We start from the raw sequence: 57,197 nt of genomic DNA, 5'->3' as shown, positions 1-57,197 counted from the left end.
AACGTCGACGCGGCGACGGCCCGGGACCTGATCGAGAAGGCCCACCAGGTGTGCCCCTACTCCAAGGCGACCCGGGGCAACATCAGCGTGACGCTGGTGTGAGGTCAGTCGTTTCCATCGAGGCAGCCGCACCCTTGGACGTGGGGTGCGGCTGCTCTCTTTCCGGCCTCGTGCAGGCCTTCAGAGCGCCAGCGCCGCCCGGTGCAGCGCCGCCACCAGCCCGTTGTTCTCCGGTGCCGCTCCGGGCGTGAGGGACCTGCGCCGGCGGGTGTAGCCGTAGGCCAGGCCGGTGTGCGGGTCGGCGAAGGCCTGGACGCCGCCCGCGCCCTCGTGGCCGAAGGTGCCCGCGCCCAGGAACGGGTGAATGGTGTCCGAGGTCGCCTGGAAGCCGAGGGCGTACGCCTTGTGGGCGCGGAGCACCACGTCGTACCCGACGCAGTGGATCTGGGCCACCTCGGCGAGCGCGTCCGGCTTCAGCAGCGGTGAGCGGTCGTCCACCTCGCTGATCGCCGAGGCGTACATCCTCGCGAGGCCGCGCGCGGAGGCGACCCCGCCTCCCGACGCCGGCCCCTGGGCGCGCACCGGACGGGAGTTGATGTAGTCCTCGGGCGAGACCGGGTCCGGCACGTGCCGGTTGCCGGCGATCGCCATCAGGCTGCGCGGGGCGGGCGGCTGGGCCGCCGCGAGCGCCTGCTGCTCCGGGGTGAGGATCATCGACTGCACCGAACGGAAGCGCGGCTCCTCGGACTCGGGCAGGCCCAGATGGAAGTCCGTGCCGTACGGCGCCCGGATCCGCTCCTCGTAGACCTCCTGGAGCGTACGGCCCAGGACCCGGCGGACCACCTCGCCGGTGAGCGCGCCGATCACCAGCCCGTGGTAGCCGAAGGCCTTCCCCGGCCGCCAGAACGGCCGCTGGTCCGCGAGCCGTTCGGCCATCGCCCGGTCGTCGGCCAGCTCGGCGAGAGAGAACCCGGCGTCGGTCCCGATCACTCCGGCCTGATGTGTGATCAGCTCCCGCAGGGTGACCGACTCCTTGCCCTCGCAGCCGAACTCGGGCCAGTAGTAGGTCACTTTGCGGTCCAGCTCCAGCGTGCCGTCCTGCACCAGGAGCGCGACCACGAGATGCGCGGCGCCCTTGGTGGCCGAGAACACGCCGTAGAGCGAGTCCGCCTCCCCGCCCGCCCAGAGGTCCACGACCCGCCGTCCGTGCACATAGGCGCAGACCTGGCCCTCGTAGTCGGCGCGCTCCCCGGCGACGAAGCGGGCGAACTCCTCGCGCACCGCCTCGAACCCCTCGGCGACCGTGCCGTGGACGGTGATGTCCTGCGTCATCCGCTCTCCTCAACTAGGCCGCTGCCCGGCGCTCCTCCACGGCGGACAGTGTCACCGTTGCCCGGGACGGCGCAAGCGGGAAAGCGGGGCGGCTCAGGTGCACCACCACAGGAAGTGGTTGCAGGTCTTGGTGGGCGTGGGCTGCGGAGCGGGGGCGGAGGTCGTCGGGGCGGTGGTCGGGGTGGCCGGGGGTGGGGAGGCCGGCGCGGCGGAGGTCGTCGGGTCGGCGCCGGGGCCGGGGCCGGTGGTGGCCGACTGCACGGCCCGGTCGCTGACGGAGGCGGACGGGGAGGCCGACTCCTTGTCCTTCTTGGCCTTGGCGGCGGACGCGGAGGCGGAGGGGTCGGGAGAGGCCGAGACACGCGTGCCGTCGCGGGCCGTCCGGGCGCCGGGCGCGGCCGGGCCGTCCGTGTGGCCCTGGCCCGCGGGGGACGCGGAACCGTCCGCCGCGGTGCCGTCGGGCGAGGAGGGCGCGTCGGGAGCGAAGGGCGAGAACGGGGCGTCGGTGCCGAGCGAGGCGAGGCTGAGGCCGCCGGCCGCCAGCACGAACCCGGCGGCGACCAGCACGGTACGGCGCCGACGGCGCCGGTGCGCGGCGGCCTTGCGGTCCCGCCGGCTGGAGTCGGCCTCGGCGGGGCCCGCCGTGCCGGCCCCGCGCCCCCTGCGCCGCCCGGCCCGCCCGCCGCCGTCCTCTTCGTCCTCTTCGGCCCCTTCGCCCTCGTAGCCGCCGTCGTAATCGTCCTGGTGCTCGTCCTCGCCCCGCTCGGAAGCGGAATCAGGGTCGGGGTCGGGATCGGGGCCCAGATCGGGGCCCGGGCCGGGTTCCGGATCGGGATAAGCGTACGGCTGCGTCGCGTCGTACGGCTGCGCGGTGTCGTACGGCTGTGTCATGCCGTACTGCTGCTGCTCGTACTGCTGGGGTGCGCCGTACGCCGGGTACTGCTGCGGGTACTCCTGCGCACCCGCGTACGCGGCCGACACGTCGGCGGGTACGGCGAGTCGGTCGGCCGGTGTGCCGCAGCCCGGGCAGGCCAGGGCGCCGTTGAGGTGCCGTTGGCACGGGTGGCAGTAGTCCATGACGCGGGAAGACTAGAGTCCGCACGGGTCACGTTCCTAGCCGCCCCTGTGAAGGTTTCGTAGGGGAGCGAAAACATTCTCGAAAGGCTTGTCGAAACCGTTACCTGTTCGACCCATTGACACCCCGACCGCACCGTCCTTACTGTCACGCCAGCATTTCGAACGTGTGACGAAATCTCGAACAGCTGAGGGGCAACTGCCGTGCGCATCACCGGAATCAGCACGCACGTGGTCGGCACGCCGTGGCGCAACCTGACCTACGTCCAGGTGCACACCGACGAGGGGATCACGGGAGTCGGCGAGACCCGGATGCTCGGACACACCGACGCGCTGATCGGCTACCTGAAGGAGGCCGAGACCAACCACATTCTCGGATCGGACCCGTTCGCTGTCGAGGACCTGACCCGCCGGATGAAGTACGGCGACTACGGCCGCGCGGGCGAGATCGTGATGTCCGGCATCGCGGTCGTCGAGATGGCCTGCTGGGACATCAAGGGCAAGGCCCTGGGCGTGCCGGTGTGGCAGCTGCTCGGCGGCAAGGTCACGGACAAGGTGAAGGCCTACGCCAACGGCTGGTACACCACCGAGCGGACGCCGGAGGCGTACCACAAGGCCGCCCAGGGGGTCATGGAGCGCGGGTACAAGGCGCTGAAGATCGACCCGTTCGGCACCGGCCACTTCGAACTGGACCACCAGGAGACCGTGTACGCCGTCTCGCTGATCGAGGCGGTCCGGGACGCCATCGGGCCGGACGCCGAGCTGATGCTGGAGATGCACGGCCGCTTCTCCCCCGCCACCGCCGTGCGGCTGGCCAAGGAGATGGCCCCCTTCAAGCCGGCCTGGCTGGAGGAGCCGGTGCCGCCGGAGAACCTGAAGGCGCTGGAGAAGGTCGCCGCCAAGGTGGACATGCCGGTCGCCACCGGCGAGCGGATCCACGACCGGATCGAGTTCCGCGAGCTCTTCGAGAGCCAGGCCGTGGACATCATCCAGCCCGACCTCGGGCACATCGGCGGCATCTGGGAGACCCGGAAGCTCGCCGCGACCGCCGAGACCCACTACATGCTCATCGCGCCGCACAACGTCGGCGGGCCGGTGCTCACCGCCGCCTCGCTCCAGGTCGGCTTCACCTCCCCCAACTTCAAGATCCTGGAGCACTTCAACGACTTCGCCGACGCGGAGATCAAGAAGGTGGTCAAGGGCGCGCCGCAGGTCGTGGACGGCTACTTCCAGCTGTCCGACGCGCCGGGCCTCGGGGTCGAGCTGGACGTGGACGCGGCGGCGGAGTTCCCGCAGCAGCGGGCGCACTTCGACCTGTGGGCCGAGGGCTGGGAGAAGCGCAACCCGAAGGACGGCAAGTGAGTTCGCAGGTCGTCGTCGAGGCGCCCGGCACCCACCGGGTGGAGGCGCACACCCCGCGCGAGCCCGGCGCCGGGGAGGCGCTGGTGGCCGTGCACGCGGTGGGCATCTGCGGCAGCGACCGCGAGGTGTACCAGGGCAACCGGCCCGAGGGGTATGTGCGCTATCCGCTGACGCCCGGCCACGAGTGGTCCGGGACCGTGCGGGCGGTGGGCGCGGGGGTGCCCGAGGCGCTGGTCGGCCGGAAGGTCGTCGGCGAGGGCTTCCGCAACTGCCAGGTCTGCGACCGCTGCCACGCGGGCGAGACCACGCTGTGCACCTCCGGGTACGAGGAGACCGGGTTCACCCAGCCGGGTGCCATGGCCGCCACCCTGACCCTGCCGGCGCGGCTGCTGCACGTCCTGCCGGACGACGCCGACCTCGGCGCCGCCGCCCTGCTGGAGCCGGCCGCCTGTATCGCGGCCGCCGCGCTGAAGGCGGACGCGCAGCCGGGGCAGCGGGTCGCGGTGGTCGGCACCGGGACGCTCGGGATGTTCGCCGTGCAGTTCCTGAAGGCGATCTCGCCGACGGAGCTGCTGGTGGTGGGCACCCGGCGGGACCGGGAGGCGCTGTCCCGGCAGTACGGGGCCACCGGCTTCCGGCTCCGGGACGAGGAGTTGCCCGACGACTTCGACGTGGTCATCGAGACCGCCGGGTCCGCCTCCGCCGCCCGCACCGCCGCCGGGCTGCTCCGGCGCGGCGGACGGCTGGTGCTCACCGGGATCCCGGCGCCGGGCGCGGACGGGCTCGACCCGACCGATCTGGTCGTACGACAGCTGGAGGTGCACACCGTCTTCGGGGCGCCGCCGGACGCCTGGGCGCACGCCGTGCGGGTGTTCGCGGCCGGACTGCTCGACCCGCTGCCGCTGGTCACGCACGAGCTGCCGCTGACCGAGTTCTCGCAGGCCATCGAGCTGGTCGGGGCCGGTGACCCGAAGGTGGGCAAGGTGCTGCTCCGCCCCTAGCCGTACGCCGGTCAGGGTGAGACCTGACGGCGCCCTGACCGGCGTACCTCCATCGCCCCTTCCCCGCCTTTTTCGTACCCAGAGCCGCGAACCCTGTCCGACATATCGAACATCGCGCACGTCGCGTACCCCGCGTACGTCTCGAACGCCTCACCCGAAGGACACCTTGTGACCGACGCTTCCGCCCCGGCAGCCCGCAGGCCCGGCGAGCAGGTGCTCGCCGCACTCGGCCTGGGCGCGCCCGCCCTCGACCCCGCCGACGCCTCCGCCCACAGCTTCCCGGGCGGCGGCCGCTGGCGCACCGAGATTCCCTCGTGCGAGGGTCCCGAGGCGCTGGCGGTCGTGCTGAAGGAAGCCTCCCGGCTCGATGTGCCGATCCACCGGATCAGCCAGGGCAGCGGCGTGTGGATGCTCACCGACGCCGAGATCACCGAGATGGTGGACGCGACCCGGGAACGCGACATCGAGCTGTGCCTGTTCACCGGCCCGCGCGGCACCTGGGACATCGGCGGCTCGGTGCGGTCCGACTCGCGGGGGGCCGGACTCCGCGCCCGGGGCCACGACGCCGTCGCCGGCTGCCTGGAGGACGCCGTCCGCGCCACCGAACTGGGCGTCAAGTGCCTGCTCGTCGCCGACGAGGGTGTGCTGTGGGCGCTGCACCAGGCGCGGCAGCGGGGCATCATCCCGGCCGACACCACCCTGAAGGTCTCGGCGCTGATCGGCCCGGTCAACCCGGCCTCGTACGCCGTGTACGAGCGGCTCGGCGGCGACTCCATCAACGTGCCCAGCGATCTGACGCTGGACCACCTGACCGAGATCCGCCGGGTGTCCGGCGCTCCGATGGACATGTACATCGAGGCCCCCGACGACCTCGGCGGCTATGTGCGGATGTACGAGGTCGCCGAGCTGATCCGGCGCGGCGCACCGCTCTACCTCAAGTTCGGTCTGTCCAAGGCTCCCGGCATCTACCCGTGGGGCACTCACCTGCGGGACGTGACCCTGGACACCGCCCGGGAGCGGGTGCGGCGCGGCCGCCTCGCCCTGGACCTGCTCGCCCGGCACGGCGCGGACGGCGACATGGCGCCGCTCGGCTCGCGGCTGCCCGGCACCCTCAACCGCTTCCCGAGCGAATAGCCCGCCGTATCCCGACGGCTGCATCTCAACGACGAGAAGACCAAGGACTGATCACCATGCGCAACCGCAGAGCCGCCATCGCCGCGATAGCCGGAGCCGCCTCGCTCGCCCTGACCCTGACCGCCTGCGGGCAGAGCGGCTCGGGCGGCAGCAAGGAGAAGACCGGTGACGTCAAGGGCGCCACCATCGGCATCGCCATGCCGACGAAGTCCTCCGAGCGGTGGATCAACGACGGCAACGACATGGTCAAGAACCTCCAGGCCAAGGGGTACAAGACCAAGCTGGTCTACGGCGAGGACGACCCGAGCACCCAGGTCTCGCAGATCGAGAACATGATCACGCAGGGCGTCAAGGGCCTGATCGTCGCGGCGATCGACAACAAGTCCCTGAACAACGTGCTCCAGGAGGCCAAGCAGGCCAACATCCCGGTCATCGCCTACGACCGGCTGATCCTCGGCACCAAGAACGTCGACTACTACGCCTCGTTCGACAACGAGAAGGTCGGCACCCTCCAGGGCACCTACATCGTGCACAAGCTCGGCCTGGACAGCGGCAAGAAGGGCCCGTTCAACATCGAGCTGTTCGCCGGTTCGAACGACGACAACAACACCCAGTACTTCTTCGACGGCGCGATGAAGGTGCTCCAGCCCTACATCGACAAGAAGCAGCTGGTGGTCAAGTCCGGCCAGACCAAGCTCAACCAGGTCACCACGCTGCGCTGGGACGGCACCACCGCGCAGAAGCGCATGGAGGACATCCTCACCTCCTCCTACAAGAGCGGCCGGGTCGACGCGGTGCTCTCGCCGTACGACGGCATCTCCATCGGCATCATCTCCGCGCTGAAGTCGGACGGTTACGGCTCCGGCAGCAACCCGCTGCCCGTCATCACCGGCCAGGACGCCGAGCTGGCCTCGGTGAAGTCGATCATCGCGGGCCAGCAGTCGCAGACCGTCTTCAAGGACAGCCGCAAGGAGACCGCGGTCGCGGTGTCCATGGTCGACGATGTGCTGCACGGCAAGAAGCCGCAGGTCAACGACACCAAGACCTACACCAACGGCGCCAAGGTCGTCCCCTCCTACCTGCTCCAGCCGGTGAGCGTGGACAAGACCAACTACGAGGACGTCCTGGTCAAGGGCGGCTACTACACCGACTCCCAGCTCAAGTAACCGGCCCTGACTCCCTACGGATTGAAAGGCACGACCATGGCGGGACCCGTCCTGGAAATGCGCTCGATCGTCAAGACCTTTCCCGGTGTCAAAGCGCTGTCGGACGTCTCACTGACCGTCCGTCAGGGCGAGGTCCACGCCATCTGCGGAGAGAACGGCGCCGGCAAGTCGACCCTGATGAAGGTCCTCTCCGGCGTCCACCCGCACGGCACCTACGAGGGCGAGATCCTCTTCGAGGGGGAACTCTGCCGCTTCAAGGACATCCGGGCGAGCGAGCAGCACGGCATCGTCATCATCCACCAGGAGCTGGCGCTGGTGCCGTACCTCTCCATCGCGGAGAACATCTTCCTCGGCAACGAGCACGCCACGCGCGGGCTCATCAACTGGCGGGCGACCCTGCGGCACGCCACCGAGCTGCTGCGCCGGGTCGGACTCGACGAGCACCCGGAGACCCGCGTCGCCGACATCGGCGTGGGCAAGCAGCAGCTCGTGGAGATCGCCAAGGCGCTGTCGAAGGAGGTGAAGCTGCTCATCCTCGACGAGCCGACGGCGGCGCTGAACGACGAGGACAGCGGCAAACTCCTCGATCTGATCCTGGAGCTGAAGAACCAGGGCATCACCTCGATCATCATCTCCCACAAGCTCAACGAGATCCGCCGGGTCGCCGACTCGGTGACGATCATCCGCGACGGGCGTTCCATCGAGACGCTCGACGTGCGGGCCGAGGGCACGACCGAGGACCGGATCATCAGCGGCATGGTGGGCCGCGACCTGGACCACCGCTTCCCCGAGCGCACCCCGCACGAGCCCGAGGAGGGCGCGGCGCCGGCGCTGGAGATCCGCAACTGGACCGTCCACCACCCCATCGACCAGCAGCGCAAGGTCGTGGACGACGTCTCGCTCAGCGTCCGCAGGGGTGAGATCGTCGGCATCGCGGGGCTGATGGGCGCCGGCCGCACCGAACTCGCGATGAGCGTCTTCGGCCGCACCTACGGCCGGTACGCGGGCGGCACGGTCCTCAAGGACGGCGTCGAGATCCGTACCAAGACCGTCGCGGAGGCGGTGGACCACGGCATCGCGTACGTCACCGAGGACCGCAAGCACTACGGCCTCAACCTCATCGACACCATCAACCGGAACATCTCGCTGACCGCGCTGCGGAAGGTCGCCAAGCGGGGCGTGGTGGACGAGCAGGCGGAGCGGCGGGTCTCCGAGGGCTTCCGGAAGTCGATGAACATCAAGGCGCCGACCGTCTTCGAACCGGTGGGCAAGCTCTCCGGCGGCAACCAGCAGAAGGTCGTCCTCAGCAAGTGGATCTTCGCCGGCCCGGACGTGCTCATCCTGGACGAGCCCACGCGCGGCATCGACGTGGGCGCCAAGTACGAGATCTACACGGTCATCGACCAGCTGGCGGCCCAGGGCAAGGCGGTCGTCTTCATCTCCTCCGAGCTGCCCGAGCTGCTCGGCATGTGCGACCGCATCTACACGATGGCCGCGGGACGGCTGACCGGCGAGGTGCCCCGGTCCGAGGCCACGCAGGAAGTGCTGATGCGCCATATGACGAAAGACAAGGCGCCCACGGACAACGCAAAGGACGAAGAGGTAACGCGATGAGCACGGACGTCACCGACAAGACCCCGGCCGCCGCGCCGCCGGGCAAGGGCGGATCGGCCGCCGACGAGAGCCTGTTGCAGCTGGTGCTCGGCGGCCTGCGCCGCAACATGCGCCAGTACGGCATGCTGATCGCGCTCGGTCTGATCGTCGTCCTCTTCCAGTTCTGGACCGGCGGCGACCTGCTGCTGCCCCGCAACGTCTCGAACCTGGTGCTCCAGAACAGCTACATCCTGATCCTCGCGATCGGCATGATGCTGGTGATCATCGCCGGGCACATCGACCTGTCGGTCGGTTCGATCACGGCGTTCGTGGGCGCGTTCGCGGCCGTGCTGACCGTGCAGCACCATGTGGCCTGGCCGATCGCCGTGGTGCTGTGCCTGCTGGTGGGCGCCGCGGCGGGCTCCGTACAAGGCTTCCTGATCGCCTATCTCGGCATACCATCCTTCATCGTCACCCTCGCCGGGATGCTGCTCTTCCGCGGTCTGACGGAGATCCTCCTCAAGGGCCAGACCCTCGGCCCCTTCCCGGACGGCCTCCAGAAGATCGGCAACGGCTTCCTGCCCGCGGTCGGCCCGAACACCAACTACCACAACCTCACCCTGCTCCTCGGCCTCGTCCTGGTGGCCGCCGTGGTCTGGCAGGAGGTCCGCGACCGGCGCCGGCAGCAGGAGTTCGCCCTCGACGTGGTGCCGCGCAACCTCTTCCTGCTCAAGCTGGTCGCCCTGGTCGCCGCGATCGTCGCCCTCACCATGCTGCTCGCCAGCTACGACGGTGCGCCGATCGTGCTGATCATCCTCGGTGTGCTGGTGGGCGGCTACGGCTACGTCATGCGCAACTCGGTCTTCGGCCGGCACATCTACGCCATCGGCGGCAATCTGCCGGCGGCCAAGCTGTCCGGTGTGAAGGACAAGCGCATCACCTTCCAGGTGTTCCTGAACATGGGCGTGCTCGCGGCCCTGGCGGGTCTGGTGGTCGCCGCCCGTCTGAACGCGGCCTCGCCGAAGGCGGGCGACGGCTTCGAACTGGAGGCCATCGCCTCCTCGTTCATCGGCGGCGCCTCCATGAGCGGCGGTGTCGGCACCGTGCTCGGTGCCATCATCGGCGGTCTCGTCCTCGGCGTGCTGAACAACGGCATGAACCTCCTCAGCGTCGGCACCGACTGGCAGCAGGTCATCAAGGGCCTGGCCCTGCTGGCCGCGGTCGGGTTCGACGTGTGGAACAAGCGCAAGTCCGGTTCGTAAGTCAGATCGGGCCCCGCCGGAGGAACCGGCGGGGCCCCTCCTTTTACAGGAGCCGCAGTGATGGAACTGAATAGACGCACGGTCATCGCGGGCGCGGCGGCGGCGGGAATCGCCGCCACCTCCCTCGGCCAGGGCACCGCCCAGGCCGCAAGCCGTCCGCAGGGCGGCAAGCCGCGGAAGGAGCTCTTCGGCACGCTCGCCGACGGCACCAAGGTGTACCGCTGGTCTCTGGAGAACGGCGGGACCCGGCTGAAGGTCCTCTCCTACGGCGGCATCATCCAGTCCCTGGAGATCCCCGACCGGCACGGCCGGCACGTCAACGTCTCCCTCGGGTACGACAACCTCGACGCGTACGTCAAGGGGACGACCTTCTTCGGCGCCACCATCGGCCGCTACGGCAACCGCATCGCCAAGGGCCGGTTCACCCTGGACGGCACCACCTACCAGCTGTCCGTCAACGACGGCGAGAACAGCCTGCACGGCGGCGCCAAGGGCTTCAACACCAAGGTGTTCGACGTGGAGCCGTTCGTCTCCGGCTCCGACGTCGGCCTGCACCTGTACTACACCAGCGTCGACGGGGAGATGGGCTACCCCGGCACGCTGCGCACGAAGGTCACCTTCACGCTGAACCGGCACGGCGACTGGCGCATCGACTACCGGGCCACCACCGACAAGCCGACCGTCGTCAACCTCACCAACCACACGTACTACAACCTCGCCGGTGAGGGCAGCGGCAGCATCTACGGCCACGAACTCTGGCTGGCCGCGCACCGGTACACCCCGACCGACAAGGGGCTCATCCCCACCGGCGAGCTGGCGAAGGTCAAGGGCACCCCCTTCGACTTCACCCACCCCAAGCCGGTCGGCCGGGACATCCGCACCGGCCACCCGCAGCTGGTCACCGCCAAGGGCTTCGACCACAACTTCGTGCTCGACAAGGGCGTCACCGCCCACCCCGAGCACGTGGCGACGCTGCGCGACCCCGGGTCCGGCCGCACCCTGAAGATCTACACCGACCAGCCGGGGGTGCAGTTCTACTCGGGCAACTTCCTCGACGGCACCCTGGTCGGCCCGTCGGGTCACACCTACCGGCAGGGCGACGGGCTGTGCCTGGAGACCCAGCACTTCCCGGACTCGCCGAACGAGCCGTCGTTCCCGTCCACCGTGCTGCGGCCGGGGCAGACGTACCGGACGACGACGATCCACCGGTTCAGCGCCTGAAAGCGGCCTCTTCGCGGCTGAGTTGAACGGCTCCGCCGCGGCCCGCGTATCCAAGGGCGGCCCGTGCTCCCCCGCACGGGCCGCCCTTGGACGGAGGTTCCCTTGGCCGGCAACGTCACCTCGTTGTTCCGCGGCACCGGCCCGGTGGACTTCCTTGTGCCGTGCAACCCGTACTTCCCCACCCCCGCCATCTTCGAGGAACTCTCGGCCCGGCTGCACGAGATCCTGGCCTCCGCCCCGAGCGGCGCCGACACCGTCACGGCCGAGCTGTGCGCCCTGCTCCAGCTGCCGCCCGCCTGCGTGGCGATGGGCAACGGCGGCACCGAACTGATCACCTGGATCGACCACCTGCTGGTCCACGAGTCCCTGGCGGTGCCGGTCCCCGCCCTCGGCCGCTGGACCGAGCAGCCGATGGAGACGGGCAAGCGGGTCGACATGTTCCCGCTCCAGGAGGCGAACGGCTTCGCCCTGGACCTCGCCCAGTACGCCGAGTTCATCCGGGCGCGCCGGACCCGGGTGGCGGTGATCTGCAACCCCGGCAACCCCGACGGCGGCGCCGTGTCCAGACAGTCGCTGGTGCGGTTCATGGACGCGATGGCGGACCTCGACCTGGTGGTCGTGGACGAGTCCTTCCTGGAGTTCGCCGACGCGGAGGCCGAGCCGAGCGTGGTCCAGGACGCCATGCTGCGGCCCAACGTCATCGTGCTGCGCAGCCTCGGCAAGAGCGTCGGCCTGCCCGGCGCCCGCCTCGGCTACCTGGTGGCGAACCCGGCCCTGGCCGGCCGTATCCGCGCCATGCTTCCCAAGTGGAACCTCAACTCCCTCGCCGAACACCTGGTGTTCATGCTGCGGGAGTACGGCACCGAGTACGCGCAAGCCCTCCAGCAGATCCGCCGCGACCGGCTGGAGATGGCCGGCCTGCTCGCCGCGCTGCCGGGCCTGACCGTCTACCCGTCCCAGGGCAACTTCCTCTTCGTGCGCCTCCCGGTCGGCGCCGAGGGCACGGTCGTCCGGGACCGCATGCTCGCCGAACACCGGATCCTGGTCCGCGAGTGCGGCGACACCATCGGATCCTCCAGCCGCTTCCTGAGACTCGTGGTGCGCCCCCAGGCCGACGTGCGTCGCCTGGTGTCCGGCCTGGAACAGGTGCTCTACGGGTCCGGGAGGGGAGCCGCCGTACCCGGGCCAAGCACCGGGACCAGCTACAGCTCGGGTACGGCGGCGGTGGACCGGCTGGTCGGCTCGACCAACGGGTCCGGCATACCGGGAGCGGCCGCATCGGCCCGGCCGCTTCCGCCCGCCGCACCCCTTCCGGCCGCCGGCACCGGCATGCCGCTCCCCGCCGCCACCCCACTGGCCGACGGGATGCCGGTGCCTGCGGCGCCTCAGCGGGTGCCTGCGGCGCCTCAGCCGGAACTGGTACCGGGGCCTGCGGTGCCCCAGCCGGAGCTGGTACCGGGGATGCCGATGGCGCCGGCGCCTGCGAGCCCCGAGCCGGTGCCGATGCCTGCGGCAGCCCAGCCGGTGCCGGGGCCGGGGGCCATCCAGCCAGTGGGTATGCCAGCGGCGCCCCAGCCGGTGCCGATGCCTGCGGCAGCCCAGCCGGTGCCGGGGCCGGGGGCCATCCAGCCAGTGGGTATGCCAGCGGCGCCCCAGCCGGTGCCGGTGGCAGCGACAGCCCAGCCGGTGGGGGTGCCTGCGGCGCCCCAGCCGGTGCCGATGCCTGCGGCAGCCCAGCCGGTGGGGGTGCCTGCGGCGCCCCAGCCGGTGCCGATGCCTGCGGCAGCCCAGCCGGTGGGGGTGTCGGCGGCCATGCAACCGGTGCCGGGGCCGGGGGCCATCCAGCCGGTGGGTATGCCGGCGGCGCCCCAGCCGGTGCCCTTGGCAGCCGCGCCCCAGCCGGTGCCCAGGGCAGCCGCGTCCCAGCCGATGGGGATGTCGGCGGCCTCCTCATTCGCGCCGGCGCCCGCGGCCTCCCCGCCGATGCCGGTCGCCGCGGCCTCCCAGCTGATGCCGGTCCCTACGGCCTCCCAGCAGGCGGGGGTGGCAGCAGCCCCCCAGCCGGTGCCCGCGGCCCTGGCCGCCCCGGCGCCGCAGTCACCGGGGCAGCAGCCCCTGATGCCCGTCCAGCAGCCCATGGCCCGGGCGCCGCAGGCCATGGCGGCCCCCGCTGGCCAGCCCATGGCCCCGGCACCACCGTCCCGGGCAGCCGCCGCACAGCCCGCGGCTGCCGCCACCCTGATGGCCCCGCCGCCCGCGTCCGCCACGCCCACCCCGCCCGGGGTCCCCGCCCGTGGGGGGCTCACCGCGGCTCAGGTGCGCGGTATGACGGCGCCGGCCCCCCTCTCCGCCCAGGGGCTGACCCCGGCTCCGGCCACCGGCTGGCCGAACGCGCAGAGCTGGCCGGACGCCGCCGGGCTGGACCAGGCCGCCGGATAGCCACGCACCCGGCCCGCGGGGGACACCCCCGCGGGCCGGGGCCTCGGTCGGTGCCTCGGTCAGCCGGCCGGGCACTGCTTCCAGGCCAGGTGGTACACCGTGCTGATGTCGCCGTCGGTCGAGTCCATCGTCATGAAACTGACCTTGCCGGGGGCCGTGCCGCCCGCGTTCACCCGCAGCTCCGTGTTGATGTTGAAGTTGCGGAGCACCCCGCAGGGCGCCCAGACGAGCTGGGCCCAGTCCGTGCTGTCGGTGGCCTGCCAGTCGTCGTTGTAGGGGCCGGTGAAGGGGTGTGTCCTCGGCACCGTGCTGGAGGAGCCCTGGAAGTAGTACGAGGCCCGCTGGGCGGCGCTCGCTCCGGGCTGGAGGGAGAGGAAGCCCCGGTAGTCCGCGCTGGCGACCGCGTAGGTGAAGCCCTGCGGGACATGGACCACCAGGTTGAGCTGGCAGTTCTTGCGGAAGGCCGTGGGGTCCGAATTGCCGCCGGCCTGGGCGAGATAGGAGCTGTAGGTGACCGTGAAGGCCGTGTTGTCCGGGGACACGGCGACCGCGGCCGTGCCCGCCGGACAGCCGGACCCGTTCACCGTGGCCACATCGATGACGATCTTGTCCGGGGGCGGGTCGTCGACCACGGGGGACGAGGCGCGCGCGGGGCTTGCGAGGGCGAGGGTGGTGAGCAGCGCGGCGAACGCGCCGCTCACCAGGGGTCTGCCGGTCATGGCTCTCCCTTTCCGGGTGGGGGGTGGCTGTCGCCCCCGGCCTGTGGAGAATCCATGGACGTGCCGTGAAGGCCGGGAGCGGTCCGCAGCGTACGAGTCGCCGCGGCGAGCCGACAGGCCGCTCCCCGGCCATTCACAGTCCCCTTTTCACACCCGCTCCCTCGCCGGTTCCGCGCTCCGTCACAGCTCCTCGAGGAGGCTCGTCACCGAGCCGTTCTCGAAGATCTCCCGGATCGCCTGGGCGATCAGCGGGGCCACGGACAGCACCTCCACCTTGTCCAGGCCGGTCGCGGCCGCGGTCGGCAGGGTGTCGGTGAAGACGAACCGGCTGACCCTGCTGTTCTTGACCCGGTCGACTGCCGGGCCGGACAGGATGCCGTGCGTGGCGGCGACGATGACGTCCTCGGCGCCCCCGGCGTACAGGGCGTCCGCGGCCGCGCAGATCGTGCCGGCCGTGTCGACCATGTCGTCCACCAGGACGCACACCCGGCCCTCGACGTCGCCGACCACCTCGTGCACGCTCACCTGGTGCGCGACGTCCTTGTCCCGCTTCTTGTGCACGATCGCCAGCGGCACCCCGAGCCGGTCGCACCACCGGTCGGCGACGCGGACCCGCCCGGCGTCCGGGGAGACCACGGTCAGCCGGTCGCGATCGACGAGCCCGGCGATGTGGTCGGCGAGCGTCGGCAGCGCGAACAGATGGTCCACCGGCCCGTCGAAGAAGCCCACGATCTGGTCGGTGTGCAGATCGATGGTGATGATCCGGTCCGCCCCGGCCGCGGTGAGCAGGTCCGCCACCAGCCGGGCCGAGATCGGCTCGCGGCCCTTGTGCTTCTTGTCCTGGCGCGCGTAGCCGTAGAACGGGGCGACCACGGTGATGCTGCGCGCGGAGGCCCGCTTCAGCGCGTCGATCATGATGAGCTGTTCCATGATCCACGTGTTGATCGGGGCGGTGTGCGACTGGACGACGAAGCAGTCCGCGCCGCGCACCGACTCCTCGTGCCGGACGTAGATCTCACCGTTGGCGAAGTCCCGTGCCTGGGTGGGGATCAGGGCCGTGCCCAGCTCGGCGGCGATGCGTTCGGCGAGGGCGGGGTGGGCCCGCCCGGTGAACAGCTGGAGCCTGCGCTCGGCGGTCCGGACGACCGGTCTCGGCTTCACCGGCCGCTGCCCTGGGCGAGCACCGGGTAGTCGGTGTAACCGCGGTGGTCGCCGCCGTAGTACGTCGACTCGTCGGCGGTGTTGAAGGGGCCGCCGGCCTGGATGCGGGCGGGCAGGTCGGGGTTGGCGAGGAACAGCGCGCCGAGCGAGACGGCGTCCGCGAGGCCGTCGTCGAGGACCGCCTGGGCGCTCTGCACACCGGCGGGGAAGGAGTCCGGGGTGGCGTGCGGGTTGACGACGAGACCGCCCTGCCACAGGTCGCGGATCGCCCGGGTCACCGGGCGGCTGACGATCTCGCAGACCTCCAGGAAGGCCAGCTCCGGCAGGGCCGGGACCAGGGCCGCGTAGAGCGCCTCGGTGTCGCCCTCGGCGATGTCGTTGTAGGTGTTGGCGGGCGAGACGCGCACGCTGGTGCGCTCGTTGCCGATCGCCGCGGCGACGGCCTCGGTGACCTCCACGGTGAAGCGGATGCGGTTCGCCAGGGAGCCGCCGTAGGCGTCGGTGCGGTGGTTGGTGTTCTCGGCGAGGAACTGGTGCAGCAGGAAGCCGTTGCCGGCGTGGATCTGCACCCCGTCGAAGCCGGCCTCGATCGCGTTGCGGGAGGCGGTGACGAAGTCCTCGACGGTGGCGGCGATCTCCTCCACCGTCAGCTCGCGCGGGACCGGGTAGTCCTGCATGCCGTCCGGGGTGAAGCACTGGCCCGCGGCGGCCACCGGGGAGGGCGCGACGGACTGGTGGGCGCTCTCGTAGAGGGAGGGGTGGCCGATGCGGCCGGAGTGCATCAGCTGCACGACGATCTTGCCGCCCTTGGCGTGCACCGCGTCGGTGACGGTGCGCCAGGACTTCACGTGCTCCGGGTGGTGCAGGCCGGGGGTGTTGAGGAAGCCCTGGCCGACCTGGGAGGGCTGGGTGCCCTCGGTGATGATCAGGCCGGCGCCGGCGCGCTGGGCGTAGTACTCGGCCATCAGCTCGGTGGCGTCGCCGCCGGGCGTGGCCCGGTTGCGGCTCATGGGCGCCATGACGAGCCGGTTGGCGAGGGTGATCTTGCCGAAGGAGACGGAGTCGAACAGCGAGGTCATGATCTTCCTTTTCCGGTTCAGGAGGTGGCGGTCAGGTGGCGGGCGTGGGCGGCGGCCAGACGGCCCCCGACCTCCGCCGTGGAGATGAGGACGGCCATGTTGGCCTGGGCGGTGCGGCCCCCGGTGGCCCGGTCGACGGCGTGCATCAGGTACTTGGTGAGGCCCTGGCCGGTGACGCCGTCCCGCTCGGCCTGGGCGAGCGCGTCGGTGATCGCGGCCTCGGCGACGGCGGGGTCGACGGCGTCCTCGGCGCGCGGCGGGGTGGTGACGACCACTCCGCCGGGGTGACCGGTGGCCCAGTGGGTGGTGACGACCCGGGCGATGAGGTCCTCGTCGTCGATGCGGTGCGGGGCCTTCACACCGCTGGAGGCGCAGTAGAACGCCGGGAAGTCGTCGGAGCCGTAGGAGATGACCGGGACGCACTGCGTCTCCAGGTACTCCATGGTCAGCTTGAGGTCGAGGATCATCTTCGCGCCGGCGCAGACCACGGCGACCTTGGAGCGGGTCAGCTGGATCAGGTCGGAGGAGATGTCCATGGTGGTCTCGGCGCCGCGGTGCACCCCGCCGAGGCCGGCCGAGGAGAAGAACGGGATCCCGGCCAGTTCGGCGGCGACCAGCGAGGAGGCGACGGTGGTGGCGCCCCGGCCGCCGCGGGCGAGCACCACCGGCAGGTCCCGGCTGGAGACCTTCGGGATGCCGGACCCGGAGGCGAAGCGCTCGATGTCCCGCTCGGTCATCCCGACCCGGATCGCGCCGTCCTCGACGCAGATGGTCGCCGGGACCGAGCCGCCCTTGCGGACCGCGGCCTCGACCTGCCGGGCGGTCTCGGCGTTGTGCGGGTAGCCCAGTCCGTGCGTGATGACGTTGGACTCCAGCGCGACGACCGGGCGGCCCTCGTGCAGGGCCTCGCGCACCTCTTCGGTGTGGACGAGCGGGATCGCGGGGCTGGTGGGGCTCATCGGTTTCCTTCGGTCGGGACGGGCTCGGAGTAGTGCGGCTGCTTCCACAGCAGGTGGGCCTTGGCCTCGATCTCCGGGGTGTGGACCTCGGTCGTCCACACGGCGGGCTCGACGGGCTCCACGGCGATCGACACCGCGCCCGGTTCGACGCCGAACACCCGGGTGACGGTCCGGGTCAGCGCGGCGGTCAGGTCGGCCTTCTCGGCCTCGGTGAACGTGCGCGGGAAGTGTTTGATGCTGACGTGCGGCACGGCAGCGGACCTTTCGAGTGCGAGGGGGACCCCGCCCCGCGCCGGGGGAAGTCGCGCGGGGCGAGGAGCTTGGGTCGGGATCGTCGGCCGGATCGCGTCAGGATCCGTGCGGGATCACCCGTGGAACGTCACGTGCCGGATGCGGCCGATGAGTTCGTCCACGCCGTGCTGCTTGAGCACGCTGTAGTGGTCACCGTCGAGGTCGATCACCCGGGGCGGGCGGGCGGAGTAGCCGGAGCTGTTCTCCAGGAAGGAGTAGTCGTCGCCGCGCGCCTTGAAGATCGTCACCGGTGCGTCGATCCGGCGCTCCCGCAGTTCGCGGAAGCTGTACTCGAACTCGTAGGTCTCCGCGACGATCCGGGTGATGCGGCGGATCGTGCCCTCGTCGAGGGCGGGCATCCGGTCGTGGACGAAGGAGACGAAGGAGTCCTCGTCGGTGACCCGGCGCAGGCAGGCGTCGACGGCGGGGCCGTGGGCGGTGCCGGCGAAGACGGAGAACAGGATGGTGAGGTAGGCGGGGTTGGCGAAGGAGGCCTCCCGGCCCCAGCGTTCGGCGCCCTTCACCCGTACCTCGGGGTTGCCGGGGCAGATCAGCAGCAGGTTCTCCACCTTCTCGCCGAACTGCTCCAGCTGCCAGGCCGCCTCGAAGGCCACCCGGGCGCCGAAGGAGTAGCCCCACAGGGTGTACGGCCCGGACGGCCGGCTGCGGCGGATCTCCGCCACGTCGGCCATCGCCATCTCCCGGATGGTGGGGTACGGCACCTCGCCCGGGTTGATGCCCTGCGCCTGGACGCCGGTGACGGGGCGGTCCAGGCCGACGCCCTGGGCGAGCAGCCGCAGGTTCATCGGGTAGCCGCCGAGGCCGGGCCAGACGAACACGGGGTTGCCCGCGCCCTCCTGGTGCAGCGGCACCAGCCGGGAGCTGCGGGCCGGGGCGCCGCTGTCGATGCGGGCGGCGAGGTCGGCCAGCTTCGGCGTCTCGAAGATCACCTGGAGCGGCAGTGCGGCACCGAACTCCTTGTTGATCCGGTTCACCAGCGCCACGGCGTGCAGGGAGTTGCCGCCCGAGCCGAAGAACTCGTCCTCGGTGGAGACGCTGTCGTACTTCAGCATCCGGCCCCACTCGGCCGCCAGCCACTGCTCGGTCGGGGTCGCGGGGGCGACGTACACGGCCGAGCCGCGGGCCGTGACGACCTCCGGGAGGGCGGCCGCGGCCTTGGCGTCGATCTTGCCGTTGGCGGTGAGCGGCAGCTCGTTCACCACGACGACCCGCGCGGGGATCATGTAGTCCGGCAGGAACTGGGCGAGATCGTCGCGGATCATCTCGGCCGGTCCCTTGGTGTGCACCGCGTCCTCGGCCATGCCCTCGTGCGCGGCCTGCTCGGGGGTGATGCGGCCGCCGACGAAGAAGTACGAGGCGGGGGCCGGCGGGATCCCGGCCGCGGCGAGCAGGTCGTCCAGTCGCCGGGAGGCGGGCAGCGGGTTGCCGGTCTTCGAGGAGTAGCCGGAGGACATGAAGCCCGTGCCGGGGGTGCGCTGGAGGCGGTGCAGCAGGGTGCCGAGCACGATGTAGTGCCGCCAGTCGTCGCTCGCCCGGGAGACCGCGCTGATGCCGAGGGACGACCGTTCGTAGACGCCCTGGTTGATGGCGATGACATGGCGCCGTTCCACCACCTGCTCGCCGAGCGGCTCCAGTTCGCCGTCCCGGTGCCGGTACAGGCCCGCCGGGAGCCCCGCGACGCGGTCGCCGTGCGCCTGCACGAACAGCTCCACCTCGTCGGGCCGGGGCCGGCCGTGGTACGGGGTGACGGCGAAGGTGCCGAGGTAGTGGTCGTCGGCGTCGGCGTCGAGCCGGGCGGCGACCGACGCGTCGAAGCCCTCCGGTTCGATGGTCAGGCCGTGCCGGGGCAGCACCTCTTCGAAGACGCCGAGCATGTGCCCGGTCTCGAACTCCAGCACCTCCACGATGTTGTTCTTGTAGACGGGCTCGATGGCCTGCCGCCTGCCGAGGAAGTGCACCTTCAGGGGCGAGCCACCGCTGCCGGCCGCGTCGCCGACCCGGACCAGGGTGTGGTCGACGGGGTGGTGGTAGTAGACGCCGGACAGGCCGAACAGGCCGTCGGTCTCCAGGTACAGCTGGGTGGCGTACAGGGCGCCCGGTGAGGCGTAGACGTACTTGGGCAGCAGCCGCTCGGCGCTGCGGAACGGGCCGAACCAGCGCAGGATCGTGCCGAGTTCGCCGAGCGTGAGGTCGCCGGGGGTGCGCGGGGCGGCGGCCTCGGCGGGGCGCGGGGCCAGCAGGGCGCGCACGTCGTCGACGGTCGTCGGGCCGCCGTCGTAGAAGCGGTAGGTCTTGCGGGCGAAGGCCGTGCGGCGCTGCTCCTCGGTGCCCTCGGCGCCGGGCAGCGCGGTGACGGGCCGGCCGGCCAGCCGCTCCGGCGGGCGCAGGCCCGGGTTGGACAGCTGGGCCTTGACCTGGAGCTTGGACGCCTTCGACTGGTGGTGGGCGGCGTCGTCGCGGCCCTGGTCCATGACCGCGGCCGTACGCTCGTTCAGCTCCACCGCGGCGACCAGGGTCCGGCCGCCGGTGCGGGGGTCGTCGGTGACGACCGCGGCGGCCCGGCGCACCCAGGTGTGCTCCTCGATCCGGGAGGCGACCTCCTCCAGCTCCACCCGGTAGCCGCGCAGCTTGACCTGGTTGTCGGTGCGGCCCATGAACTGGATGGTGCCGTCCGGGTTCCACTGGGCGAGGTCACCGGTGCGGTAGAGGCGCTCGGTGGGGTTGAACGGGGAGACGAGGAAGCGTTCCCGGGTCACCTCGGGCAGCCCGATGTAGCCGCGGGCCACCTGGACACCGCCGATGAACAGCTCGCCGCTCTCGCCGATGTCCACCGGCTGCCGGTTCTCGTCCAGGATGTAGCAGGTGACGTTGTCGGCGGGGACACCGACCGGGAGGATCGCGGGGGACGACTCGTCCAGCGCGTCCGGGTCCACCCAGTGGGAGGTGGCGTTGATGGTCGTCTCGGTGGGGCCGTAGAGGTTGACCAGGGAGACGCCGGGCAGCGCCTGGAAGAGTTCCTGGGCGAGGGCCCGGGTCAGGGCCTCGCCGCCGGAGAAGACCCGGGTCAGGGAGGTGCAGGCGCCGAGTTCCTCGGTGTCCACCAGGGCCTGGAGCAGCGTCGGGACGCCCTGGAGGGCGGTCACCCGGTGCTCGCAGATCATGGTGATGATGCCCTCGGGGTCGCGGTACAGGCCGGGGCCGCCCATCACGACCCGGGAGCCGACCGCGCAGGCGAGGATCTCCCACTGGGCGGCGTCGAAGCTCATCGGGGTCTTCTGGAGGATGGACACCTCGGGGCCGAGGTGACCGCAGTTGTCCAGCCAGCGCAGCTGGGAGACGATGCTGCGCTGCTCGATCATCACGCCCTTGGGTTTGCCGGTGCTGCCGGAGGTGTAGATGACGTAGGCGAGCTGGTCGCCCTGCGGTAAGGCGTCGGGGGCCGGGGCGCCGGCGGCGGGGCAGTCGTCCAGGGTGACGACGGTGGTGCCCTCGGGGACCAGCCGGCCGAGCCGCTCGCGCAGCCGCGGCTGGGTGACGACGACCCGGGCGCCGGAGTTCTCGAGCATGTACCGCAGCCGGGCCTCGGGGTAGTCGGGCGACAGCGGCAGATAGGCGGCGCCGGCGGTGAGGATGCCCCACACACCGGTGACCAGCTCGGCGGAGGGTTCGGTGTAGAGGCCGACGCAGGTGTCCGGTACGACGCCGAGCGCGGTCAGGCGGGAGCCGAGACGGTCGGCCTCGGTGGTGAGTTCACGGAAGGTGAGGTCGCCGCCGGCCGCGGTGACCGCGATGTCGTCGGGGCGCAGCCGGGCCTGGTGGTCCAGCAGGCTGCGCAACGACGCGTGCTTGAAGAACACGCCGGATATAGGTGCCTGGGTGTTCATGTTCTGTGTGTCCCCCCGAACGGTTTGGTGGCCTAGACCCGGCTCGTGGCACGGGTCGTAGGCGCCTTTGATGTGGTGTCTCTCTTACGGGTGCGGCTGCGGGGCTGGGCGAGGACGACGGCACCGATCACGGCGGCGCCGCCGAGCAGCTGGAGCGGGCGCAGGGTCTGATCGAGGAAGAGGTAGCCGAGGACGGTCGCGCACAGCGGCGAGGCGAAGGACAGGAAGGACGCGGCGAGCGCGGGCAGCTTGGACAGTCCGCGGAACCACAGCACGTAGGCGATGAGCGCGCCGATGATGCAGAGGTAGGCGAAGCCGCCGATGTTGCGCCAGGTGAGGTGGTCCGGCAGGTCCTCGCTGGCGAGGGTGACGGGCAGCAGGGCCAGTCCGCCGACGGTGAGCTGCCAGCCGGTGAAGGTCAGCAGGTTGACGCCCTCGGGGCGCCCCCACTTCTTGGTCAGCACGATGCCGGAGGCCATGCACAGGGCGCCGAGCAGGCCCGCCAGGACGCCGATGCCGTCGAGGCCGGCGTGCGGCTGGAGCACGAGCAGGGCGACACCGGCGGCGGCCAGCAGACAGGAGGCGATGTGCAGCGGCCGGATGCGGTCCTTCAGCAGGACGGCGCCGAGCAGGAGCACGATCATCGGCTGGATGGACATCACCAGCGCGGCCACTCCGCCGGGCAGGTGGTAGGCGGCGAGGAAGAGGAAGTAGAAGAACGCGCCGATGTTCAGCACGCCGAGCACGACGGCCCGCCACCACCAGATGCCCTGGGGCAGTTTCCGGGTGACCAGCAGCAGGATCAGGCCGGCCGGCAGCGCCCGCAGGGTGGAGGCCAGCAGCGGCCGGTCCGGGGGCAGGAACTCGGTGGTGACGAGGTAGGTGGAGCCCCAGACGGCGGGGGCGAGGGCGGTGACCGCGGAGGTCGCCGCGAGGCGTTGACTGCTCACTTCTTGGCTCCGGAATCGGTGGTCCCGAAGAAGCGGTCGCCGAAGTCGCCGATGCCGGGGATCATGAACGCGTGCTCGTTGAGCCGGTCCTCGATCGCGCTGGTGACGATCTTCATGCGGGGCCGTTCCTGGGCGACCCTGCGCAGTCCTTCGGGGGAGGACAGGAAATTGACCATGACGATGTGCTCCTCGCGCACCCCGGCGTCGATCAGCACGTCGACGGCGGCGAGCGCGGATCCGGCGGTGGCCAGCATGGGTTCGAGCAGCAGCACATGGCGCTCGGCGATGTCGTCGGGCAGGTGCTTGTAGTACAGGTGCGGCAGCTTGGTCCGCTTGTCGCGCTGGATGAGGATCTTGCCGATGCGGATGCCGGGGTGGATGTCGCGGAGTTCGCTCTCCATGGCCTCGCCGGCGCGGATGACGGGCACCGCGCAGATCTTCGAGGCGAACTCGAGTCCGTGGTAGGTGGCGCCGACCGGGGTGGTGACCTCCTTCTTGGTGAACGGCAGGAGGTCGAGGCCGTGTTCGAGCAGCAGGCGGATGACCCGGCGCGCGTAGAAGACGAACTCGGCGCGGGGGCAGTCCCGGTCCCGGATGATGGTGTGGATGGCGCGCAGCTGGTCGGTCTGCGGGATGAGATGCACGTTGTGGCCCGTGGTCACGTCGGACTCCTCGGGGTCGGCTGTCGACGGGTACGCGGGTGACGGGGGGCGCCCGGATCGTGTCGCGCGCGCAGCCGGGCGCCCACCCGGCGGGATGCTCAGCCGATCTCGTCGAAGGCCCGGCGGGCCTCGGCGACGAACTTCGCGACCTTGGCGCGGTCCTTGCGGCCGTCGGGGCCCTCCAGGCCGGTGTGCGCGTCGACCGCGGCGGGCCGGACCGCGCGGATCGCGTCGCCGACGTTCTCCGGGTTGAGACCGCCCGCCATCATCAGCGGCTTGGGCGAGCGGCGGACCAGTTCGGCGGAGACGTTCCAGTCGTGGGTGAGTCCGGTGGCGCCCTTGGCTCCGGTCCTCGGGTCGAAGGTGTCCGTGATGTACATGTCGACGTACGGGTGGGTGTCGTCGACCAGCTTCAGCAGTTCCTCGGCGTTGTCCTGCTTGACCACGAGGGACTTGAGCACGAACAGGTCGGGCCGCAGCTCCTTCAGCCGGCGCAGCTGGCCGGTCTCCACGTCTCCGTGCAACTGGACGGCGACGACGCCGAGTTCGGTGCAGAACTCGCTGATCTCGTCGGCCTCGGTGAGGTAGCTGATGAGCACGCCGGCGTGCGGGGCCTTCAGGCCCTTGATGATGGCGGCGGCGTCCTGCTCGGGGATGTCGTCCTTGCCGGACGGCAGGCGCAGCGCGAAGCCGAGCCAGTCCGCGCCCTCCCCGATGATCAGGTCGGCTTCGTCGGCGTCGATGACACCGGCGACCTGGACGAGCTTGTTGACAGTGGTCATGTGACCATTCCCCCCTGTGGGACGCGCGGGTGCGCGTGATGTGCGGATGTACCGTGCCGGTCCCCTACCGGCCGTACGTCTCCTACCGGCCGTACGTCTCCTGGTGGACCGTCAGCTCGGTGCTGCGGCGGCCGGGGTGGAGCCGGGTCTCGGCCGGGCGGCCGAGCGGCATGAGCAGGGCGATGTGCAGGTCGTCGCGGTCCGGGATGCCGATGGCCCGCTTGACCTCGGCCTCGTCCCAGCCGCCCAGCGGGCTGGTGGCCAGCCCGGCGGCGTGCGCGGCGATCATCAGGAAGGACGCGGCGATCATGGCGTCCTTGACGGCGTACTCGCGTTCGAGGCCGCGCCGGCGCGGGTCCTCGTAGAAGGCGCGCACGTCATCCGGCGAGGCCGCGGCGAACCGCTCCGACCACGCACCGCTGCGCCGCGCCTGCTCCCAGATGTCGCCGCGGTCCTCGCGCCAGGAGCCGGACTCGGCCACGAAGACCAGGGTCACCGGGGCCTCCTGCGGGTGCGGCTGGCCGCCGGTGGCGGCGGTGAGCGCCTTGCGGCCCTCCTCGCCGGCCACGACCACGATCGACCGGGACTGGAGATTGAAGCTCGACGGCGCTTCCAGGGCGAGTTCCACCAGTTCCCGCAGCAGCTCGGCGGGCACGGGATCCGGCAGGTAGTGACGGACGCTTCGCCGGGAGCGGATGATTCGGGACACGGTGGCGTGGTCCGCGGAAGGAATACCCACAGCTAGACCCCCCATCTTTCGACGTCGAACTATCTGGCATCGAAAAGGTATGACACCCTCTAGCCTGGGGTCAAACAGTTCCACGTCGAATTAATCTCGATGAAGCAAAGTGAAGGTGAGGTGACCAACATGCGCGACAGCGTCGACGAGTTCCTCGACCAGTGGGCCGCCCAGCGCAAGGACCTGGATCTCGACGCGATGGGCGCGATCGGCCGGGTGCTGCGTCTGTCCCGGGTGGTCAGCACACAACTGAAGGACTACTTCGCGCAGTACGGCATGGAGACCTGGGAGTTCGATGTGCTCGCCACGCTCCGCCGCAACGGCCGGCCGCTCACGGCCAAGGAGCTGGCCGCCAGCGTCATGATCGGATCGGCCGCGCTGACCAACCGCATCGACCGCCTCGTCGGCCGCGGCCTGGTCACCCGCGAGGCCGTCCCCGGGGACCGGCGCAGCCTGCACATCGCCCTGACCGACGAGGGCCGCGAGCTGGTCGACACGACCGTGCAGGGACATGTGCGCAACCAGCGCAGAATGCTCTCCGGCCTGGACGAGCAGGAGGCCGAGGAGTTCAACCGGCTGCTGCGCACCCTGCTGGTCTCCCTCGGCGACGTCCGCTGAGCCGAGCGGCACCGCACCGCGGGTGATCATCCCGCGCCGAGCTCCTCCCGCGTCCGCCGCGGGGCGCCCCCATGTGGACAATGACCTGACCCGCGCCCCGTAAGATCGCCCGGGAGGATCCACCTTGGCGCTCAGCAGACGTACCTTCAGTGCCCTTGCCGGCTCCGCCGCGCTGGGGCTCGTCCTCGACGGCAGCGGCGGCACCGGTACGCCCACGGCGTACGCGGCGCACAGTGTGCCGACCGGCCCGGCGCCCGCACCGCCGAGGGCCGACGGAGCACGGCACACCATCGGTTACGACCGCTACTCGCTGCTCGTGGACGGGCGGCGGCTGGTGGTGTGGTCCGGTGAACTGCACCCCTTCCGGCTGCCGAGCCCCTCGCTGTGGCGGGACGTGCTCCAGAAGATGCGGGCGCACGGCTACAACGCCGTCAGCATCTACGTGGCCTGGAACTACCACTCCCCCGCTCCCGGGAGCTACGACTTCACCGGCGTCCGGGACCTCGACCTGTTCCTGCGCACGGCCGCCGAGACCGGGCTGTACGTCATCCTGCGGCCGGGGCCGTACATCAACGCCGAGGTGGACGGCGGCGGCTTCCCCGGCTGGCTCACCGCGACCCCGGGCACGGCCCGCACCGACGACCCGGAGTACCTGGCGCACGCCGACGAGTGGCTGACCCAGGTCAACCGCATCGCCCGCAGGCACCTGTTCACCCAGGGCACCGGCACCGTCCTGCTCTACCAGCTGGAGAACGAGTACGACGCCCACGTCCAGGACGGCGTCGGCGCCCGCTACCTGTCCCACCTGTACCGGAAGGTGCGGGCGGACGGCATCGACGTCCCTCTCTTCCACAACGACAAGGGGCGCAACGGCTACTGGACGCCGGGCTCCTTCGACACCGGCGGCGAGCGGGGCGGCTGGCTGTACGGCTTCGACGGCTACCCCTCGCCCGAGCGGACCCCGCCGGACTGGGGGCTGTTCGGGCCCGGCGGGCCGAAGGGCGGGGCCAGCGCCTCCCCGCACACCCCCGGCTTCGTGCCCGAGTTCGGCGGCGGCTGGTTCGACCCGTGGGGCGGGGCCTGGTTCGACGGCAAGGGGTACGCCGAGGCGCGGCGCACCCGGGACGCCGCCTACGAGCGCCGCTTCTACCTGACCAACCTCGCCAACGGCCTCACCCTGCACAACGTCTACATGACCTTCGGCGGCACCTCCTGGGGCTGGCTGCCCGCGCCGGTGGTCTACACGTCGTACGACTACGGCGCCGCGATCGACGAGGCGCGCACGGTGACCGACAAGATCGCGCCGATGCACCAGATCGGTCATCTGCTCCAGCGCGTGCCCGACTTCGCCAAGCTGGACCGGGCGGCGGACGTGACGGCCGAGGGCCTGAAGGTCTACCACCTGGCCAACCCGGACACCGGCGCCCATGTGTACGTCGCCCGCAACGACGGCACCGACCCGGTCACCACCGATCTGCCCACCGTCGAGGGCAGGCTGCGGATCACCGTGCCCGGCCGGGACGCCAAGCTGATCACCGCCGGCCTCGCGCTGGGCGGACGGACGCTGAAGTACGCCAATGTCTCGCCGGTGTTCTGTGTGCGGGCGGGCCGGCAGAACGTCGCCCTGTTCGCCGGGCGGAGCGGCGAGATGGCGGAGGTGGTGCTGAAGGCCCCGGTCGAACCGGACGCCCTGCGGATGGACCCGGAGGCCGCCTGGGGCTACGACGGCGAAGCGCTCCATGTGAACGCGCCGCTCGGCAAGGACGGACTGACCCGGGTGCTGGTGCGGCACGGCGAGACCGAGACCCCGCTGCTGATCCTCTTCGCCGACGACGCCGCCTCCGTCCGGGTGTTCCCGTACGACACCCCGTCCGGCACCCTGCTGGTGTACGGCCCGACGCTGCTGCGGCACGCCGAGATCAGGGGCGGGGAGGTGCATCTGACCGGTGACCTCACCGGCCCGACGGCCATCGAGGTGTGGGGCCCGCGCGGGATCGGCAGCGTGGTGTGGAACGGCCGCCCCCTGGCCACCCGGGCCACCGCCTCCGGCAGCCTGCTGACCGACGGTCTGCTGCCGGGCGTCCCGGAGCTGCGGCTGCCGGAGCTGGGCGGCTGGCGGATGCGCCGGGAGAACCCGGAGGCCGGCCCCGGCTTCGACGACTCCGGCTGGCGGGCCGCCGACCGCAGGACGTCGTACAGCACCACCCCCGTCCCGGCCGGGCAGCCGGTGCTCTTCGCCGACGACTACGGCTTCCACTACGGCGACGTCTGGTACCGGGGCACCTTCACCGACTCCACCGGCCTGGAGGAGATCTCGCTCGCCTACAGCACCGGCACCCAGGGCCTGCTGATGGCCTGGCTGGACGGCGAACCGCTGGGCACGCACCGGATGCCCGTGCCGGACAAGGACACCACGATCCGCAAGGGCACCTGGACGGCGACCGCCGTGCTCCCGGTCCGTGCGGCGCTGCGCTCCCCCGGCCGGCACGTGCTGTCGGTGCTGGTCCGGCCGATGCAGCACGACGAGGACGGCAAGGCGCTCGACACCCACAAGGCGGCCCGCGGACTCACCGCGGCCACCTTCAAGGGCGCCGCACCGGACGTCGACTGGCGCATCCAGGGCGCGGCCGCGCCCGACCCGGTGCGCGGGCCGCTGAACAACGGCGGCCTGTACGGCGAGCGGGAGGGCTGGCACCTGCCCGGATTCCGGGACCACGACTGGGAGCCGGTGGCCTTCCCGCGGACCGCCCGCTACCAGGGGGTGACCTGGTACCGCACCAGGTTCCGCCTCTCGGTGCCGGGCGACGTCGACGCGTCGGTCGGACTGACCCTGGACGACGACCCGTACCGGGCCTACCGCGCCCAGATCTTCCTCAACGGCTGGAACCTGGGCCAGTACATCAACAACGTCGGCCCCCAGCACACCTTCGTGCTGCCGAACGGCATCCTGCGCACCCGGGGCTCCAACACCCTCGCGCTGGCGGTCCTCTCGGAGTTCACCACGCTGTCGGGCCCCGGGTCCGTGCGGCTGACGCTGCTCGGCAGCGCGAGCGGCGGCCTGCCGGTCACGCCAGTCTGATCACGTTCCAGGACAGCGGCTCCAGTACGGCGGTGAGGGTGCCGTCCCGCAGGGCGGTGCCCTCGACGGGGTGCGGGGTGACCCGCTCCGGGTCGTCCAGGGTGTTGCGGGCGTCGGGGTCGGCGTCCGCGAGAGCGCTGTGCTCGGTGACGGCCGTCAGGTCCAGCCCGGTGAGCGCGACCTCCAGCGGCATCGCCTCGGTGCGGCTGCGGTTGACGGCGAACACCGTGACCGTGCCGTCGGCCGCGCGGACGGCGGTGGCGTGCAGCAGGTCCGTCTCGCCGTACTTCTTCGTCTCGTACGTCGGCGAGTCGACCCGGACGTCCAGCACCTGGCCCCGGCCGTACTTCGAGGCCTGGGCGAACGGGTAGAACGTGGTCTGCCGCCAGGCCGCGCCGCCCGGCTCGGTCATGATCGGGGCGATCACGTTGACCAGCTGGGCCAGGCAGGCGACGGTGACCCGGTCGGCGTGCCGGAGCAGGGCGATGAGGAGCGAGCCGAGGACGACCGCGTCCGTGACGCTGTAGTTGTCCTCCAGCAGGCGGGGCGCCTCGGGCCAGTCGTCCTGCCCGAGGGTCTTGGAGTACTCCTCCCAGCGGGAGAGGTACCAGACGTTCCACTCGTCGAAGGAGAGGTTGATCCTCTTCTTCGACTTCAGCCTCGCGCCGACGTGGTCGACGGTGGCCACCACGTTCTCGATGAAGGACTCCATGTCGACGGCCGAGGCCAGGAAGGAGTCCACATCGCCGTCGACGGGCTCGTAGTAGGCGTGCAGCGAGATGTAGTCGACCAGGTCGTACGCCTCCTGAAGGACCGTGGCCTCCCACTCGGCGAAGGTGGACATGGCCTGGCTGGAGGAGCCGCAGGCGACCAGCTCGACACCGGGGTCGGCCTGCCGCATGGCGCGGGCGGTCTCGGCGGCGAGCCGGCCGTACTCGGCGGCGGTCTTGTGACCGGTCTGCCAGGGGCCGTCCATCTCGTTGCCCAGGCACCACAGCCGGATGCCGAAGGGGTCCTTGTCGCCGTGGGCCGCGCGCAGGTCGGACAGGGCGGTGCCGGAGGGGTGGTTGGCGTACTCCTGGAGCTCCAGGGCCTCGGCGACGCCCCGGGTGCCCAGGTTCACGGCCATCATCGGCTCGGCCTCGGGGCCGAGCTTCTTCAGGAAGGCGATGTACTCGGAGAGGCCGAACCGGTTCGTCTCCGTCGAGTGCCAGGCGAGGTCCAGGCGGCGGGGGCGGTCCTCGACCGGGCCGACGGAGTCCTCCCACTTGTAGCCGGAGACGAAGTTGCCTCCGGGGTAGCGGACCGCGGTCACGCCGAGTTCGCGGACCAGCTCCAGCACGTCGGTGCGCAGGCCCTCGGCGTCGGCCGAGGGGTGGCCGGGTTCGAAGATGCCGGTGTAGACGCACCGGCCGAGGTGCTCGACGAAGGAGCCGAAGAGACGCGGGTTGACGTCGCCGATCGTGAAAGCGGGGTTCAGGGTGAAGCGGGCGGTGCGCAAGATTCGCCTCCCGGGCTGGGTGTCGTGTGATGCGTCGGCCGGGTGCGGGTCACTGAGGCGCATCTGTTCGGGATTTCGGCGGCCGCTCGCAACTTCGAACGGGACCGTAGATTCGAACCGGCCGTCCGTCAATGGGGCGAACACAAGCTCACGGCCGGTGCGGTGGCGGATCCGCAGGTCGTTCCCCGTTGAACGATGTCGGGGGGATCGCATGACGCGGGCACATCCGCGCGCGTACTCTCGGACGAGCGGGCAGACCGGCGGCGAGAAGGGGGAACAGGGACCCATGGGCATCGCGGGCGCGCGCCGGCGAACGGCACGCCTGGCCGCACGGTTGCGCCGCTCCCGTCCCGGCTCGGCGATGCGCTCCCTGGCCGCCGACCTCGCCGCCGCCGTCCGGGCCCGGCCCGGACAGCCGAAGGACGTACGGGAGTTGTGCCGGGCGCTGTGCGCGGAGATGGGCGCGCTGCGCGGCGGCCGCCCGGTGGAGCTGCGCTTCGAACGGTTCCCGGACGAGATCGAGGTCACCGGACTGTGGGTGGAGTTCGCCGACTTCGACCTGGTCATCGTGGAGGAGCGGGCCGAGGCGGTGCAGCAACTGGTCATCCTGGGCCATGAGCTGTGGCATCTGCACGCCGGGCACCGGCACCATCACCTCGCCGGTGCCGGGGCCGCGGCGGCCCGGGCCCTCGCCGACGCGCCCGGCTGGCGGGACGCGCTGACGGTGGCCGCCCGCAACGGCTCCCGGGAGGCCGAGGAGGCCGAGGCCGACGACTTCGGCCACCGCCTCGCCGCCCGGTTCCGCACCCTCCTCGCCCCGCCCGGAGGCCCGCCCCTGGACCCGGTGCAGCGCTCTCTGGGCTATCGCGGACGCGAGACGGCGAGCGAGCCGAAGGGGCGCACCGGTACGGAGGGGGCGGACGGGGCGCCGGGGAAACGGGCGGGCCGGCTGCGGTGACCGGGCCGGCGTCGGACCCCGCGGGGCTCCTCCGCGAGCTGTACATCTCCTTCTGGATCCCCGCCGCCGTGCTCACCGCCGCGCTGGTGATCAGGCTGCCCACGATCATCCGGCTGTGGCGGGACCCGCTGCTGCGCGCGGTCGGCGGACTGCTGCTGCTGGCCTGCGCGGTCTTCGTCTTCTGCACCCCGTCCACGGTGGCCGCCGTCAACCGGCTGACCGGCGTGCCCAACATCTCGGCGCCCTGGTGCTATTCGCTGATCACCGCGTTCTGCGGGTCCTGTCTGCTGCTCCTCGTCACCTGGCGGGGCGGGCTGGGCAACGGATGCGCCACCGTCCGCCGGGCCGTGCGCTGGGTCGTCACGGTCTACTCCGGGGTGATCGTCGCGCTGTGGGTGCTGTTCCTGCTCGCCGACGCCCCCGTGGAGCGGGTGCGCGACCTGGACACCTACTACGCCAACACGCCGTACATGCGCGAGGAGATCCTGCTCTACCTCGTCGCCCACGCGGTGGCCGTGCTGATCACCAACGGGCTGATCTGGAACTGGGTGCGCACCGGGGACCTGGACGGCTGGCTGCGCGGGGCGCTGAGCCTGCTGGGCGCCGGATACGTGCTGAACCTGACCTTCGACGTGGTCAAGCTGACCGCCGTCACGGCCCGCTGGACGGGCCGCGACCTGGACTGGCTGAGCACCGACCTGGCCCCGCCGGTCGCGGCGGTGTCCGCGATCCTCATCGCGGCCGGATTCATCCTGCCGCACGCCGGCCAGTATCTGCACGACCGCTGCCGGGTCCGGCTCGCCCACCGCGAACTGGGGCCGCTCTACCGGCTGCTGCGCACCGCGCACGGCGAGGGTGTGCCGTTCCGGCTGCGCGCCACGCCCGAACTCCGGCTGACCCGGCGCGAGACGTACATCCGGGACGCGCTGCTGCCACTGGCCCGGTACCTGGACCCCGGTATGTGCGGCCGCGCGTACGACGCGGCCCGCGCCCTCGGCCATCCCCCGGAGCGGGCTCGCGCGCTGGCCGCCGCGGCGGCCGTCCTCGACGCCCTGGAGGCGAGGGGCCGTACGCCGAGGGCGTCCGGGCCGGCCGAGGCACCGGACACGACGAGCCTGCTCCGGGAGATCGGGGCGGTGTCCCGGGCGCTGCGCCGGCCGGCCGAGATCGAGGCGGTGCGCCGCCGTGCGGCCGCCCCGGCACGGACCGTCGCCGTGCCCGAGTGACGCACGGCATGGGCCGCGCCCGGGCCGCTTGTTAGCCTCCCGCAGTCGAACCGTCGTACGACAGGGAGTCCGCCCGTGCCCCGCATCGCCCTCGCCACCTACGACCCCCAGGGCAGCGCCCACAAGGACCGGGACCTGCCGGTGCTGGTGGCCGCGCTCACCGGCGCCGGAGCCGAGGCGGAGGCCCGGCACTGGGACGACCCCACGGTGCAGTGGGGCGCCTACGACCTGGTCCTCATACGCTCCACCTGGGACTACAGCTGGCGCGCCGGGGAGTTCGGGGACTGGGTGACACGGGTCGAGGCGGTGACCCGGCTCGCCAACCCGGCCGAGGTCGTGCGGTGGAACGCCGACAAGCGCTACCTCGGCGAGCTGGCGGCGGCCGGGATCCCCACCGTCCCCACCCGCTACATCGCCCCGGGCGAGCCGGCCGAGCTGCCCGCCGGGCACGAGTACGTGATCAAGCCGACCTCGGGTGCGGGCGCCCGCTTCGCCGCCCGGTACACGCCGGACGACCACGACACGGCGGTACGGCACCTCGCGCGGATGCACGCGGAGGGCTTCACCGCGATGGTGCAGCCGTATCTGCGCGGCATCGACGCCACCGGTGAGCGGGCGCTCCAGTTCTTCGGCGGCCGGCTGCTGCACGCCAGCCGCAAGGGCGCCGTCCTCGCCCCGGGCACCCCCTACGACGCGGAGAAGACCGCCCACCCGGACCTCACCCCCTGGCAGCCCACCGACGCCGAACTCGCCGTCGCCGAGAAGGCGCTGGCGGCCGTACCCGGCACCGCGGAGCTGCTGTACGCGCGCGTGGACCTGGTGGACGGCGAGGACGGCCGGCCGTGCCTGATGGAACTGGAACTGGTCGAGCCGAACCTGTTCCTCTTCCTCCACCCGGACTCCCTGCCCCGGGTGACCGAGGCGGTCCTCGCCGCCGCGGCCTGACCCCTCGAAGGCGGTCTCAGCGGCGGCCCCCGACCGCGGCCCGGCACGCCTCGGCGTAGTCCCGGACCAGCGGGCGGGTGGCGTCCTCCCGGCGCCAGGCCAGCACATAGCGGCTGGGGGCGAGACCGCGCACCGGGCGGGTGACGACGCCGCCCAGGGTGATCAGCGGGGCGTTGCCGACCGCGACCAGGCAGACGCCGAGGCCGGCGAGGAGTGCCTCGTACGTCTCCTCGGCCCCGGCGATCTCCGCGCCGATCCGGGGCGGCCGGCCGCCCCGGGCGTCCAGGGCGAGCCAGTGGTCGCGCAGCACACCGGCGCTGCGCGGCAGGGCCAGGAACGGCTCGTCCAGCAGGTCGGCGAAGTCGATCTCGGTGCGGGCGGCGAGCGGATGGGTCGCGGGCAGGGCGAGCAGCCGGGGCTCCTCGGCGACCACCGTCCAGTCGTAGCGCTCCTCCTCCGGCAGCGGCAGCCAGACGAAGGCGACGTCCGCCCCGCCGTCCGCCAGGCCGGCCGTGGGATCGTCCCAGCTCATCTGGCGCAGCCGGACGGTGACCCGGGGATGCGCGGCGGTGAAGCGGGAGCGGACGGCCGGCAGCAGCCCGCCCCGGCCCGGGCTGGTGCTCATGCCCACCACGAGCGTGCTGCGCTGCGCCGCCTTGGCCGCCTCCACCGCCGCCGCGCCCGCCGTCCACCCGGCCAGCACCTCCCGGGCGTGCGGCAGCAGCGCCTCGCCGGCCGCCGTGAGGCCCACCCCGTGCCGGTCGCGCCGGAACAGCTCCGCCCCCAGCTGCCGCTCCAGCGCCCGGATCTGCTTGCTCAGCGCGGGCTGGGAGACGTACAGCCGCTCGGCGGCCCGGGTGAAGTGGAGTTCCTCGGCGACGGTGACGAAGTAGCGCAGGTCCCGGACATGCACATCGGTGGTCATAGCCGATGGTTATCACCAGAGATCTTGGACGGGCAACGATCACGTGCCGCAGGCTTGATCCTGTCGAAGAGAGCACGAGGCACAGGGAGTTGCCGTGAACAAGGTGTGGCTGGTGACCGGGGCGAGCAGCGGTTTCGGACGGGCGATCACCGAGGCGGCCGTCGCCGCCGGTGACGTGGTGGTCGGCGCGGCCCGGCGCCCCGAGGCCCTGGACGGCCTGGTGGCCGCCCATCCGGACCAGGTGGAGGCGGTGCGGCTGGACGTGACCGACGCGGCCGCGGTCGAGGCGGTGGTCGCGGATGTGGTGGCCCGGCACGGCCGGATCGACGTACTGGTCAACAACGCGGGCCGGACCCATGTCGGGGCCGTCGAGGAGACCACCGACGCCGAGCTGCGGGAACTGTTCGACCTGCATGTCTTCGGGCCGACGGCGCTGGTCAGGGCGGTGCTGCCGCACATGCGCGAGCGGCGCTCGGGCGCGATCGTGCAGATGAGCAGCATGGGCGGGCAGATGTCCTTCGCGGGCTTCGGGGCGTACAGCGGGACCAAGTTCGCCCTGGAGGGCATCTCGGAGGCGCTGGCGGACGAGGTGGCCGAGTTCGGGATCAAGGTGCTGATCGTGGAGCCGGGCGCCTTCCGGACCTCGCTCTTCGGCTCGGGGGCCGGGGTCAGCGCGGACAGCGGGGTGTACGCCAAGGTGAGCGAGACGCGCGGCTTCGTGTCCGGCGGCGACGGCACCCAGCCCGGCGACCCGGCCAAGGCGGCCGCCGTCATCCTGGCCGCCCTGGAGGCGGAGCACACCCCGCTGCGGCTGCCGCTCGGCGACGACGGGGTGAGCGCGGTCCTGGGCCACCTGGACCAGGTCCGCGACGAGGTCATCGCCTGGGAGAAGCAGACGAGGGCCACCGCGTTCGACGCGTGAGGCCCGGCTGCGGCGGCCGGCGCCCCGGGCGGCTCAGCCCTCGCGGCCGGTGAGTGCCGTGCGCTGGAGGAGGCCCCAGGTGAACTCGGCGACCAGGTCGTGGCGGGTGCCGGTGCGGTCCGGGGCGGTGAGGGCCAGGGCCCAGCGGGTGGGGGCCGTGCCCTGGAGCGGGCGGGCCGGGGGGAAGGCGCGGGCGGCCTCGTCCACCGTGCAGGACCAGGGGGTGAGGTCCTCCAGGGTCTCCAGCCTGGGGGCGGGGGCGCCGGGCGCGCGCACCAGCCACTCGTTCCACACCGCGCCGTCGGGCCCGGCCAGCACCTCGAAGCGCAGGGAGGGCCAGAGGGGCAGGGCCCAGCGGCGGGCCTCGCAGTCGAGGTCGCCCAGGCGGCGCGGGACCACGGACTCGGGCGCGCCGAGGACCGCGCGGTAGGAGGCCGCGGCGGACCGGGACCGCCGGGAGTGGACCATCGCCTGCCACCGCTTGTTGGCCTCCCGCATGTCCGCCGCCGAGGCGCCGAGCGAGCGGCGGGCGTCCTCCACCAGCCCCGGGTTGTGGTCGGCCATGCGGCGCAGCAGCACCAGCTGGAAGTCGAGATCCATGCCCCCATGGTGCCCGTGATCACGGCCGTCGCCGCCGACCCATTGCCGGGGCCAGCACTCCCTGTTTAGCCTGTGTTCGTCATGCCGATCGCCTGTTGATATATCGAACGTGATGCCGCTCCAACTCCGGTATCTCGAACAGGCTGAACCAAAGGAGGGGGCCGGACGTGGGACGCCTCGTGCCTGCCGTGACCCGGGCTCTCGACATTCTTGAGCTGTTCCTCGACGGGGACGGGACGCTCTCCGCCCCCGACATCGTGCGCAGGCTCCAGCTGCCGCGCACCACCGTGCACGAGCTGGTGACCACCCTGGCGGCGCGGTCGTACATCGTGCCCGTACCCGGACAGCCCGGACGGTACCGGCTCGGGGTGCGCCCGTACCAGCTCGGCAGCCGCTACGCCGAGCAGCTCGACCTCGCCGCCGAGGGCCAGCAGGTGGCCCGCTCGGTCGCCGAGACCTGTGACGAGACGGTCCACGTGGCCATCCTCGAGGGCACCGACGTCATCTACATCGCCAAGGTCGACTCCACGCACGCGGTGCGCATGGTCTCGGCCGCCGGCCGCCGGCTGCCCGCCCACTGCACCTCCGTCGGCAAGATGCTGCTGGCCGCGCTGCCCGAGCAGGAACTGGCCGCACGGCTCCCGGACGACGCCGAGCTGGCCGCGATGACCCCCAACAGCATCACGGAACCGGCCGCGCTGCGCGAGGCCCTGGCCCGGATCCGGGAGCGGGGCGTCGCGGTGGAGAACCGCGAGTCCAACCCGGACGTGTCCTGCGTGGCCGCGCCGGTGCGCGACCGCACCGGCCAGGTGGTCGCCGCCCTGTCCATCTCCGTGCCGATGATCCGCTGGAGCGAGGAGCGCCGGGACGAGCTGACGGAGCTGGCCGTCAAGGGCGCCGCCGAGCTGTCGGAGCGGCTGGGCCACCGGAGCGTGGCATGACGGCGGCGTACGAGGTCGCGGTGCGGGCCGAGGCCCGGCTCGGCGAGGGCCCGACCTGGGACGCGGCGGCCGGCCGGCTGCTCTGGCTGGACATCCTGGGCATGCGCATCCACACGTACGACCCGGTCACCGGCCGGCGCACCAGCCGTACGACGGAACAGCACGTCGGCGCGGCCAAGCCCCGGGCGGGCGGCGGGCTGGTGCTGAACCTGCGGGACGGCGTGGGACTCCTCGACCCCGACGACACCTTCCGCTGGCTGCACCACGAGCCGGTGCCGGGCCGGCGGGCGAACGACGCCGCCGTGGCGCCCGACGGCTCCCTGTGGGCGGGCACCATGCGCTACGACGAGACCGCCGGCGGCGGCACGCTGAGCCGGGTGACCGGCGCGGGCGAGGTGCGGACGGTCCTTCCGGACGTCGCCGTCAGCAACGGCACCGGCTGGAGCCCGGACGGCCGGCTGATGTACTACATCGACAGCCCGACCCGCCGGATCGACGTCTTCGGCTACGACGGCGAACGCGTCCACGACCGCCGCCCGCTGGTGGAGATCGAGGAGGGCGCGGGCTTCCCTGACGGCCTGACCGTCGACGCGGCGGGCTGTGTGTGGGTGGCGCTGTGGGACGGGGGCGCGGTACGGCGCTACACCCCGGCCGGGGAGCTGGACCGGGTGATCACCCTGCCCACGCCCCGGACGACGGCCTGTGCGTTCGGCGGCCCGGGGCTGACCGACCTGTACGTCACCACGGCCCGCACCGGCCTCACGGCGCCGCACCCGCTGTCGGGCTCCCTGCTGGTGATCCCGGACGCGGGCGAGGGGCTGCCCCAGCCGGCCTTCGCGGGCTGACCGCCGCATCCGCCCGCCCCTCCCGGCCAGGTTCTCCGGGAGGGGCGGGCCGGTGCGGGCGTCAGTGCACCATGCCCACCTCGTAGTGGCCGGCGGGCTGGCGGGTGATGACGTTGCCGCGGTTGAAGGCATTGATGAGGGCGATCTGGGCCACCAGGGCGGCGAGCTGCTCCTCGTCGTAGTGCTTGGCGGCGTTGGCCCACACCTCGTCGCTGACCCCGCCGGCCGCGTCGGCGATCCGGGTGCCCTCCTCGGCCAGCTCCAGCGCGGCCCGCTCCGCCTCGGTGAAGACGGTGGCCTCGCGCCAGGCGGCGACCAGGTAGAGGCGGGTCGGGTCCTCACCGGCGTGCAGGGCCTCCTTGGTGTGCATGTCGACGCAGCCGGAGCAGCCGTTGATCTGGCTGGCGCGGAGCGTGACCAGCGCCCGGGTGCCGGCGGGCAGCGTCGAGTCCGCCAGGATGTGGTGGGCGGCGATGAAGTGCTTGAAGACCTTCGACATGACCGGGCTGGCCATCACGTTCAACCGGGCTTCCATGGCGGGCTCCTGCGACTCTTGTCGATCGTCTGCCGATCGGTTCGTTGCCTACGCTCTTTGGACGAGACAGCCCCGCGCTCTGTGACACCGACGGCTGTGACCTGCCTCACGGACTGATCGTCCCGGGTGGCGGTGTAGGAAGGAGGGTGTCCCCGACAGCCGGTCACGGGCCGGCAGTAAGGAGTGCGCCGCGTGTCCTCCCTCTTCCCCGCCCTGGCGGACGGACCGGCCGAGCACAGCGAGACGGGGGTCCCCCCGGACGAAGTCCGGGGGAGGGTCGCCCTGCGGTTCGGCGATCGGTCGCTGACCTACGGAGAGCTCGCACAGGCCGCCGGCGCGGTCGCCGCGCGGGTCCGGGAGGCCGGCCGGGTCGCCGTGTGGGCCACCCCGGAGCTGGAGACCGCCGTCGCCGTGACGGGCACGCTGCTCGCCGGGGCGGCCGCGGTGCCGCTGAACCCGAAGTCGGGCGAGAAGGAACTGGCGCACATCCTGGCCGACAGCGCGCCCTCCCTGCTGCTGGCCGCCCCCGGCGCCGAACTCCCCGCCGCGCTGCATCACGTGACGCGGGTGGACGTCGACGCCTCGGCGTCCGGAGCCCGGTTCGAGGAGCGGGGCGCGGAGGAGGACCCGGCGCTGGTCGTCTACACCTCCGGTACGACCGGGCCGCCGAAGGGCGCGGTGCTGCCCCGGCGGGCCCTCGCCACCACCCTGGACGCCCTCGCCGACGCCTGGCAGTGGACCGCGGACGACGTGCTGGTGCACGGGCTGCCGCTGTTCCATGTGCACGGGCTGGTGCTGGGCATCCTCGGCCCGCTGCGGCGCGGCGGCTCGGTGCGGCACCTGGGGCGCTTCTCCCCGGAGGGCGTGGCCCGCGAGCTGGGCTCCGGCGCGACCATGCTGTTCGGGGTGCCGACGATGTACCACCGGATCGCGGAGGCGCTGCCCGGCGACCCCTCGCTGGCCAAGGCGCTGGCCGGCGCCCGGCTGCTGGTGTCGGGCTCGGCCGCGCTGCCGGTGCACGACCACGAGCGGATCGCGGCGGCGACCGGCCGCCGGGTGATCGAGCGGTACGGCATGACCGAGACCCTGATGAACACCAGTGTGCGGGCCGACGGCGAGCCCCGGGCCGGGACGGTCGGGGTGCCGCTGCCGGGCGTCGAGCTGCGGCTGGTGGAGGAGGACGGCAGCGAGATCGCCGGGTACGACGGGGAGACCGTCGGCGAGATCCAGGTGCGCGGCCCGAACCTGTTCACCGAGTATCTGAACCGGCCCGACGCCACCGCGGCCGCGTTCACCGCCGACGGCTGGTTCCGGACCGGCGACATGGCCGTACGGGAGCCGGACGGGTATGTGCGGATCGTCGGCCGGAAGGCCACCGATCTGATCAAGAGCGGCGGGTACAAGATCGGGGCCGGGGAGATCGAGAACGCGCTGCTGGAGCATCCGGGGGTGCGGGAGGCGGCGGTCACCGGGGAGCCGGACGCGGACCTGGGCGAGCGGATCGTGGCCTGGGTCGTGCCCGCCGACCCGCAGGCGCCGCCCGCGGCCGAGGAGCTGGCCGATCACGTGGCCCGGCGGCTCGCCCCGCACAAGCGTCCGCGGGTGGTGCGGTACCGGGACTCGCTGCCCCGCAACGACCTGGGCAAGCTCATGAAGCGGGCGCTCACCGATGCCTGAGCGGCTCTCCGCCCGGGAGGTGCTGGGGTGCGTCGCCGATCCCGGCACCTTCACCGAACTGCCCAGCCCCGAAAGGCGGTCCGCTCCGGACGGCCCGCTCGGCTGGCAGGGTTACGACGCCTCGCGCGCCCGGGCCGCCGAGCGCACCGGCGAGCAGGAGTCGGTCGTCTGCGGCACCGCCCGCGTGGCGGGCACCCGGGCCGTGCTGATCGCCTTCGAGTTCGGCTTCCTGGGCGGCTCGCTGGGCGAGCGCACCGGGGACCGGCTGGTGGCCGCCTACGCCCATGCCCGGGAACACCGGCTGCCGGTGGTGCCGTTGATCGCGACCGGCGGCAGCCGGATGCAGGAGGGCATGATCGCCCTCACCCAGCTCCAGCGGGTGGCGCGCGAGTCGGTGCTCACCCGGGAGGCCGGGCTGGCGCAGATCGCCGTGCTGCGCGACCCCACCACCGGCGGCGGCTGGGCCACGCTGGGCGCCGGGGCGGACATCGTGCTGGCGCTGCCCGGCGCCCAGGTGGGCTTCGCCGGTTCCCGGGTCCGGCCGCCCGACGCCGACCCGGCCGCGTACACCGCCGAGGCGCAGCTGGCGGCGGGCGTGGCGGACGCGGTGGTGCCCCCGGCCGAGCTGAGGGAGGTGCTCGGGTCCTGGCTGCGGCTGCTGACGAGCCCGGCCGCCGAGGCCCCGCCGCCCGCCGCACTGGGCGGCACCTCACTCCCGCGCACCGGCGCGGACGCGGTCCGGCGCGCCCGCGCCGCCGAACGCCCCCACGCCCGGGCCTACCTGGACGCCTACTTCGGCCACCGGCTCGCCATCGGCGGCGACCGGTGCGGGGGCACCGATCCCGAGGGGATGCTGTGCGGGTTCGGCGCGCGGGACGGCCGTACGGTGGCGTACGCGGCGCAGACCGGCACGGCGACCCGGCCGGCCGGCTACCGCACCGCGGCCCGGCTGATCCGGCTGGCGGACCGGCTCGGCATCCCGGTGCTGACGCTGGTGGACACCCCGGGTGCCGCCAATGACGCGGAGGCGGAGCGGCAGGGCGCTGGGGCGGCCATCGCCGAGGTGTTCGGGGCGGTGGCGGCCGCCCGGGTCCCCATCACCACGCTGGTGGTCGGGGAGGGCGGTTCGGGCGGCGCGCTGGCGCTGGCCGCGCCCGGCAACACCTGGGTCACGCCGGACGGCTACTTCTCGGTGATCGCGCCGGAGCTGGCCGCGGCGATCCTCAAGCGCCCGCCCGAGGAGGTGGAGGCGACCGCCGGTCAGCTGTGCATCCGGCCGCAGGACCTGGTGGCGCTGGGCGTGGTCCGGGGCATCGTGGACCACCACGGGTCCTGAGACGAGCGCCATGTGCCGCTGTCTGCCCGTGTGTTGAACGATTCTGACCGGATGGTGCCCGGGATGTGACACCCGGGACACCGTCCGTAGCATGGGAGTCGGCCGACGAGTGGGTGTGCCGGGGAGACCCGGGGAACGGGGAGCGGGCGTCGTCATGGACAAGCTGGTGCAGTTCGAGACCGAGGACGGCGCACAGGTCGTGGTGGAGGGCGTCAGCGTCCTGCCCGGCGCGCGCCTCGTCTCGCGCGGCGACGGACCGGTGCAGGCGGCGCGCACCTTCGAGGGCGCGCTGGACGGCGTACGCGGGGCGGCCGCGGCGGCGCTGCGGGTCTTCCGGGACGGCAGCCTGCGCCCCGACGCGGTGGAGATCGAGTTCGGCGTACGGCTGTCCGCGGAGGCCGGTGCCGTCATCGCCAAGGGCTCGACCGAGGGCCATCTGGTGGTCAAGCTCAGCTGGTCCCCCGGTCAGTCGCCGGCGCACGGCACCCCCGCCGCGGCCCTGCCGGGGCAGACCGCGGCGGCGGACCCGGAGCCCGCCGAGCGGTGAGACACAGCGCCGCCTGGCACGCCCGGATCGTCTGCGGTCACGAGGTGGGCGCCGGCTTCCTCGTCACCGGCCGCCGCGTGCTCACCTGCGCCCATGTCGTCCGCTGGAGCGACAGCGCGCCGGTGACGGTCAGCTTCCCGCACGCCCGGGGGCTGGGCGAGCTGCCCGCGTCCGTGGTGTTCCAGGGCGGCTGGGCGGGCGCGGCCACCGACCCCGGCGATGTCGCCGTACTCGAACTGGACCGTGACGTCCCCCTCGCCCCGGCCGGTTTCGCGCCGCCCGACGCCGCCTACCGGGAGCCGTACCCCCGGCTGATCGCCTACGGCTTCCCCGAGGGCTACGACGAGGGCACGCTCGCCGAGTACCAGGCGGTCTCCGGGCAGTTGATCGCGGACGAGTGGCTGGAGCTGGTCGCCTGGCACGGGCACGGGCAGCCGCTCGTGGCCGGGTTCAGCGGGGCGGCCGCGACGCTGCCGGACGGCAGGGTGGCCGGCATGATCACCGCCGCCTCGGAGCTGCCGGAGGTGCGCAAGGGCCGGATGCTGCCGCTGGACGTCATGGCCCGGTACTGGCCCGAGCTGGGCGAGCTGGTGCCCACCCCCGGCCACCGGGACGACGCCCGCCGGCGGCTGTACGCCCTGCTGCGGCGGGCGGCGGACGGCGGCCGGGCGGTGTGCGACCCGCACCGGCTGTACGTGGACGTGGTGGGCCCCTTCGGGCCGCCCCTGCCGCCCGGCGGCTTCACCTCCCTGTGGGCGGCCGCCGCCTATGTGCAGTGGGAGGTGCCGGACCCGGACGCGGTGCACCGGCTCGCCGACCGGCTCCAGGACCTGCTGGACCCGGGGCAGCCGCAGCCCCCGGCGGCCGCCCCCGCTGCCGCCGCCCCGGCCGCTCCCTCCTGGTCGCCGGTCGTCGTGGAGATCGACCACAGCGGTGCCGGTCCCGACCAGGTGACCGTGGAGGTGTCCGCGTACCGCGACGGACAGCGCCGCCCGGTGGGCGCGCGCCGGCTGCCGCGCTCCGGGGTGCGGGCCTTCGTGCAGCACCGCATCGACGAGGCCCTCGCGCATCTCGCCCCGGACGCGGAGGAGCTGGTGACGTTCGTGCTGCCGCGCGAGTGGCTCAACGAGGCAGTGGCGCACTGGGAGTGCGGCGCCGACGACAGCACCCCGCTCGGCTGCGCCTACCCCCTCGTGGTCACCGACCGCGCCCGCCACCACAGCAACCGGCTGCGCCGCCAGCTGAGCCGGAAGTGGCAGAAGCTGGACTCCCGGCGCGCCGTCGGGCTGTACCGCGTCGCGTGCGACACCCAGGAGCGCCCCGCCGGCCTGCGCAAACGGCTGTGGGACGGCGACGCCGGGCTCGCCGGCTTCGCGGCCCCGCCCGCGGTGGCCCAGGAGCACTTCGAGGTCGGCCTCACCGTGCCCGTGCCGGTCCTGCTGTGGCCCCGCACCGGCTGCCCGCCCGACGCCCACACCCCGCCGGCGCAGCCGACGTGCGCCCCGGACGCGCCCGGCCCCGCGGACCCGCCCTGCCCCGGCACCGCGTTCCTGGACGCGCTCACCGACTCCGTCGCGGACGTCCCGCCGGCCGAACTCCCGCGCCATGTGCTGTCGTTACGGATGACCGCGGCCGCCGCCGACGAGCCGGACGCGCACTGGGCGAGAGACCTGCAACTGCTCTGGGACGATCCGCGCTGCTTCCCGGAGACCACCGCCAGCCTGCACTCGCCCGTCGCCTGACCGACCGTACGACCGCCCGCCCCGCCCCCACGGAGAAGAAGAGCCCATGCCCCTGTGGCCCGTCTACACCGGTACGAACGAGCCGCACGACGGCATCACCCGGCTGCCCCCGCCGCCGCCCTGGCGCGCCTTCGACGGCGGCCCCGTGCTCCCGGCGCCGGACGCGTCCGCCGACGCCTCGGCCGTCTCCCCGGACCGTATGCACCGCGCGGCGACCTACCAGGCCACCGAGGAGACGGTCCAGCTGGTCAACGCGGCCCTGTATCTGCGCCGGCCGCTGCTGGTCACCGGCCCGCCCGGCACCGGCAAGTCCTCGCTGGTGTACGCGGTCGCCCGCGAGCTGCGGCTCGGCCCGGTACTGCGCTGGAACATCACCAGCCGCAGCACGCTCCACGACGGCCTCTACCAGTACGACCCGCTGTCCCGGCTGTACGCAGCCCGGCAGCAGGCGGCCGCGGAGCAGCAGGGGGACGCGGCCGGCACCGGGGCGGGCGTCGAGCACCATCTGCGCCTGGGCCCCCTCGGCACCGCCCTGCTGCCGTACGGCCGGCCCCGCGCGCTGCTCATCGACGAGATCGACAAGAGCGACCTCGATCTGCCCAACGACCTGCTGAACGTGCTGGAGGAGGGCCAGTACGAGATCCCCGAGCTGGTGCGTGCCGCCCGGCTCACCCCGGACGGCGTCGCCGAGGTGCTGGTCGACGGCACCGACGACCGGGTCCCGGTGGCGCGCGGCCGGGTCCGCTGCCGCGCCTTCCCCTTCGTCGTGCTCACCAGCAACGGCGAGCGCGAGTTCCCGCCCGCCTTTCTGCGCCGCTGCGTCACCCTGCATCTGCGGCAGCCCGACGACCGGCACCTCGCCGAGATCGTCCGCGCCCACCTGGGCGAGCCCGACGGCCCCGCGCAGGCCCTGATCGACCGCTTCCTGGCCCGGTCCGGCGCCGGCGACCTGGCCACCGACCAGCTGCTCAACGCGATCTACCTGGCCCGCTCCACCGACCTGGACGCCACCTCCCTCGACCGGCTGGCCGAACAGCTGATGCCGTACCTGGGGCAGACCACGCAGTCCGATGTCTTCTGAACCCGCCGCCCCGGACGGCCCGGACGGCCCCGCCGACCCCCTCATCCGGCTGGCCGACGTGCTGGCCGCGGCCTCGCGCGGGGTCCGCCCGACCCCGCGCGAACTGGCCGAACTGCTCTGGCTGGCCCGGCACATGAGCCCGGACCCCGCCGCCACCCCGCCCACCCCACCCACCGCACCCGAGCGGGAGACCCCCGCACCCCCGCACCGGCCGCCACCGGCCGACGCACCCGCGCCGCCCCCGCACCCCGCAGCGGATCCCGCCCCCGCCCGCACCCCCCGCGTGCCCCTCCACCTGCCCACCCGCGGCCCCGCGGCCGCGGCGGAGCACCGGCGGCACACCACCCTGCTCGCCCCGGCGCCCCCGATGCTGCGCCACCCGCTCGCGCTGCAACGCGCGCTGCGCCCGCTGGGGCGGCGGGTCGACGCGCCCGTCGGCCGGGAACTGGACGAGCGGGCCACCGCCGACCGCATCGCCCGCCTGGGCGCCGCCCCCGAGTGGTGGCTGCCGGTGCTCCGCCCCGCCCGGGAGCGCTGGCTGCGGCTGAACCTGGTGTACGACGCCGGGCCCACCATGCCGGTCTGGCGCCCCCTGATCCGCGAACTGCACACCGCCCTGGCCCAGTCCGGCGCCTTCCGCACGGTCGCCCTGTACCGCGCCGCCGCCGACGGCACCGTGCGCGGCCCCGACCCGCAGCCGCCCGCCGACGGCCGCAGCGCCACCCTGCTCATCAGCGACTGCATGGGCCCGCAGTGGCGGGAGGGCCCCGCCGGCACCAGGTGGTACGCCACCCTGCACCGCTGGGCGCGCCGGATGCCGCTGGCCGTCGTACAGCCGCTGCCGGAGCACCTGTGGCGGGACACGGCACTGCCCACCACCGCGGGCCGGCTGTCCGCCCCGCACCCCGCGGCGGCCCCGGCACAGCTCACGTTCACGCCGTACGAGCAGCACGAGTCCCCGCTGTCCCGGGGTGCCGTGCCGCTGCCCGTGCTGGAGCCGGAGCCGGGCTGGCTCGGGAACTGGGCGGCCCTGCTCGCCGGCCCGGGCGGGGCGGAGTTCCCCGGCGCCGTGGCCGCGCTGGACCGTCCGCTGCCGGCGGACTCCGAGGACCGTACGGACGTGGGGCTGCTGTCCGCCGAGGAACTGGTGCTGCGGTTCCGGGCGACGGCCTCGCCCGAGGCGTTCCGGCTGGCCGGCCATCTCGCGGTGGGGCGGGCCGACCTGCCGGTGATGCGGCTGGTGCAGGCCGCCGTGGAACCGGACCCGCGCCCGCAGCACCTGGCCGAGGTCGTGCTCAGCGGCATGCTCACCGCCGTGACCGAAGGCCCGCCCGGCTCCTACGCCTTCCGGGACGGCGTACGCGAACTGCTGCTGCTCGGGCTGCCGCGCACCGCCCGCAACAGCACGACCGAACTGCTCGCGCGCGTCGGCGAGTTCATCGACCGCCGGGCCGGACGGGCACCCGGCGAGTTCCGCGCGTCGGTGCCGTCCGAGGAGGGGACCGGGACGGCCGTGGAGGGCGATCCGTTCGCCACGGTCAGCGAGGAGAGCGTGCGCCGGCTGTCGCAGCCGGCGGCCGGGAAGCTGTTCGCGGGGCGGTACCGGCTGCTGCGGGAGACGGGCGCCTCGGGGGTCGGCTGGCTCGCCGAGGACACCCGGGAGGCGGACACGCCCGTGGTGGTGTGCGTGTACCCGCCGGATCTGCGCACCGACTTCACGGACCTGTGCGCGCGGCTGCGCAGGGTGCGCCACCCCGGGATCGCCCGGGTCCGCTCCTACGGCTTCGCGGGCCGGACGCCCTATCTGGTACGCGACGTCACCCCCGGGCCCACGCTGCACGAACGCCTCGACGGCGTCCCGGACGAGCTGACCGCCGCCGAGATCGGCGCCCTGCTCCCGCCGCTCGCCGACGCGGTCCTCGCCCTGCACGCCGAGGACGGGCCGCGCGGCGTGCTGAACCCGCGGTCCGTCGCCCTCACCCCGGGCGGACCGGTCCTGACCTGCCTGGACTCCGCGCCCCTGGTGAGCGGAGGCCGCGCGAAGTCGCTCTGGGCCCTGGGGAACATCGTCAAGGCCCTGTCCCGCGGCAGCCTCGCCCACGAGACGGCCGAACTCCTCGCGGCGGCCGACGAGTTGCTCGACGACGACCCCGAATCCCAGCAGAGCGGTGCGCGTCGGCTGCTCCGGCGTCCCGCGCTCGCCACCCCGCCCCCCAAGCCCCCCGCCGACGGCCCCGAGATCCACTTCACGGCCGGTGAGCTGAAGGGGCGGCCGGAAGCGCGGATCACCCTGGAGGCCACCGTGCACGAGATCCTCGCGCGCGGCTCCCTCGGCCCCCGCCAGTACCGGGTGGAGGTGCGCCCCGACGGCTACCTGGTGCGCGTCGAACCGGGCGCCTTCCTGCTGCCCGTGCTGGTCGCCGTACTCCGCGAACTGCCGCACTCCCTCGACCGGCTGAAGAACCCGCCGCGGCTGCGCGTCACCTTCGGCGCACCCCCCGTCCAGCCGCCGCAGGCGGCCGCGGACGTGCTGGTCGTCGTGGAACCCGCGCTGTACGACGACTTCGCCGCCAGCTCCGCCGCCCAGGGCTCGCGGCGCTTCTGGCCGCTGTACCGCAACAACGCCCCGGACGCCCCGCCGGCCGCCTGGTACTGCCCGCTCGGGCCGCCCGGCTCGCCGAGGGCGCCGGAGCCCGCCGAGGACGACCTGGTGCAGGGCCCGTTCATCACCGACGACCTGCGCCGGCTGGGCATCCCCACGCCGGGCCGTACCGCCGTCGTGCACACGCGGCCCGACGGCCCGCTCACCCTGCTCGACCCGATCCGCCCGTACGGCGACCGCCCGCCCCGCCCGGAGACCTACTACTGGGTCGACCTCAGCGTGCACCGGGACCGGCACACCGTGCCCCTGCCGAGTTCCGGCCCGGGCTCGTTCACCGCCTCGGTGCAGCTGTCCTGGTACGTCGTCGACCCGGTCGCCTTCGTCCGCGGGGAGACCACCGACGTCCCGGGGACCCTGCTGGCCCATGCCCGGGATTCCGCCGCGCGCTTCACGCGCCGGCATCCGCTGCGCCGGGTGGACGCGGCCGAGCAGCAGGTCAACGGGGCGCTGCGCGGCGACTGGCCGGTGCCGGGGCTGAAGGTGTCGTGCACCGTGCGGCTGACGACCGAGGGAAAGCCGCTGCCGGAGCCGGTGCGGCCGGTTCCGGCGCGCCGCCGGCTGTCGGGCCTGCTGTCCGCCGCCCGGGCCGTGCTGATCGGCTTCGACGGGCCCCTGGTGCGGCTGTACACGGCACGGACGGCCCGCGAGAACGCGCTGTACCTGCTGTCCCTGGTGGCCGAGGACCGCGATCCGCGGGACGCGCTGGCGGGCCGTCCGCTACCGGTCGCGGACACCGCCGGCCGGGACGGGCTGACGCACCCGCTCGACGTCGTACGGGCCTTCGCCCAGGACCGGCTCGGCCCGAGGCTGCTGAACACCCTGGACGAGCTGGAACTGCGCGCCGTCCGCGACGCGCCGATGACCCACCTCGCGCTGCCGCTCGTCCGGGCCCTGCACCGGTCCGGCCGCCCGGTCAGCGTGGCGACGGACGTGAGCAGCCAGGCCATCCACCGCGCCCTGAACATCCATCAGCCGCCGTTCGCGGGCATCCACGGGCGCCGCCACGACCCCGGTCTGCTCACCCCCGACCCGGACTGTCTGCGGCGCGCCCTGACCGCCCTGGGGGCCGAGGCGGAGACGGCCGTCCTGATCGGCTCCTCGGTCTGCGAACTCACCGCCGCCCAGCAGCTCGGGCTGCGCTTCATCGGCTACTCCCCCACCGCCACCGGGCGCGCGCAGCTGCGGGAGGCGGGCGGCGACGCCGCCGTCTCCTCCCTCGAACCGCTGCTGGAGGCCGCCGGTCACCTCTGACGGGCCGACACACCGGTACGCCTCCCGCAAACCCCCCATTCAGCGGCGCCCCGCCCGGCCCTCTCCAGAAGGCGCCCGGCCCGCGGCGCCACGGAGGATGCAGGAAGAGGAAGCGGCCCGCCGGACCGGACGGGCGCACCCACGCCCGCGCACTCGGGAGGTTTTGCCGTGACCGTCAGTCTGGAGCAGTTGCGCCGCTGCCACTTCGCCGTCGACCTGGGGGCGGCCCGCACCCGGGTGTATGTGAAGGGCGCCGGTCTCGTGGTCGACCAGCCGTCCGTCGCGGCCGTGAACACGAAGACCGGCGCGCTCATCGCGGTGGGCGAGTTCGCGGAGAAGATGACGGGACGGACGCCGAGCTACATCAGGGTGGTCCGGCCGATCTCCGGCGGCACGGTGGTCGACATCGAGATGGCCCAGCGGATGCTGCGGCACCTCCTCGGCGACAAGATGCGCCGCACGCTGCGCCGCAACCTCCGGCTGCGGGCGGCGGCCTGCACCCCGCACGACGCCGATCCGCTGGCCCAGCGCGCGGTGATCGAGACGCTGGTCGGGCTGGGGGCGCGCCGGGTCGAGCTGGTGGACACGCTGATCGCGGCGGCGGTGGGCTGCGGGCTGCCGGTGGAACGCCCCGAGGCCACCATGATCATGGTGTGCGGTGCGGCCGCCACCCAGGTGGCGGTCCTCTCGCTCAGCTCCATCGTCACCGCCGAGCGGATCCCGGTGGGCGGGGACGCGGTGGACCACGCGATCGTGCAGCATCTGCGGCACGAGCACGAGCTGATGCTGCCCAGCCAGTCGGTACGGCCGCTGCAACTGGCCCTGTCCGGCAACGGTCTCACCCCGCACGGCCCGGCCCGCACCGAGATCCACGGCCGCGACGTGGCCACCGGTCTCGCGCGCAGCGTGCAGGTGGACACCGCCGCGGTACGCGACGCGATCCAGACCCCGCTGACCGCCGTGCTGGACGGCATCGGCAAGGTGCTGCGGCACTGCCCGCCCGACCTGGTGGCCGATCTCGCCGACCGCGGGATCACGATGGTCGGCGGTTCGGCGCTGCTGCCCGGCTTCGACCAGATGCTGCGGCAGGCCACCGGTATGCCGGTGCACATCGCCGAGCGGCCCGACATCTGCGCGGCGCAGGGCCTGGGCGCGATGCTGGAGGGCCGGATCGAGCCGCTGATGCTGAACCCGCTGGCCGCCTGAGCGGTACGGCCGAGAAGGGGTCTTCCCACCCAGCCCCCGGAGGCGTAGATTCCGCTTACCCCGCGACGGCGCCCCCCTGGGCGTCGGCCCGCCGATCCCGGGATGGCAGGCCACGCGGGGGCCAACGTATCGCCGAGCCGGCTTTGCGGACGTCCGTGGCCGGTCAGACCTTGGCGAGCCGGTCCACCAGCAGCTCCAGCCTCGGCTCGGCGTCCTCGGGCAGCAGGCGGCCCGCGCGGGTGAGGGTGGCGAGCCCGTGCAGGGACGCCCAGAACACCTCGGTGTACAGCCCCGGGTCGACCCCGTCCCCGGCGACCTCGGCCAGGGTCTCCAGCAGCGCGGCGAAGGCGTCCTTCAGCGGCTCCGGGGTGTCCTCCTGCGCGTACGGCAGGCCGCCGTCGAGCTGGAAGATGGCGTCGTACACCGCGGGGTTGCGCTCGGCGAAGTCGAGGTAGGCGCGGGCCAGGGCGGCGACCCGCTCGCGCGGCCCGGCCACGCCGGCGGTCGCGGCCCGCACCGCCACGGCCAGCTCGGTGGCGCCCTGGAGGGCGACGGCCCCGATGATCTCGCGCTTGCCGCGGAAGTGGCTGTACAGGACCGGCTGGCTGTACTCGATGCGCTCGGCGAGCCGGCGGGTGGTGACCGCGTCCCAGCCCTGCTGCTCGGCGAGTTCGCGGGCCGCCGCCACGATGAGGTGCTCCCGGGCGGCCCGTTCGCGCTCCTTGCGTTCCTTTACCGACATGCCCCGATCCTAGCACTGCTAGACAATCGAGCGGCAGCAGTACTAGCGTTGACTCGACAGCTAGCAACGCTAGTTCATCGGAGGGATCGTCATGCTCGGCACTCTCGAAGTCGTCACCACCGTCCTCGTCGGCCTGATGGTGGGGGTGGAGTTCTCCGTCGCCTTCGTCATGAACCGCATCCTGAACGCGCTGCCCGAGGACAGCGGCCAGCTCGGCCACGCCCACGGCGGCCGCATGCTCGGCACCCTGATGCCGTTCTGGTACATAGGCTCGCTCGTCCTCAGCGCGCTCTGGGCCGTCGCCGGATGGCACCACCACGGCGCCGGACTCGTCGTCACCGCCGCCGCTCTGCTGATCGTCAGCGTGGTGATGTCGGTGCTGCTGCTGGTCCCGATCAACAACCGGAACCGGACCTGGACCCCGGAGACCCGGCCCGCCGACTGGAAACAGCAGCTGGACCGCTGGGAGCGCTACCACTACGTCCGGGTCGCCGTCATCATCGCCGCCTTCACCCTGCTCGTCACCGCCCTCGTCTGACTCAGCCGCCGCCCCGGGAGAAGAGCCATGTCACTGAAGAAGACCAACACCGTCCTGACCGCCGCCTTCATCCTCTTCATCCTCTGGTTCGGGACGGAGTTCATCCTGATCCCCGAGACCCAGGCGCCCGGCTTCGGCCTGCCGAGCTGGCCGTCCGGCGACGGCGGCGGCTTCCTGATCGTCAAGGGAATCCGCGACGTCGTCCTGGCCCTGGTCCTGGCCGTCCTGCTGGTGACGGGCCAGCGCCGGGCACTCGGCTGGGTGCTGACGGTGGAGGCCCTCGCCGCGTACGGCGACATGGCCACCGTGCTGGCCCACCACGGTTCCGTGGCCACCGCGCTCGGAGTCCACGGCCTGACCGCGACCCTGATGGTGGTCAACGGCCTGCTGACCCTGGTCGAGACCCGGCGCGCCGGGTGTAGCCGCCGGTCCCCCGGGCAGGCGAGCGCCGAGGGACTTCGAGCAGCGAGCGAGGCGAGGACATGACCTCAGCGGCACGCGTACCGCACGGTGGACGGCCGGTCCCCCTGACCGTCGACGAGCACACGGAGGGCGACCGGACGGTCCTGACCGTGCGCGGCGAGCTGGTGCACGGCTGCACGGAAGCCCTGGCCACGGCCCTGGCCACGCTGCCCGCCGGCGTCACCCGGGTCGAGGCGGACCTCGCCGGGGTGTCCTTCATGGACACGGCCGGGCTCGCGTTCCTGGACACGCTGAGCGCGTACGGCCGCCGGTACGGCGTCGCGGTGACCGCCACCGGCTGGCGGGGCCAGCCGCACCGCGTCCTGGAACTGGTCAGCGGCGACCCCGCCGGGCCGCTGCACGCCGAGACCCCCGCCCGCCCCGCCTCCGCGGTGGCCCGGGAACGCGACGAGCAACTGGACGTACTGCGCCTGGAGATCGAACAGCTGCGCCACGCCCTCGACTCCCGCCCGGTGATCGACCAGGCCCGCGGCATCCTGATGGCCGCGCACTCCTGCACCCCGGAGCAGGCCTGGACGATCCTGCGGGAGGCCTCTCAGCGGTCCAACACCAAGCTGCGCCGGGTCGCGGCGGCGGTCACGGCGAGCGCGAGCCCCGACGGCCCGGCCCCGCCCGAACCGCTGCGCACCCAGCTGCGCTCGGCGGCGGCCCGGCTCACCCACTGAACGGTTCAGTACGGCAGGATGCGCCCCGAGGGCGTCCTGCGGTCGATCTCCTGCCCGCGCGGGGCGGCGGGCCGCCGGCTGACACGCACCCGGATCCGACGGTCCATGACGCCCTCCTCCTGCCGTACGGCCCGGCGGGTGGACGCCGGTTAGGGGGTGCGTGCCCAGGACGCGGGCCGTTCAAGCATGGACGGGTCAAGTCAGCTCCGGCCGGGACCGTACGGCGCGGCGGCCGGACGGTGACGCCGGATCAGCCCGTCGAAGCCGTCGTACAGGTCGCGGGCCCTGCCGGGCGGCGGCACGAAGGCGGTGACGAACCCGTCGGTGCGCTGGACCGTCACCACCTCGCCGGTACGCGGGTCGGCCTGGTGCCACACCCCGGCGAGGGCCGCACCGGGCACCCAGCCGGGCTCGGTCTCCGGCCCGCCGCGCCGGCCGCGCAGCACCCTGCGCCGGTAGCCCGGGAACAGCAGCCCCGGCAGCGTCACCACGACGAACAGGACGAGCAGCAGGCCGGCGACCGCGTCGGCCGCCCAGCGCAGCAGCGCGAGGAGGAGGGCGTAGCAGAGGGCGGCGACGAAGACCCACAGGCAGGCCGTGACGGCGGCGGGCGGCGCACCGCCCTTGCGCAGCAGGCCGAAGAGCACGACCGAGGCCACCAGCACCAGGACCGTCACACACCCGGCCTCGTCGCCGAACAGCCGCTCGGCGATCCGGCTGCCGCGCCGGTCCGCGCCGACGACGTAACCGTGCTCGTGGAAGCGGACGGCGACCCGGCCGCCCGGGGTGGCGCGCACGCCCGTGATCTCACGCATTCCGGTGCTCCGCATCCGACGCCCAGGCCCGCAGCGCCTCCGCGTGTTCCCGGATCAGGGACATCCGGGCCTCCCATTCCGACCCGCTCCGATGGTCGGGGTGGGCGGTGATCTGCCCCGCGTGCTTGCGGTAGGTGAGCCCGGTCTCGCCGATGAACCACCCGTCCGCCAGCGCGTCCAGACCGAGCAGCAGACCGGTGTCGCCGGAGGCGGGCAGCGCCATCCAGCCGCCCAGCAGCGCCAGCAGGGAGCGCCGTACGCACAGCGTGGCGGGGTGCACCCGGGGGCGGCGGTGCTCGGCCCAGAAGCCGAAGGCGCTGCCCCGCGGGAGCCGGCCCGGCTCCGGATCGCTCAGCTCGAACGACACGGTGCTGCCGTCCTCGAGGAGATCGACGACCCGGGACGTGGTCCAGCCCACCTCGGGATGCCGCTCCAGCACGGCGAGGTCGCGGGCGAGCGCGCCGGGGGCGAGCCGGTCGTCGGAGTCCAGGGTCTTGACGTAGCGCCCGGTGGAGCGGGCGAACGCCATGGTGCGCGCCACATGGGGACCGCCGGCCCGGGAGGCCGAGATCCGGATCCGGGGATCGTCCGCCGGAAGATGCTCCCGCGCCCGGACGCCGCCGCCGTCCTCCTGCACGCACCACTCCCATGACCAGCTGTCGGGAAGCTCCTGCGCGCGCAGGGACTCGTACGCCTCGGGCAGGAACCCCACGGCGCCGCCGTGCACCGGAGTCACGACCGAGACGATGTTCATGTGGTCTTTCATGGTCAGATCATCGCTGGCGGATCTCCGTGAGGATGGCGCGGGCCCAGTCGGCGGGGGCGGGGTTGTCCAGCCGGGCGGCCAGGCGGGCGGTGTGGCTGCGGCGTTCCGGGCGTGTCATCGTCACCGCGCGGTGCAGGGTGTCGACCAGGTCCTGGGGCGAGGCGGGGTCGGTGAGAAGGGCGGCGTCGCGGAGCTGGTCGGCGACTCCGGCGTGCCGGGACAGCACGAGGACCCCGCTGCGGCCGGTCGCGGCGAGCGCGGTGACGTACTCCTGGGCGGTGAGGTTCATGCCGTCGGCGAAGGAGGTCACCCAGAACACGTCCGCCGCCAGGTACTCCTCGACGATCCGGGCGAACGGCAGGGATCGCGGGATGTAGTCGACCGGCTGCCAGCCGGCGGTCGACCAGCGGGAGTTGAGTGCCGTGACGGCTCTTTCCAGTTCGGTGCGGGTGCCGTCGTAGGCGCGGATGCCGGGCTCCGGCGGAGGGCAGACCAGCCGGAAGCGGAGCCGTCCGCGCAGCGCAGGCTCGCGGTCCAGGAGGGCGGCCAGGGCGCGGATCTTGTGGACGGGTGCCTTCGCGTAGTCGAGGCGCTCGACCGAGAGCACGTTGATGCCGTCGCCGTCCGGGCGGGGCTGGGCGCGGCGCGCGCACCTCTCGACGGCCTGGCGGTCGATGCCCAGGGGGTGCACCCCCGTGCGGGGCGTCCGCGCGGCTCCGGCCAGCAGCCGCCGGAAGTTGCCGGCATGGGCGTCGGTGTGGAATCCGGCCCAGTCGAGCTGGGCGAGGGACGTGCGGAGCTGTTCCCAGGCAGGCAGCGCGCGGAAGGTCTCGGGCGCGGGGAACGGTGTGTGATGGAAGAGGCCGATCCGCAGGTCGGGGCGGCGCGCTCGGAGCAGGCCGGGCACCAGCCAGAGGTTGTAGTCGTGCAGCCAGACCGTCGCCCCGGGAGCGGCGTGGTCGTCGATGTGGTCGGCGAAGGCGGCGTTGACCGCCTCGAAGTCGGCCCACTGGTCCGGGTCGTGGCGGACGAGCCACGGCATGGACATCAGGACGGGCCACAGCGTCTCCTTGCAGGCGCCGTGGAAGTAGCCGCTCCAGGTCTCCCTCGACACGGGCAGCAGGGCGAGCGGCAGCGTCCCGGGCGGTTCGGGAGGGGCGCCGACCGCGACGTCCGGACCGGCGGGTGCGGAGGGCTCCCGGGACGTGACGATGGCGGCCGTCCACAGGGCGTGCCGTGGTCCTTCCGCGCCGGGTCCCAGGGCGGAGGTGAGGGTGGGCAGGATGCCGTTCGGGCTGGCCGGCGGGCGCCAGCGCCCGTTGGACCAGTGGAAGGGCGGGCGGTGGTAGCCGACCACCTCGGGCGCGGGCCCCGGGATCCAGCCGAGGCGTTCCAGGGCGGAGAGGATCGCCGCCGCGCCCTCGAGCGCGGGGCGGTGCACCCGGTCGCTGACCGGCACGGCGGCGGACAGCGCGGGCTCCGCGTTGCCCATGATCACCCCGTGCGCCCCCAGCGTGAACAAGGAGAGGTCGTTCAGCGTGTCGCCGGCCACGAGCAGGGACGAGGCGGGCCAGCGGAGCATGCGGGCGAGCGCCCGTACCGCCGGCCCCTTGCCCGCCCCTTCGGGCAGGACGTCGAAGTAGCGGTCCGCCGAGTACGTCCAGGTGCACCCCAGTTCCGCCACGGCGGCCCGGAGTTCGGCTGTCAGATGCTCGGGCGGCAGAAAGAACGAGCACCGGCCGTCCTGGACGACGCCCTCCTGGTAGACCAGCGCGGGGAACCGGCGGAGCGCCGCACGCACCAGGTCGGCGCCGGGCCAGCCCTTGCGCAGCCGGTCCTCGAGGTCTTCGAGATGACGCATGCCGGCGGCGTCGGCGACGCTCGCTCCCACGTCGGCGACGATCCAGCGGGGCGCGGGCACCCAGGGGTCGCGTTCCAGGACGGCACGGACCGACGGCACCGAACGGCCGGTGGCGAACACCACGGTGATATCGGTGTGCTGCGCCAGGACGCGGTGCAGTCGCCGGCGGGCGCGGTCGTCCCCGCCCAGCAGCGTGCCGTCGAGGTCGGTGATCAGCACGCGGGGGGCCGGGGGCTCGGCAACGGCCGGCCGGGGGCGTGCGGCGGTGGGTGGCGTGTCGGCCATGGGTGTTCCTCTCCGTACAACAGAAGGGGATCGCCGGCGGGCGGCTCGCAGGGCGGAGCGCAGGACGCCGGGGAACACACCCCTGGTGCCTGGACGTGCCCGAGGTCTGCGCCGCTTCCGGGCTAAGGCGCCGTCAGATGCGGTACGTCGCCCTCGTACGCACGGCCGTCCGCAACCGGCCCCCGGCCTTCGAGCCATTCGCGCAGCCCGTTCGCGTCGAGCGCGGCGCTGGATCCGGGCGCGGTGACCGAGGCCGTCCCGCAGGCGATGCCCGCGGCCAGGCAGTCGGCGAGCGGGGCGTCGTCCAGCCACCGGTGCAGGAAGCCGGCGTTGAAGCAGTCCCCGGCCCCGGTGGTGTCGACGACGTGCACGTCCGGTGCCCCGCGCGCCACCCGGAGACCTCCGGACGCGGCGACGGCGCCGGCTCCGCCGCGCTTGACGACCACCGTGGGCACCAGGCCGGCCAGCACGTCGAGCGCCTCCCGCACCCCGGCCGCCCCGGTGATCCGCAGCGCCTCCGGCTCGTTGGGCGCGAAGACGTCCACCTTCTCCAGCACCTCGCGTACCGCCGGCATCCCCACGTGCCCGGCGTAGTCCTGACAGTCCATGAAGACCCGGGTGCCATGGCGGGAGGCCGCGTCGAGGGCCGCGCCGACCTCGGGTCCGTACTGGAGGAACGGCAGCACCAGCAGGGCCGGGCGGAAGGTGTCCACCAGCTCGGCCAGTGACCGCCGGGCCACCGGGTCCTCGTAGGCGATCATCGCTCTGTCCTGCGGCTGCGACAGCGCCACGGTCACGTTCCGGACCGGTCCCGCATGGTGCCGGAAGCCGCGCTCGTCGATGCCCTCGGCACGGGCGGCGGCGAGCACCTCCCGGCTGAAGACATCGGTGCCGAAGTCGGCGGCCCACACCACCTCGCGCCCCAGCCGCCGCATGCCCATGGCCGGGGTGAACGCACCACCGGGCACCATGCCCAGTCCGCCGGCCCACACCTCGGAGCCGGAGGCGACCGGCCCGGTCAGTTCCCGGAAGACCAGATCGACGGAGTACGCCCCCACCACCAGGACCGACTCCCCCGCATCCGCGGGGCGACGGTGCGTCAGATCCGGCTCATAGGTCATGACTCGAACCCTGGGCACTTGCAACCAGTAGTAAACTAGTGACTAATAGTGATGACCCGATGGGGCCCATCAATGGCTCAAGGTCGACGAGCGAGCAGCCACCGGAGGCCCTATGTCCCCGACCGATCCGGCCTTCCAGGAGCTGCTGGCGGTGGTGCGCAGCACACCCCAGGAGGCGGTCGACCATCTGCTGCGGAGCGACGACCCCCATGTGCGCAGGCTCGCGCGCGCGATCCGGGACGTCCGGCGGGACGCCACGAGCCGGGACACGCCCACGCCGCCGGACGAACCACTTCTCCACATCGACCCGGTGACCCACGACCCGGCCTGGTGACCCCGGCACGTCCGAGGGAGTGAAGGAGGGGGGGGCCCCCCGGGGGGGGGGGGGGCGGGGGGGGGGGGGGGGGGGGGGCGGGGGGGGGGGCCCCCGGCGCCCCCCCGCCGGGGCGGGGGGGGGGGGGGGTGGTGTGTTGTGGGGGTGGGGGGGCCCACC

48 protein-coding genes and 1 pseudogene (1 of these 49 only partly in view) are annotated in these 57,197 nt (G+C 73.0%); 28 read left to right on the top strand and 21 right to left on the bottom strand.

Translation table 11 applies throughout. The features are described from left to right. On the top strand, positions 1 to 102 hold the end of the coding sequence (locus tag ACFVIU_RS23540) for an organic hydroperoxide resistance protein (protein WP_385844801.1). It extends 318 nt beyond the left edge of the window; only the last 102 of its 420 coding nucleotides appear in the window; the start codon falls outside the window, past its left edge; it ends in the stop codon at positions 100 to 102. A 78-nt stretch (positions 103 to 180) separates the two neighbouring features. Here the strand turns inward: ACFVIU_RS23540 and ACFVIU_RS23535 are convergent, their stop codons facing one another. Both ACFVIU_RS23535 and ACFVIU_RS23530 read right to left on the bottom strand, forming a co-directional pair. Then, a complete protein-coding gene (locus ACFVIU_RS23535; RefSeq protein ID WP_385844800.1) occupies positions 181 to 1,332 on the bottom strand; it encodes a serine hydrolase domain-containing protein in 1,152 nt (383 codons plus the stop codon). Between the two features lie 93 nt (positions 1,333 to 1,425). Continuing rightward, a complete protein-coding gene (locus ACFVIU_RS23530) occupies positions 1,426 to 2,409 on the bottom strand; it encodes a hypothetical protein (RefSeq protein WP_385844799.1) in 984 nt (327 codons plus the stop codon). A gap of 201 nt (positions 2,410 to 2,610) precedes the next feature. Between ACFVIU_RS23530 and ACFVIU_RS23525 the strand changes: the two genes are divergently transcribed. The 8 genes and pseudogenes from ACFVIU_RS23525 to ACFVIU_RS23490 all read left to right on the top strand — a co-directional run. Next, on the top strand, positions 2,611 to 3,768 hold the full coding sequence (locus ACFVIU_RS23525; RefSeq protein WP_385844798.1) for a mandelate racemase/muconate lactonizing enzyme family protein: 1,158 nt from the start codon (positions 2,611 to 2,613) through the stop codon (positions 3,766 to 3,768). Beyond that, complete coding sequence (locus ACFVIU_RS23520; RefSeq protein WP_385844797.1) at positions 3,765 to 4,769, top strand: zinc-binding dehydrogenase; 1,005 nt, start codon at positions 3,765 to 3,767, stop codon at positions 4,767 to 4,769. The genes ACFVIU_RS23525 and ACFVIU_RS23520 overlap by 4 nt, the downstream gene beginning before the upstream one ends. A gap of 168 nt (positions 4,770 to 4,937) precedes the next feature. Beyond that, on the top strand, positions 4,938 to 5,903 hold the full coding sequence (locus tag ACFVIU_RS23515) for a hypothetical protein (protein ID WP_385844796.1): 966 nt from the start codon (positions 4,938 to 4,940) through the stop codon (positions 5,901 to 5,903). 56 nt (positions 5,904 to 5,959) lie between these two features. Next, positions 5,960 to 7,069 carry a multiple monosaccharide ABC transporter substrate-binding protein gene (gene chvE / locus ACFVIU_RS23510; protein ID WP_385844795.1) on the top strand — a complete coding sequence of 370 codons (1,110 nt, stop codon included), beginning with the start codon at positions 5,960 to 5,962 and terminating at the stop codon, positions 7,067 to 7,069. A 36-nt stretch (positions 7,070 to 7,105) separates the two neighbouring features. Then, on the top strand, positions 7,106 to 8,683 hold the full coding sequence (gene mmsA / locus ACFVIU_RS23505; protein ID WP_385844794.1) for a multiple monosaccharide ABC transporter ATP-binding protein: 1,578 nt from the start codon (positions 7,106 to 7,108) through the stop codon (positions 8,681 to 8,683). Further along, on the top strand, positions 8,680 to 9,924 hold the full coding sequence (mmsB, locus tag ACFVIU_RS23500; RefSeq protein WP_385844793.1) for a multiple monosaccharide ABC transporter permease: 1,245 nt from the start codon (positions 8,680 to 8,682) through the stop codon (positions 9,922 to 9,924). The genes mmsA and mmsB overlap by 4 nt, the downstream gene beginning before the upstream one ends. A 60-nt stretch (positions 9,925 to 9,984) precedes the next feature. After that, positions 9,985 to 11,145 carry an aldose epimerase family protein gene (locus tag ACFVIU_RS23495; RefSeq protein WP_385844791.1) on the top strand — a complete coding sequence of 387 codons (1,161 nt, stop codon included), beginning with the start codon at positions 9,985 to 9,987 and terminating at the stop codon, positions 11,143 to 11,145. Positions 11,146 to 11,247: 102 nt separating this feature from the next. After that, positions 11,248 to 12,903: pseudogene (locus ACFVIU_RS23490) on the top strand (aminotransferase class I/II-fold pyridoxal phosphate-dependent enzyme); the annotation flags it as partial. 740 nt (positions 12,904 to 13,643) lie between these two features. Here ACFVIU_RS23490 and ACFVIU_RS23485 read toward each other — a convergent pair. From ACFVIU_RS23485 to ACFVIU_RS23440, 10 genes are all read right to left on the bottom strand, one after another. Next, positions 13,644 to 14,303, bottom strand: a complete 660-nt coding sequence (locus ACFVIU_RS23485; protein WP_385844790.1) for a DUF4360 domain-containing protein — start codon at positions 14,301 to 14,303, stop codon at positions 13,644 to 13,646. 180 nt (positions 14,304 to 14,483) lie between these two features. Next, the gene (locus tag ACFVIU_RS23480) at positions 14,484 to 15,464 is read right to left on the bottom strand and encodes a ribose-phosphate diphosphokinase (protein ID WP_385844789.1); all 981 of its coding nucleotides are present in this window, start codon (positions 15,462 to 15,464) and stop codon (positions 14,484 to 14,486) included. Then, complete coding sequence (locus ACFVIU_RS23475; RefSeq protein WP_385844788.1) at positions 15,461 to 16,543, bottom strand: alkene reductase; 1,083 nt, start codon at positions 16,541 to 16,543, stop codon at positions 15,461 to 15,463. Before ACFVIU_RS23475 ends, ACFVIU_RS23480 begins: the two co-directional genes overlap by 4 nt. 17 nt (positions 16,544 to 16,560) lie before the next feature. Then, positions 16,561 to 17,502 carry a pseudouridine-5'-phosphate glycosidase gene (locus tag ACFVIU_RS23470; RefSeq protein WP_385844786.1) on the bottom strand — a complete coding sequence of 314 codons (942 nt, stop codon included), beginning with the start codon at positions 17,500 to 17,502 and terminating at the stop codon, positions 16,561 to 16,563. Beyond that, entirely contained in the window at positions 17,499 to 17,753 is a 255-nt protein-coding gene (locus ACFVIU_RS23465) for a tautomerase family protein (RefSeq protein ID WP_385844785.1), read from the bottom strand. Before ACFVIU_RS23465 ends, ACFVIU_RS23470 begins: the two co-directional genes overlap by 4 nt. Before the next feature lie 114 nt (positions 17,754 to 17,867). Then, entirely contained in the window at positions 17,868 to 21,698 is a 3,831-nt protein-coding gene (locus tag ACFVIU_RS23460) for an amino acid adenylation domain-containing protein (protein WP_385844784.1), read from the bottom strand. 32 nt (positions 21,699 to 21,730) lie between these two features. Further along, positions 21,731 to 22,648, bottom strand: coding sequence for a DMT family transporter (locus ACFVIU_RS23455; RefSeq protein ID WP_385844782.1), 918 nt, complete (start codon positions 22,646 to 22,648; stop codon positions 21,731 to 21,733). Next, positions 22,645 to 23,292 carry a uracil phosphoribosyltransferase gene (gene upp / locus ACFVIU_RS23450; RefSeq protein ID WP_385844816.1) on the bottom strand — a complete coding sequence of 216 codons (648 nt, stop codon included), beginning with the start codon at positions 23,290 to 23,292 and terminating at the stop codon, positions 22,645 to 22,647. Before upp ends, ACFVIU_RS23455 begins: the two co-directional genes overlap by 4 nt. A gap of 116 nt (positions 23,293 to 23,408) precedes the next feature. After that, positions 23,409 to 24,092, bottom strand: coding sequence for a phosphoribosylanthranilate isomerase (locus ACFVIU_RS23445; RefSeq protein ID WP_385844781.1), 684 nt, complete (start codon positions 24,090 to 24,092; stop codon positions 23,409 to 23,411). Between the two features lie 82 nt (positions 24,093 to 24,174). Next, positions 24,175 to 24,801 (bottom strand): nitroreductase family protein, encoded by a 627-nt coding sequence (locus tag ACFVIU_RS23440; protein ID WP_385844780.1) that lies wholly within the window; start codon positions 24,799 to 24,801, stop codon positions 24,175 to 24,177. A 159-nt stretch (positions 24,802 to 24,960) separates the two neighbouring features. On the opposite strand from ACFVIU_RS23440, the gene ACFVIU_RS23435 reads away from it, so the two are divergent. Both ACFVIU_RS23435 and ACFVIU_RS23430 read left to right on the top strand, forming a co-directional pair. After that, the gene (locus ACFVIU_RS23435; RefSeq protein ID WP_385844778.1) at positions 24,961 to 25,449 is read left to right on the top strand and encodes a MarR family winged helix-turn-helix transcriptional regulator; all 489 of its coding nucleotides are present in this window, start codon (positions 24,961 to 24,963) and stop codon (positions 25,447 to 25,449) included. Positions 25,450 to 25,573: 124 nt separating this feature from the next. Then, on the top strand, positions 25,574 to 28,528 hold the full coding sequence (locus ACFVIU_RS23430) for a beta-galactosidase (protein ID WP_385844777.1): 2,955 nt from the start codon (positions 25,574 to 25,576) through the stop codon (positions 28,526 to 28,528). Here the strand turns inward: ACFVIU_RS23430 and ACFVIU_RS23425 are convergent. Then, on the bottom strand, positions 28,515 to 30,029 hold the full coding sequence (locus tag ACFVIU_RS23425) for an alpha-N-arabinofuranosidase (protein ID WP_385844775.1): 1,515 nt from the start codon (positions 30,027 to 30,029) through the stop codon (positions 28,515 to 28,517). The genes ACFVIU_RS23430 and ACFVIU_RS23425 overlap by 14 nt on opposite strands. Before the next feature lie 286 nt (positions 30,030 to 30,315). On the opposite strand from ACFVIU_RS23425, the gene ACFVIU_RS23420 reads away from it, so the two are divergent. From ACFVIU_RS23420 to ACFVIU_RS23410, 3 genes are all read left to right on the top strand, one after another. Next, on the top strand, positions 30,316 to 30,987 hold the full coding sequence (locus ACFVIU_RS23420) for a toxin-antitoxin system, toxin component family protein (protein WP_385844774.1): 672 nt from the start codon (positions 30,316 to 30,318) through the stop codon (positions 30,985 to 30,987). Next, positions 30,984 to 32,213: an MAB_1171c family putative transporter gene (locus tag ACFVIU_RS23415; RefSeq protein ID WP_385844773.1), complete on the top strand. Its 1,230-nt coding sequence runs from the start codon at positions 30,984 to 30,986 to the stop codon at positions 32,211 to 32,213. The genes ACFVIU_RS23420 and ACFVIU_RS23415 overlap by 4 nt, the downstream gene beginning before the upstream one ends. A 75-nt stretch (positions 32,214 to 32,288) precedes the next feature. Then, a complete protein-coding gene (locus tag ACFVIU_RS23410; protein WP_385844772.1) occupies positions 32,289 to 33,158 on the top strand; it encodes a RimK family alpha-L-glutamate ligase in 870 nt (289 codons plus the stop codon). 16 nt (positions 33,159 to 33,174) lie between these two features. Here the strand turns inward: ACFVIU_RS23410 and ACFVIU_RS23405 are convergent, their stop codons facing one another. Beyond that, positions 33,175 to 34,083, bottom strand: coding sequence for a LysR family transcriptional regulator (locus tag ACFVIU_RS23405; protein ID WP_385844770.1), 909 nt, complete (start codon positions 34,081 to 34,083; stop codon positions 33,175 to 33,177). 94 nt (positions 34,084 to 34,177) lie between these two features. Between ACFVIU_RS23405 and ACFVIU_RS23400 the strand changes: the two genes are divergently transcribed. Beyond that, entirely contained in the window at positions 34,178 to 35,005 is an 828-nt protein-coding gene (locus ACFVIU_RS23400; protein WP_385844769.1) for an oxidoreductase, read from the top strand. A 33-nt stretch (positions 35,006 to 35,038) separates the two neighbouring features. Here the strand turns inward: ACFVIU_RS23400 and ACFVIU_RS23395 are convergent, their stop codons facing one another. Next, positions 35,039 to 35,605, bottom strand: a complete 567-nt coding sequence (locus ACFVIU_RS23395) for a hypothetical protein (RefSeq protein WP_385844768.1) — start codon at positions 35,603 to 35,605, stop codon at positions 35,039 to 35,041. Positions 35,606 to 35,772: 167 nt separating this feature from the next. On the opposite strand from ACFVIU_RS23395, the gene ACFVIU_RS23390 reads away from it, so the two are divergent. Together ACFVIU_RS23390 and ACFVIU_RS23385 are read left to right on the top strand one after the other, a co-directional pair. Next, positions 35,773 to 36,546: an IclR family transcriptional regulator gene (locus ACFVIU_RS23390; protein ID WP_385844767.1), complete on the top strand. Its 774-nt coding sequence runs from the start codon at positions 35,773 to 35,775 to the stop codon at positions 36,544 to 36,546. Next, entirely contained in the window at positions 36,543 to 37,391 is an 849-nt protein-coding gene (locus ACFVIU_RS23385; protein WP_385844765.1) for an SMP-30/gluconolactonase/LRE family protein, read from the top strand. Before ACFVIU_RS23390 ends, ACFVIU_RS23385 begins: the two co-directional genes overlap by 4 nt. Positions 37,392 to 37,452: 61 nt before the next feature. On the opposite strand, the gene ACFVIU_RS23380 is transcribed toward ACFVIU_RS23385, so the two are convergent. Continuing rightward, complete coding sequence (locus ACFVIU_RS23380) at positions 37,453 to 37,926, bottom strand: carboxymuconolactone decarboxylase family protein (protein ID WP_385844764.1); 474 nt, start codon at positions 37,924 to 37,926, stop codon at positions 37,453 to 37,455. Positions 37,927 to 38,118: 192 nt separating this feature from the next. Here ACFVIU_RS23380 and ACFVIU_RS23375 point away from each other — a divergent pair, with 192 nt between their 5' ends. The 7 genes from ACFVIU_RS23375 (at position 38,119) to ACFVIU_RS23345 (ending at position 49,428) form a co-directional block, all read left to right on the top strand. Further along, the gene (locus tag ACFVIU_RS23375) at positions 38,119 to 39,603 is read left to right on the top strand and encodes an acyl-CoA synthetase (protein WP_385844762.1); all 1,485 of its coding nucleotides are present in this window, start codon (positions 38,119 to 38,121) and stop codon (positions 39,601 to 39,603) included. Then, the gene (locus tag ACFVIU_RS23370; protein ID WP_385844761.1) at positions 39,596 to 40,939 is read left to right on the top strand and encodes a carboxyl transferase domain-containing protein; all 1,344 of its coding nucleotides are present in this window, start codon (positions 39,596 to 39,598) and stop codon (positions 40,937 to 40,939) included. Before ACFVIU_RS23375 ends, ACFVIU_RS23370 begins: the two co-directional genes overlap by 8 nt. Positions 40,940 to 41,093: 154 nt before the next feature. Then, the gene (locus ACFVIU_RS23365) at positions 41,094 to 41,486 is read left to right on the top strand and encodes a CU044_2847 family protein (RefSeq protein ID WP_385844759.1); all 393 of its coding nucleotides are present in this window, start codon (positions 41,094 to 41,096) and stop codon (positions 41,484 to 41,486) included. Continuing rightward, positions 41,483 to 43,228, top strand: a complete 1,746-nt coding sequence (locus ACFVIU_RS23360) for a trypsin-like peptidase domain-containing protein (RefSeq protein ID WP_385844757.1) — start codon at positions 41,483 to 41,485, stop codon at positions 43,226 to 43,228. Before ACFVIU_RS23365 ends, ACFVIU_RS23360 begins: the two co-directional genes overlap by 4 nt. A gap of 46 nt (positions 43,229 to 43,274) precedes the next feature. Further along, positions 43,275 to 44,309 (top strand): AAA family ATPase, encoded by a 1,035-nt coding sequence (locus ACFVIU_RS23355; protein ID WP_385844756.1) that lies wholly within the window; start codon positions 43,275 to 43,277, stop codon positions 44,307 to 44,309. Beyond that, positions 44,299 to 48,222: an SAV_2336 N-terminal domain-related protein gene (locus ACFVIU_RS23350; RefSeq protein ID WP_385844754.1), complete on the top strand. Its 3,924-nt coding sequence runs from the start codon at positions 44,299 to 44,301 to the stop codon at positions 48,220 to 48,222. The genes ACFVIU_RS23355 and ACFVIU_RS23350 overlap by 11 nt, the downstream gene beginning before the upstream one ends. Positions 48,223 to 48,390: 168 nt before the next feature. Next, the gene (locus tag ACFVIU_RS23345; RefSeq protein ID WP_385844753.1) at positions 48,391 to 49,428 is read left to right on the top strand and encodes a rod shape-determining protein; all 1,038 of its coding nucleotides are present in this window, start codon (positions 48,391 to 48,393) and stop codon (positions 49,426 to 49,428) included. A 163-nt stretch (positions 49,429 to 49,591) separates the two neighbouring features. On the opposite strand, the gene ACFVIU_RS23340 is transcribed toward ACFVIU_RS23345, so the two are convergent. Beyond that, positions 49,592 to 50,170, bottom strand: a complete 579-nt coding sequence (locus tag ACFVIU_RS23340; RefSeq protein WP_385844752.1) for a TetR/AcrR family transcriptional regulator — start codon at positions 50,168 to 50,170, stop codon at positions 49,592 to 49,594. A 91-nt stretch (positions 50,171 to 50,261) separates the two neighbouring features. On the opposite strand from ACFVIU_RS23340, the gene ACFVIU_RS23335 reads away from it, so the two are divergent. Genes ACFVIU_RS23335 through ACFVIU_RS23325 form a run of 3 tightly spaced genes read left to right on the top strand, consistent with a single transcriptional unit; the run spans position 50,262 to position 51,856 of the window. Further along, positions 50,262 to 50,708: an anthrone oxygenase family protein gene (locus ACFVIU_RS23335; RefSeq protein WP_385844751.1), complete on the top strand. Its 447-nt coding sequence runs from the start codon at positions 50,262 to 50,264 to the stop codon at positions 50,706 to 50,708. 27 nt (positions 50,709 to 50,735) lie between these two features. Beyond that, entirely contained in the window at positions 50,736 to 51,194 is a 459-nt protein-coding gene (locus ACFVIU_RS23330) for a DUF4267 domain-containing protein (protein ID WP_385844749.1), read from the top strand. Beyond that, positions 51,191 to 51,856 (top strand): ANTAR domain-containing response regulator, encoded by a 666-nt coding sequence (locus ACFVIU_RS23325; protein WP_385844748.1) that lies wholly within the window; start codon positions 51,191 to 51,193, stop codon positions 51,854 to 51,856. The genes ACFVIU_RS23330 and ACFVIU_RS23325 overlap by 4 nt, the downstream gene beginning before the upstream one ends. Before the next feature lie 200 nt (positions 51,857 to 52,056). On the opposite strand, the gene ACFVIU_RS23320 is transcribed toward ACFVIU_RS23325, so the two are convergent. From ACFVIU_RS23320 to ACFVIU_RS23305, 4 genes are all read right to left on the bottom strand, one after another. Next, positions 52,057 to 52,671, bottom strand: a complete 615-nt coding sequence (locus ACFVIU_RS23320; RefSeq protein WP_385844747.1) for a hypothetical protein — start codon at positions 52,669 to 52,671, stop codon at positions 52,057 to 52,059. Then, on the bottom strand, positions 52,664 to 53,437 hold the full coding sequence (locus ACFVIU_RS23315) for a glycosyltransferase family 2 protein (protein ID WP_385844746.1): 774 nt from the start codon (positions 53,435 to 53,437) through the stop codon (positions 52,664 to 52,666). The genes ACFVIU_RS23320 and ACFVIU_RS23315 overlap by 8 nt, the downstream gene beginning before the upstream one ends. Before the next feature lie 7 nt (positions 53,438 to 53,444). Then, entirely contained in the window at positions 53,445 to 55,583 is a 2,139-nt protein-coding gene (locus ACFVIU_RS23310) for a trehalose-6-phosphate synthase (protein WP_385844744.1), read from the bottom strand. 122 nt (positions 55,584 to 55,705) lie between these two features. Further along, positions 55,706 to 56,704, bottom strand: coding sequence for a carbohydrate kinase family protein (locus ACFVIU_RS23305; protein ID WP_385844743.1), 999 nt, complete (start codon positions 56,702 to 56,704; stop codon positions 55,706 to 55,708). A 112-nt stretch (positions 56,705 to 56,816) separates the two neighbouring features. Here ACFVIU_RS23305 and ACFVIU_RS23300 point away from each other — a divergent pair, with 112 nt between their 5' ends. Then, positions 56,817 to 57,038, top strand: coding sequence for a hypothetical protein (locus ACFVIU_RS23300; protein WP_385844742.1), 222 nt, complete (start codon positions 56,817 to 56,819; stop codon positions 57,036 to 57,038). Positions 57,039 to 57,197 lie beyond the last annotated feature (159 nt).

It is taken from the genome of Streptomyces sp. NPDC127190 (assembly GCF_042672505.1).
GTDB lineage: Bacteria > Actinomycetota > Actinomycetes > Streptomycetales > Streptomycetaceae > Streptomyces.
Note: the sequence above shows the minus strand (reverse complement) of the source record. Positions and strands in the feature narration are given on the sequence as shown.

Excerpts from the sequence above, each read along its gene's own strand:
- ACFVIU_RS23535 (WP_385844800.1), bottom strand. The coding sequence starts at position 1,332 with ATGACGCAGGACATCACCGTCCACGGCACGGTCGCCGAGGGGTTCGAG.
- ACFVIU_RS23530 (WP_385844799.1), bottom strand. The coding sequence starts at position 2,409 with ATGGACTACTGCCACCCGTGCCAACGGCACCTCAACGGCGCCCTGGCC.
- chvE (WP_385844795.1), top strand. The coding sequence starts at position 5,960 with ATGCGCAACCGCAGAGCCGCCATCGCCGCGATAGCCGGAGCCGCCTCG.
- mmsA (WP_385844794.1), top strand. The coding sequence starts at position 7,106 with ATGGCGGGACCCGTCCTGGAAATGCGCTCGATCGTCAAGACCTTTCCC.
- mmsB (WP_385844793.1), top strand. The coding sequence starts at position 8,680 with ATGAGCACGGACGTCACCGACAAGACCCCGGCCGCCGCGCCGCCGGGC.
- ACFVIU_RS23495 (WP_385844791.1), top strand. The coding sequence starts at position 9,985 with ATGGAACTGAATAGACGCACGGTCATCGCGGGCGCGGCGGCGGCGGGA.
- ACFVIU_RS23485 (WP_385844790.1), bottom strand. The coding sequence starts at position 14,303 with ATGACCGGCAGACCCCTGGTGAGCGGCGCGTTCGCCGCGCTGCTCACC.
- ACFVIU_RS23475 (WP_385844788.1), bottom strand. The coding sequence starts at position 16,543 with ATGACCTCGCTGTTCGACTCCGTCTCCTTCGGCAAGATCACCCTCGCC.
- ACFVIU_RS23470 (WP_385844786.1), bottom strand. The coding sequence starts at position 17,502 with ATGAGCCCCACCAGCCCCGCGATCCCGCTCGTCCACACCGAAGAGGTG.
- ACFVIU_RS23460 (WP_385844784.1), bottom strand. The coding sequence starts at position 21,698 with ATGAACACCCAGGCACCTATATCCGGCGTGTTCTTCAAGCACGCGTCG.
- ACFVIU_RS23445 (WP_385844781.1), bottom strand. The coding sequence starts at position 24,092 with ATGACCACTGTCAACAAGCTCGTCCAGGTCGCCGGTGTCATCGACGCC.
- ACFVIU_RS23435 (WP_385844778.1), top strand. The coding sequence starts at position 24,961 with ATGCGCGACAGCGTCGACGAGTTCCTCGACCAGTGGGCCGCCCAGCGC.
- ACFVIU_RS23420 (WP_385844774.1), top strand. The coding sequence starts at position 30,316 with ATGGGCATCGCGGGCGCGCGCCGGCGAACGGCACGCCTGGCCGCACGG.
- ACFVIU_RS23405 (WP_385844770.1), bottom strand. The coding sequence starts at position 34,083 with ATGACCACCGATGTGCATGTCCGGGACCTGCGCTACTTCGTCACCGTC.
- ACFVIU_RS23395 (WP_385844768.1), bottom strand. The coding sequence starts at position 35,605 with ATGGATCTCGACTTCCAGCTGGTGCTGCTGCGCCGCATGGCCGACCAC.
- ACFVIU_RS23385 (WP_385844765.1), top strand. The coding sequence starts at position 36,543 with ATGACGGCGGCGTACGAGGTCGCGGTGCGGGCCGAGGCCCGGCTCGGC.
- ACFVIU_RS23380 (WP_385844764.1), bottom strand. The coding sequence starts at position 37,926 with ATGGAAGCCCGGTTGAACGTGATGGCCAGCCCGGTCATGTCGAAGGTC.
- ACFVIU_RS23370 (WP_385844761.1), top strand. The coding sequence starts at position 39,596 with ATGCCTGAGCGGCTCTCCGCCCGGGAGGTGCTGGGGTGCGTCGCCGAT.
- ACFVIU_RS23365 (WP_385844759.1), top strand. The coding sequence starts at position 41,094 with ATGGACAAGCTGGTGCAGTTCGAGACCGAGGACGGCGCACAGGTCGTG.
- ACFVIU_RS23355 (WP_385844756.1), top strand. The coding sequence starts at position 43,275 with ATGCCCCTGTGGCCCGTCTACACCGGTACGAACGAGCCGCACGACGGC.
- ACFVIU_RS23350 (WP_385844754.1), top strand. The coding sequence starts at position 44,299 with ATGTCTTCTGAACCCGCCGCCCCGGACGGCCCGGACGGCCCCGCCGAC.
- ACFVIU_RS23340 (WP_385844752.1), bottom strand. The coding sequence starts at position 50,170 with ATGTCGGTAAAGGAACGCAAGGAGCGCGAACGGGCCGCCCGGGAGCAC.
- ACFVIU_RS23335 (WP_385844751.1), top strand. The coding sequence starts at position 50,262 with ATGCTCGGCACTCTCGAAGTCGTCACCACCGTCCTCGTCGGCCTGATG.
- ACFVIU_RS23330 (WP_385844749.1), top strand. The coding sequence starts at position 50,736 with ATGTCACTGAAGAAGACCAACACCGTCCTGACCGCCGCCTTCATCCTC.
- ACFVIU_RS23325 (WP_385844748.1), top strand. The coding sequence starts at position 51,191 with ATGACCTCAGCGGCACGCGTACCGCACGGTGGACGGCCGGTCCCCCTG.
- ACFVIU_RS23320 (WP_385844747.1), bottom strand. The coding sequence starts at position 52,671 with ATGCGTGAGATCACGGGCGTGCGCGCCACCCCGGGCGGCCGGGTCGCC.
- ACFVIU_RS23315 (WP_385844746.1), bottom strand. The coding sequence starts at position 53,437 with ATGAAAGACCACATGAACATCGTCTCGGTCGTGACTCCGGTGCACGGC.
- ACFVIU_RS23310 (WP_385844744.1), bottom strand. The coding sequence starts at position 55,583 with ATGGCCGACACGCCACCCACCGCCGCACGCCCCCGGCCGGCCGTTGCC.
- ACFVIU_RS23305 (WP_385844743.1), bottom strand. The coding sequence starts at position 56,704 with ATGACCTATGAGCCGGATCTGACGCACCGTCGCCCCGCGGATGCGGGG.
- ACFVIU_RS23300 (WP_385844742.1), top strand. The coding sequence starts at position 56,817 with ATGTCCCCGACCGATCCGGCCTTCCAGGAGCTGCTGGCGGTGGTGCGC.